The 57,338-nt window shown below is 60.6% G+C and carries 52 protein-coding genes (2 of these 52 only partly in view); 40 read left to right on the forward strand and 12 right to left on the reverse strand.

Features of this window, described 5'->3' with window-relative positions:
- Positions 1 to 619 carry the 3' portion of a phosphoglucomutase (alpha-D-glucose-1,6-bisphosphate-dependent) gene (gene pgm, locus C9J49_RS07205; RefSeq protein ID WP_258393805.1) on the forward strand. Its footprint begins 1,016 nt before the window's first position, so the window shows 619 of its 1,635 coding nt (coding positions 1,017-1,635); its start codon lies off the left edge, out of view; the stop codon is at positions 617 to 619.
- Between the two features lie 31 nt (positions 620 to 650).
- Here the strand turns inward: pgm and C9J49_RS07210 are convergent, their stop codons facing one another.
- The 5 genes from C9J49_RS07210 to C9J49_RS17145 all read right to left on the reverse strand — a co-directional run bounded on the left by C9J49_RS07210 (position 651) and on the right by C9J49_RS17145 (position 5,225).
- Positions 651 to 1,289 (reverse strand): transposase, encoded by a 639-nt coding sequence (locus C9J49_RS07210; RefSeq protein WP_107181804.1) that lies wholly within the window; start codon positions 1,287 to 1,289, stop codon positions 651 to 653.
- Positions 1,290 to 1,393: 104 nt separating this feature from the next.
- Positions 1,394 to 3,490, reverse strand: a complete 2,097-nt coding sequence (locus C9J49_RS07215) for a YjbH domain-containing protein (RefSeq protein ID WP_107181805.1) — start codon at positions 3,488 to 3,490, stop codon at positions 1,394 to 1,396.
- Positions 3,478 to 4,251, reverse strand: coding sequence for a capsule biosynthesis GfcC family protein (locus tag C9J49_RS07220; protein ID WP_181454257.1), 774 nt, complete (start codon positions 4,249 to 4,251; stop codon positions 3,478 to 3,480). Before C9J49_RS07220 ends, C9J49_RS07215 begins: the two co-directional genes overlap by 13 nt.
- Before the next feature lie 7 nt (positions 4,252 to 4,258).
- Positions 4,259 to 4,855, reverse strand: coding sequence for a YjbF family lipoprotein (locus tag C9J49_RS07225; RefSeq protein WP_181454258.1), 597 nt, complete (start codon positions 4,853 to 4,855; stop codon positions 4,259 to 4,261).
- Positions 4,856 to 5,036: 181 nt separating this feature from the next.
- Positions 5,037 to 5,225: a hypothetical protein gene (locus C9J49_RS17145; RefSeq protein WP_181454259.1), complete on the reverse strand. Its 189-nt coding sequence runs from the start codon at positions 5,223 to 5,225 to the stop codon at positions 5,037 to 5,039.
- Between the two features lie 478 nt (positions 5,226 to 5,703).
- Here C9J49_RS17145 and C9J49_RS07235 point away from each other — a divergent pair, with 478 nt between their 5' ends.
- Complete coding sequence (locus C9J49_RS07235; protein WP_046078562.1) at positions 5,704 to 6,834, forward strand: polysaccharide export protein; 1,131 nt, start codon at positions 5,704 to 5,706, stop codon at positions 6,832 to 6,834.
- Positions 6,834 to 7,271 (forward strand): low molecular weight protein-tyrosine-phosphatase, encoded by a 438-nt coding sequence (locus tag C9J49_RS07240; protein WP_107181808.1) that lies wholly within the window; start codon positions 6,834 to 6,836, stop codon positions 7,269 to 7,271. The genes C9J49_RS07235 and C9J49_RS07240 overlap by 1 nt, the downstream gene beginning before the upstream one ends.
- A 153-nt stretch (positions 7,272 to 7,424) precedes the next feature.
- Here the strand turns inward: C9J49_RS07240 and C9J49_RS07245 are convergent, their stop codons facing one another.
- Positions 7,425 to 7,766 carry a four helix bundle protein gene (locus C9J49_RS07245; protein WP_107181809.1) on the reverse strand — a complete coding sequence of 114 codons (342 nt, stop codon included), beginning with the start codon at positions 7,764 to 7,766 and terminating at the stop codon, positions 7,425 to 7,427.
- Between the two features lie 98 nt (positions 7,767 to 7,864).
- Here C9J49_RS07245 and C9J49_RS07250 point away from each other — a divergent pair, with 98 nt between their 5' ends.
- The 33 genes from C9J49_RS07250 (at position 7,865) to C9J49_RS07410 (ending at position 49,198) form a co-directional block, all read left to right on the forward strand.
- On the forward strand, positions 7,865 to 10,069 hold the full coding sequence (locus C9J49_RS07250) for a polysaccharide biosynthesis tyrosine autokinase (RefSeq protein ID WP_107181810.1): 2,205 nt from the start codon (positions 7,865 to 7,867) through the stop codon (positions 10,067 to 10,069).
- A 167-nt stretch (positions 10,070 to 10,236) separates the two neighbouring features.
- Complete coding sequence (locus C9J49_RS07255) at positions 10,237 to 11,001, forward strand: Wzz/FepE/Etk N-terminal domain-containing protein (protein ID WP_107181811.1); 765 nt, start codon at positions 10,237 to 10,239, stop codon at positions 10,999 to 11,001.
- Between the two features lie 725 nt (positions 11,002 to 11,726).
- Positions 11,727 to 13,148, forward strand: a complete 1,422-nt coding sequence (locus C9J49_RS07260) for an MBL fold metallo-hydrolase RNA specificity domain-containing protein (RefSeq protein ID WP_107181812.1) — start codon at positions 11,727 to 11,729, stop codon at positions 13,146 to 13,148.
- A gap of 67 nt (positions 13,149 to 13,215) precedes the next feature.
- Positions 13,216 to 14,529 (forward strand): UDP-N-acetyl-D-glucosamine 6-dehydrogenase, encoded by a 1,314-nt coding sequence (gene wbpA, locus C9J49_RS07265; protein WP_107181813.1) that lies wholly within the window; start codon positions 13,216 to 13,218, stop codon positions 14,527 to 14,529.
- A gap of 12 nt (positions 14,530 to 14,541) precedes the next feature.
- A complete protein-coding gene (locus tag C9J49_RS07270; protein WP_107181814.1) occupies positions 14,542 to 15,489 on the forward strand; it encodes a Gfo/Idh/MocA family protein in 948 nt (315 codons plus the stop codon).
- A gap of 1 nt (position 15,490) precedes the next feature.
- Positions 15,491 to 16,072 (forward strand): acyltransferase, encoded by a 582-nt coding sequence (locus C9J49_RS07275; RefSeq protein WP_107181815.1) that lies wholly within the window; start codon positions 15,491 to 15,493, stop codon positions 16,070 to 16,072.
- On the forward strand, positions 16,072 to 17,160 hold the full coding sequence (locus C9J49_RS07280) for a DegT/DnrJ/EryC1/StrS aminotransferase family protein (protein ID WP_181454266.1): 1,089 nt from the start codon (positions 16,072 to 16,074) through the stop codon (positions 17,158 to 17,160). Before C9J49_RS07275 ends, C9J49_RS07280 begins: the two co-directional genes overlap by 1 nt.
- A gap of 45 nt (positions 17,161 to 17,205) precedes the next feature.
- On the forward strand, positions 17,206 to 18,651 hold the full coding sequence (locus tag C9J49_RS07285; protein WP_107181817.1) for a lipopolysaccharide biosynthesis protein: 1,446 nt from the start codon (positions 17,206 to 17,208) through the stop codon (positions 18,649 to 18,651).
- Entirely contained in the window at positions 18,651 to 20,237 is a 1,587-nt protein-coding gene (locus C9J49_RS07290) for an asparagine synthetase B family protein (protein ID WP_107181818.1), read from the forward strand. Before C9J49_RS07285 ends, C9J49_RS07290 begins: the two co-directional genes overlap by 1 nt.
- Before the next feature lie 2 nt (positions 20,238 to 20,239).
- A complete protein-coding gene (locus C9J49_RS07295) occupies positions 20,240 to 21,193 on the forward strand; it encodes a sulfotransferase (protein ID WP_107181819.1) in 954 nt (317 codons plus the stop codon).
- A complete protein-coding gene (locus C9J49_RS07300; protein ID WP_220084852.1) occupies positions 21,190 to 22,134 on the forward strand; it encodes a GNAT family N-acetyltransferase in 945 nt (314 codons plus the stop codon). Before C9J49_RS07295 ends, C9J49_RS07300 begins: the two co-directional genes overlap by 4 nt.
- Positions 22,135 to 22,155: 21 nt before the next feature.
- Complete coding sequence (locus C9J49_RS16915) at positions 22,156 to 23,769, forward strand: hypothetical protein (RefSeq protein ID WP_146612969.1); 1,614 nt, start codon at positions 22,156 to 22,158, stop codon at positions 23,767 to 23,769.
- Between the two features lie 60 nt (positions 23,770 to 23,829).
- Positions 23,830 to 25,182, forward strand: coding sequence for a polysaccharide deacetylase family protein (locus tag C9J49_RS07315; RefSeq protein WP_107181823.1), 1,353 nt, complete (start codon positions 23,830 to 23,832; stop codon positions 25,180 to 25,182).
- Between the two features lie 118 nt (positions 25,183 to 25,300).
- Complete coding sequence (locus C9J49_RS16920; protein ID WP_146612970.1) at positions 25,301 to 26,503, forward strand: O-antigen ligase family protein; 1,203 nt, start codon at positions 25,301 to 25,303, stop codon at positions 26,501 to 26,503.
- Positions 26,504 to 26,531: 28 nt separating this feature from the next.
- On the forward strand, positions 26,532 to 27,425 hold the full coding sequence (locus C9J49_RS07320) for a glycosyltransferase (protein ID WP_107181824.1): 894 nt from the start codon (positions 26,532 to 26,534) through the stop codon (positions 27,423 to 27,425).
- Positions 27,426 to 27,451: 26 nt separating this feature from the next.
- The gene (locus C9J49_RS16925; RefSeq protein ID WP_146612971.1) at positions 27,452 to 28,714 is read left to right on the forward strand and encodes a glycosyl transferase; all 1,263 of its coding nucleotides are present in this window, start codon (positions 27,452 to 27,454) and stop codon (positions 28,712 to 28,714) included.
- The gene (locus C9J49_RS07330; protein ID WP_107181826.1) at positions 28,715 to 29,524 is read left to right on the forward strand and encodes a glycosyltransferase; all 810 of its coding nucleotides are present in this window, start codon (positions 28,715 to 28,717) and stop codon (positions 29,522 to 29,524) included.
- Between the two features lie 21 nt (positions 29,525 to 29,545).
- Positions 29,546 to 30,469 (forward strand): NAD-dependent epimerase/dehydratase family protein, encoded by a 924-nt coding sequence (locus C9J49_RS07335; protein WP_107181827.1) that lies wholly within the window; start codon positions 29,546 to 29,548, stop codon positions 30,467 to 30,469.
- A 12-nt stretch (positions 30,470 to 30,481) separates the two neighbouring features.
- A complete protein-coding gene (locus C9J49_RS07340; RefSeq protein ID WP_107181828.1) occupies positions 30,482 to 31,039 on the forward strand; it encodes a sugar transferase in 558 nt (185 codons plus the stop codon).
- Between the two features lie 13 nt (positions 31,040 to 31,052).
- Positions 31,053 to 32,048, forward strand: a complete 996-nt coding sequence (locus C9J49_RS07345; protein ID WP_107181829.1) for an NAD-dependent epimerase — start codon at positions 31,053 to 31,055, stop codon at positions 32,046 to 32,048.
- A 130-nt stretch (positions 32,049 to 32,178) separates the two neighbouring features.
- On the forward strand, positions 32,179 to 33,318 hold the full coding sequence (locus C9J49_RS07350; RefSeq protein ID WP_107181830.1) for an ImmA/IrrE family metallo-endopeptidase: 1,140 nt from the start codon (positions 32,179 to 32,181) through the stop codon (positions 33,316 to 33,318).
- Positions 33,315 to 33,806: a DUF4411 family protein gene (locus C9J49_RS07355; RefSeq protein WP_107181831.1), complete on the forward strand. Its 492-nt coding sequence runs from the start codon at positions 33,315 to 33,317 to the stop codon at positions 33,804 to 33,806. The genes C9J49_RS07350 and C9J49_RS07355 overlap by 4 nt, the downstream gene beginning before the upstream one ends.
- A gap of 46 nt (positions 33,807 to 33,852) precedes the next feature.
- The gene (locus C9J49_RS07360; protein WP_107181832.1) at positions 33,853 to 35,619 is read left to right on the forward strand and encodes an SLC13 family permease; all 1,767 of its coding nucleotides are present in this window, start codon (positions 33,853 to 33,855) and stop codon (positions 35,617 to 35,619) included.
- A gap of 253 nt (positions 35,620 to 35,872) precedes the next feature.
- Positions 35,873 to 36,721, forward strand: a complete 849-nt coding sequence (gene cysQ / locus C9J49_RS07365; protein ID WP_258393807.1) for a 3'(2'),5'-bisphosphate nucleotidase CysQ — start codon at positions 35,873 to 35,875, stop codon at positions 36,719 to 36,721.
- Between the two features lie 186 nt (positions 36,722 to 36,907).
- Positions 36,908 to 37,825 carry a sulfate adenylyltransferase subunit CysD gene (cysD, locus tag C9J49_RS07370; protein WP_107181833.1) on the forward strand — a complete coding sequence of 306 codons (918 nt, stop codon included), beginning with the start codon at positions 36,908 to 36,910 and terminating at the stop codon, positions 37,823 to 37,825.
- 177 nt (positions 37,826 to 38,002) lie between these two features.
- The gene (locus tag C9J49_RS07375) at positions 38,003 to 38,347 is read left to right on the forward strand and encodes a four helix bundle protein (RefSeq protein WP_046078576.1); all 345 of its coding nucleotides are present in this window, start codon (positions 38,003 to 38,005) and stop codon (positions 38,345 to 38,347) included.
- 425 nt (positions 38,348 to 38,772) lie between these two features.
- A complete protein-coding gene (cysN, locus tag C9J49_RS07380; protein WP_107181834.1) occupies positions 38,773 to 40,704 on the forward strand; it encodes a sulfate adenylyltransferase subunit CysN in 1,932 nt (643 codons plus the stop codon).
- Between the two features lie 103 nt (positions 40,705 to 40,807).
- The gene (locus tag C9J49_RS07385; RefSeq protein ID WP_107181835.1) at positions 40,808 to 41,974 is read left to right on the forward strand and encodes a nucleotide sugar dehydrogenase; all 1,167 of its coding nucleotides are present in this window, start codon (positions 40,808 to 40,810) and stop codon (positions 41,972 to 41,974) included.
- A gap of 56 nt (positions 41,975 to 42,030) precedes the next feature.
- Positions 42,031 to 44,019: a nucleoside-diphosphate sugar epimerase/dehydratase gene (locus C9J49_RS07390; RefSeq protein WP_258393808.1), complete on the forward strand. Its 1,989-nt coding sequence runs from the start codon at positions 42,031 to 42,033 to the stop codon at positions 44,017 to 44,019.
- 746 nt (positions 44,020 to 44,765) lie between these two features.
- Positions 44,766 to 46,073, forward strand: a complete 1,308-nt coding sequence (locus C9J49_RS07395) for an O-antigen ligase (RefSeq protein ID WP_107181836.1) — start codon at positions 44,766 to 44,768, stop codon at positions 46,071 to 46,073.
- Positions 46,073 to 46,978, forward strand: coding sequence for a glycosyltransferase family 8 protein (locus tag C9J49_RS07400; protein WP_107181837.1), 906 nt, complete (start codon positions 46,073 to 46,075; stop codon positions 46,976 to 46,978). Before C9J49_RS07395 ends, C9J49_RS07400 begins: the two co-directional genes overlap by 1 nt.
- A 103-nt stretch (positions 46,979 to 47,081) precedes the next feature.
- A complete protein-coding gene (locus tag C9J49_RS07405) occupies positions 47,082 to 48,242 on the forward strand; it encodes a glycosyltransferase (RefSeq protein ID WP_107181838.1) in 1,161 nt (386 codons plus the stop codon).
- On the forward strand, positions 48,239 to 49,198 hold the full coding sequence (locus C9J49_RS07410) for a hypothetical protein (RefSeq protein ID WP_181454260.1): 960 nt from the start codon (positions 48,239 to 48,241) through the stop codon (positions 49,196 to 49,198). Before C9J49_RS07405 ends, C9J49_RS07410 begins: the two co-directional genes overlap by 4 nt.
- A gap of 3 nt (positions 49,199 to 49,201) precedes the next feature.
- Here the strand turns inward: C9J49_RS07410 and C9J49_RS07415 are convergent, their stop codons facing one another.
- Complete coding sequence (locus tag C9J49_RS07415) at positions 49,202 to 49,897, reverse strand: lipopolysaccharide kinase InaA family protein (RefSeq protein WP_107181839.1); 696 nt, start codon at positions 49,895 to 49,897, stop codon at positions 49,202 to 49,204.
- A gap of 280 nt (positions 49,898 to 50,177) precedes the next feature.
- Here C9J49_RS07415 and C9J49_RS07420 point away from each other — a divergent pair, with 280 nt between their 5' ends.
- Positions 50,178 to 51,086 (forward strand): hypothetical protein, encoded by a 909-nt coding sequence (locus C9J49_RS07420; RefSeq protein WP_146612972.1) that lies wholly within the window; start codon positions 50,178 to 50,180, stop codon positions 51,084 to 51,086.
- Positions 51,087 to 51,134: 48 nt separating this feature from the next.
- On the opposite strand, the gene C9J49_RS07425 is transcribed toward C9J49_RS07420, so the two are convergent.
- Complete coding sequence (locus C9J49_RS07425; protein ID WP_046078588.1) at positions 51,135 to 51,596, reverse strand: DUF3592 domain-containing protein; 462 nt, start codon at positions 51,594 to 51,596, stop codon at positions 51,135 to 51,137.
- Positions 51,597 to 51,609: 13 nt separating this feature from the next.
- On the opposite strand from C9J49_RS07425, the gene C9J49_RS07430 reads away from it, so the two are divergent.
- Together C9J49_RS07430 and C9J49_RS07435 are read left to right on the forward strand one after the other, a co-directional pair.
- Entirely contained in the window at positions 51,610 to 52,065 is a 456-nt protein-coding gene (locus tag C9J49_RS07430; RefSeq protein ID WP_046078589.1) for a TerB family tellurite resistance protein, read from the forward strand.
- Positions 52,066 to 52,134: 69 nt separating this feature from the next.
- On the forward strand, positions 52,135 to 53,388 hold the full coding sequence (locus C9J49_RS07435) for an FAD-binding oxidoreductase (RefSeq protein WP_107181841.1): 1,254 nt from the start codon (positions 52,135 to 52,137) through the stop codon (positions 53,386 to 53,388).
- Between the two features lie 23 nt (positions 53,389 to 53,411).
- Here C9J49_RS07435 and C9J49_RS07440 read toward each other — a convergent pair whose 3' ends face one another.
- A complete protein-coding gene (locus C9J49_RS07440; protein WP_035593445.1) occupies positions 53,412 to 53,834 on the reverse strand; it encodes a hypothetical protein in 423 nt (140 codons plus the stop codon).
- A 350-nt stretch (positions 53,835 to 54,184) separates the two neighbouring features.
- Here C9J49_RS07440 and pyrC point away from each other — a divergent pair, with 350 nt between their 5' ends.
- Positions 54,185 to 55,222, forward strand: a complete 1,038-nt coding sequence (pyrC, locus tag C9J49_RS07445; RefSeq protein WP_046078591.1) for a dihydroorotase — start codon at positions 54,185 to 54,187, stop codon at positions 55,220 to 55,222.
- 97 nt (positions 55,223 to 55,319) lie between these two features.
- On the opposite strand, the gene C9J49_RS07450 is transcribed toward pyrC, so the two are convergent.
- The 3 genes in view from C9J49_RS07450 to C9J49_RS07460 are tightly spaced (at most 42 nt apart) and all read right to left on the reverse strand, a layout consistent with a single transcriptional unit that may run on beyond the window.
- The gene (locus C9J49_RS07450; protein ID WP_107181842.1) at positions 55,320 to 56,261 is read right to left on the reverse strand and encodes an alpha/beta hydrolase; all 942 of its coding nucleotides are present in this window, start codon (positions 56,259 to 56,261) and stop codon (positions 55,320 to 55,322) included.
- Between the two features lie 3 nt (positions 56,262 to 56,264).
- Positions 56,265 to 56,999 carry a 5'-methylthioadenosine/S-adenosylhomocysteine nucleosidase gene (gene mtnN, locus C9J49_RS07455; RefSeq protein WP_046078593.1) on the reverse strand — a complete coding sequence of 245 codons (735 nt, stop codon included), beginning with the start codon at positions 56,997 to 56,999 and terminating at the stop codon, positions 56,265 to 56,267.
- 42 nt (positions 57,000 to 57,041) lie between these two features.
- Positions 57,042 to 57,338 carry the 3' portion of an S-ribosylhomocysteine lyase gene (locus C9J49_RS07460; RefSeq protein WP_046078594.1) on the reverse strand. Its footprint extends 177 nt past the window's final position, so 297 of the gene's 474 nt are visible here — the last part of the coding sequence; its start codon lies beyond the right edge, outside the window; it ends in the stop codon at positions 57,042 to 57,044.

Genomic DNA, 57,338 nt, shown 5'->3' on the forward strand with positions numbered 1-57,338 from the left:
CTGGGGCGAGACGCTGAAGGTCGGCAAGACGCTGGTGTCGTCGTCGATCATCGATCGCGTGGTGGCGGCGCGAGGCCGCGAGCTGCACGAGGTGCCGGTGGGCTTCAAGTGGTTCGTCGATGGCCTGCACCGGGGCTGGCTGGCCTTCGGTGGAGAGGAAAGTGCCGGGGCGAGCTTCCTGACCCTCGATGGCCGGCCCTGGTCGACCGACAAGGATGGCATACTGCTTTGCCTGCTGGCCGCCGAGCTGATGGCCGTGACCGGCAAGCGCCCCAGTGAGGCCTATCGCGAGCTGACCGAGCGCCACGGAGCGCCTCACTACCGGCGCGTCGATACCGCCTGCACGCCCGAGCAGCAGCGGGCGTTCAAGCGCCTGGAGCCATCGAGCCTTGCGGTGACCACTCTGGCGGGAGACCGGGTCGAGCGCATGCTGGTCACTGCGCCCGGCAATGAAGCGTCGATCGGCGGGCTCAAGGTGGAAACCGCGAACGGCTGGTTCGCCGCGCGCCCCAGCGGCACCGAGCCGCTCTACAAGGTCTATGCCGAGAGCTTTCGCGGCGAGGCTCATCTGCAGGCCCTGATCGAAGAGGCCCAGACCATGCTGGACGCCGCATTGTAGCGGCGGGCAGAACCCACTCGGGGTCAGACCCCTAAGGGAATTGAGGGGTCTGACCCCCAAGTTGGCCTAGGGGCTTGCCGCGGCGGGTCTGCTGTCGGATCTCGTCGAGCAGTCCAGCGGGAAGGTCGGTATCGAAGAGGTGGCGATAGCGCTCGCAGCGATGTTCAGGTCGGCAGGCGAGGTCGTGATAGGCGGCGTGGGCGGTGATCAGCGGATCGTGTCGGTCGAGGGCGTTGGCGGCATAGCTCGACCAGCGGTAATCGGCCGGGTGAGACACCATGCCTGCTCGCACCGGGTTCAACTCGATGTAGCGGTAACAGGCGAAGAGGTAGCGGGTCTCGGCCACCAGGCTTGAGCGGTAACGCCCCTCGAACAGGCCGCCAGTGCGTCCGTGGCGGCGATTGAAGTACTGGGCATAGCGCTGGCCGAGTCCTTTCATCATGGTGCTGATGCCATCGGGCTCACCGCGTGGTGTGGCCAGCAAATGCACGTGATTGGTCATCAGCACATAGGCATGAATCTCAACCTCGTAGATCTGGCGAACCTCATCGAGCATGGCGAGGTATTGGATGGCATCACGGCGATGAACGAAACAGGCGCCGCGGTTGTTGCCGCGCTGGACCAGATGCACTGCTGTCTCGGGCAGCAACAACCGGGTCGGGCGAGCCATGATGTGTCTTCCGGTTTCTTGGGATGGCGCTCAGTATAGTTCACTCAGCCTGCCTTGGGGTCAGACCCCTAAGCAGGCTGAGGGGTCTGACCCCAAGGGGGAGATTAGTCCCAGGTTGCTTTGTACTCTTCCCAGTAGCGGCCGAGGTCGCGTTCCTCGGTGATGGGATAGAGGGCGTGGCGGCGGTTGAGGCGGGCGCCGCCGTCGCGGGTGAGCGGCTGCCAGGCGATGGTGGCACGGCTGCGGCTGGAGCGCACGAAGAAGGCGTCGAGCGGGACGGTGACGTAGAAGGCCTTGTCGAAGCTGCCCTCGCCGAAGTCGTCGCCGGCGTCGGTGAAGGTGGCCCAGGCGCCGATACGTGTGCCGTTGTCGAACTCACGGGACAGGTCGATGGTGGTGCCATAGTCGCCTGCCAGATACCGGCCCACGCTGAGTTTGGCGAGGATATCCTCGTAGCCGGTGTCGACGTAGGCGGTGGCGTGTCCGGTCCAGGTCTCGTAGTCGCGCAGGCCGAACTGCTGGTCGAAGTCGCGCTGGCGGACCCAGTTGAGGTCCAGGCCCACGGCCCAGTCGGCGTCGAAGGGGCGGTAGAGCACCTCGCCGCCGGCGCCGGCATACATCATCTCCAGCAGGCCGCCGTAGCCCATGGCGTAGAGATCGTCGCCGAGCTTCGCGGTGCGGGTGTATTGCAGGTTGCCGATGCCCAGATCGGCTTCGGCGAGGTAGTCGCCGATGTAAGTGCGCACCCGTGGCAGGTCGGAGTCGGCGATGTACTCGTACTTGTCGAGGTTGTCGGCCAGGGTGCCGGTCACGCTGCCCGAGAACCAGCCGTTGCGGTCGGTGGTGTATTCGCCCGAGGCGTAGGCGGAGAGGCGGTAGAGGTAGCCGTCGGGGCCGCCGAAGTTCTGCTCGATGGAGGGACCGATCCGCCAGGAGGCACGTTGGGCATCGCCCTGGTAGATCGAGTCGCCCGCTGGCTCCTCCAGCCGCGCATGGGAATAGACACCATAGCGATAGGGGGTATCATGCGAGGCGCTCCCGGCGGCGGCCTCGAAAGCGTCACGATCGTGCACGTCCTCGCGCAGGGCCAGGCCGCGACGCTGCCAGCGGTAGCGGAAGGTGTCGACGCCGTCATCGGCCTTGGCGCTGAGGATGCGGTTGGCACGGCCCTCGCTCTGTGAGAGGGCACGATAGGTCGCGGGCTCGCCGATGACCGTCAGCGTATCGTCGTGGCGGTGGATCTCGTCGACGCGAATGCCGGCATTGCGTTGCAGCGACTCGGCGGTGGAGGCCCAGTCAGGGTCGGCCGGGGCGTTCATGGCGCGGGGCGGCGGGTCGCGCTTGACCTGGGACAGCCCCGCCAGATTGGTGGAGAAGCTCAGTCCGACCATGGCCGTATTGCCGCGCTCCCAGCCGCTGCGCAGCTCGATGTTATCGCTGAGCCGCAGGCGTGCACCGACGTTGAACCGCGAGTCTTGGGCCTGGTCGTTGTCCTGTGGCTCGTCGGTGTAATCGTTGCCTTCGTATTCGAGCTGAAGAATCAGCGGATCCCAGGGCGTCTGGTATTCGACGCCGCCGAACACCGCCATGGTGCCGCGGAACAGCTGGTCCAGGGCGAACTCGCCGCCTTGGTCACCGCCGGCATCGCCGGGTCGCTCATCGAAGCGCTGATCGAGCCAGCCGAGGGGAGAATCGACGTCGCTGGCGTTGCCCAGATAGCCCCAGCCCAGACCGAGGCTGAAATCGAGAGAGTTCCAGCGCTTGCTGGCGACCAGATATTCGGCCCCGAACAGGGTGGTGCCACCGGCATCGCGAAGGCCCAGGGCCAGCTCGGGCCAATAGCGGCTCTCCTGATGTAGGCGAAATTTGGCATCGATGCCCTTGTCCAGGTTGTTCCTGTCTCCGTCCGACGCGGCATACTCGCGATTTTCCACCGAGACATAGCGAAACCCGACTTCCATCCAGTCGAGCGGCTGGATGAATACGCTGTAGCGGCGATAAGGTGCCGTTCGGCTCCAGCTCGCGGCGAAGTTGCCCACCTCGTTCATCCGCGCGCTTGGCGTCTGCATAAGCCCCACACCGCCGAAATCGCTCTGGCCGGTGCCCGGGCCTTGGGCCACGGCGGTATGAGAAACAAGCAGCAGTGGGGTCAGACCCCAAAGGGAATTGAGGGGTCTGACCCCAAAGATCAGTTTGGCCATAGGGTGCAGTCGTCGCCGGGCAGTCGGGTGGCCAGGAAGGCGGCCAGTTCACGGTTGATGAGTCGAGCCTCCAGGGAGTGCTCGGGGAGTTGCGCCACGATTCTTGCCCCCGGGGCCAGGGCCGCGTTCTGACGGTTCCAGGCGGCGACGCCGAGGATGCGCGTCTCGCCGCGTGGCGAGACAAGGCTGATCGTGTCCAGGCTGCGTGTGTCGGCGGCCGGCAGTTGATCGAGCAGGCTGCTGACGGTCAGGCCGGGGCGCCATGCGATGCGCTTTACGCCAGCCAGGGTCCAGGCCTCCACCCATTCCGGTGGGCGGCAGGTGCCGAAGGTCGCGATGTCGGCCATCGGCGGATTGCGGCGCAGCGCTCCGGCCAGCGTGAGCAGACCCAGCGGCTCGGCGCTGCGGGCGGGCTTGGCGGGCATGTCGCGCAGTTGCTGTGCCCAGCGTGCCAGCGTGTCGGGCAGCTGCCGTTGTCCCCCGGCCGCCAGTACCGGCCCGAGGCCATCGATCTCGGCGATCAGGCGGGCGCGCTGGTCGGCCATTTCCGCAGCATCGTCCTGGCGTAGCGCAAAGCTGTAGGCCCAGTCGAACGGCTGCTGCTCTGTGGTCTGGCGCTCCTGCTGCCAGCTCAGCCAGGCATCGACCAGCGTCACAGGCGCTTCGGACTGCGCCATCGCGAATGTCGCCGATGTCAGTGAGGCGCCGAGCAGGACGGTGCAGAGGAACGGTTTCAATAGGATTTGCATGCTGCGGGTCATGTCGGTCTTACCACCAGTGTCGCGCGACGCGCCATGCGACGTCCGGAGCATCCGGCCAGGGCGTCTCGGTGGCGGCCCAGAGGCGTTGCGTCTCGGGGTCGCGCCAGTAGGTTGCGCTTGTGGTGTCGCCAGTCGTCCAGTGCCATTCGATATGGCAGGGTTCGAGGCGACGTTCCCCCAGCGGCAGAGCGGTGAGTCGTGCCGGTTCGCAGTGGAGCCTGCCGCTGGCCTGGTAGCGCTGCATGTCCCTGGCGGCATCCTCGACATGGCGAGTCAGCGTGACCGTGGTCTGGGGTGTCTGCTGCCAAGGCGCGGTGGGCTGGTAGGTCGAGCCGAGCAGCCGGGTATTCGGGCCCTGGAAGGCATGCAAGCCGCCATCCAAGAGTTCGAGGATGACGCCTTCTCGCGCCGGCCAGTAAGTCATGTCGCCGGCCTTGGCGCCCATCACCAGCAGCCCCTGAACATCGCCGATCGATGCATCGAGCGAGGCGTAAGGGAGCGCTTGTGCTTCGGCCTGGATATCCCCTCCGAAGAGGATCGCGCTGAGCGAGGCGCCGAGGGGTGTCGAGCCGGAACTGGCGCAGCCGCTCATCAGGGTGGTCATGACCACACAGCACGAGGCCGCCCGTAGGCGGCCTCGTGATCGGCCCTGTGCCTTGAGGTGGCTCATGGCGTTTAGTTGGTGCCGGTAGTGCCGGTGGTGCCGGTCGTTCCGCTGCTGTCGCCATCGCCGCCGCTGGAGGCGGCCGCGACGCCGGCGCCCACTGCTACGGTACCAGCCACGGCTAGACCGGTGAGGGCGGCGGTGGAGAGCCCGGTTGCCGCGGCCAGGCCGCCGGCGGCAGCGCCACCAGCGGCCGCGCCTGCACCAGCACCGGCCGCGCCAGCGGCACCAGTGCTTGCTCCGGCACCTGCCCCTGCTCCGGCGCCGGCTCCACCAGAGCCCGCTCCCGCAGCGCCAGCGCCGGTTTCACTCTGAGCCATGGCCAGCGGAGACGCCGCCATGCCAGCGATGGCGAGGTAGGCCAGTCCTTTCTTGAGCATCCTGAAATCTCCCTTGCGTGAGTGTGCGTGCTGCCTTTAATGCGACATGCTAATGCTTTTGCCGGCTGTAGGGTAGATGTTGTCGTGCCTTTAACAGCGACGTTAATGCGTTTTCTTGAAGCTTTGGTGTCAGTTTTTCATGAAGATATAAGCAGAAAAACTATTTGTAGGATATTTCTTACGCAAAGAGTCGGTGTTCTCGGAAGGTCTTGGAACCAGGGGGTTGGAAGGCTGGTGATGTCATAGCGGGGTCATGTATGATCCGCAAGCTTTTCATTTTGAAAACACTGAAAATGAAATTTTGGCACGTTGCCAATCGATGACAGGCCTCGGGGATGCGCCATGACACCTCGGGGCGGTAGCGTGCCCCGACGATAAACCAGTCCTTCTTTATACAGGCAGTCCTGCATGCGTCATTCAACGCCTCTCAAACTTCTTGTCAGCCTGCTTGGTACCGTCTGGCTTTCGGGGTGTGCCTTTGCTCCAGGCAGCCATTTCGACGCCGACGTGCAGAGCGCGCCCGTCGACGACCTCGTCGACGTGGAGCCCATCACGCTGGGGCTGATCTCCAGTCAGCAGGAGTTGCCGCAGGATCAGGCCTTGAAGCGCATGAGCGATGCCCAGCGCGATGCGCTGGATGCCTACGATTACCGCATCGGCAAAGGCGATGTGCTGAGCATTATCGTGTACGACCATCCCGAACTGACGATCCCCGCCGGTAGCGAGCGCAGTGCCGCCGAATCGGGCAACACCGTTCAGCCGGACGGCTCGATCTACTATCCCTACATCGGCGAGGTGGCCGTCGAAGGCAAGACGGTGTCGGAAGTCCGTCAGACGATTTCCGCTCAGCTGGCGGAATTCATCGCCGCGCCCCAGGTGGAAGTCCGCATCGCGGCCTACAACTCGCAGGACGTGCTGGTGAGTGGTGAAGTGGGGGAGCCTGGGCGCCTGCCGATCACCAATGTGCCGATGACGGTGCTGGATGCGCTGAGCATGAGCGGTGGGCTGGGTCCTCGCGCCAACTGGCGAGGCGTGCAGCTGACGCGTGATGGCGAGACTCGAACGCTCGATGTCTATGACATGCTCCATGATGGCAACCTGGCCAACGACATCCTGCTCGAGGACGAAGACGTGCTGCACGTGCCGGACCTCGGCAATCAGCAGGTGTTCGTGATGGGCGAAGTGGGCGAGCCCCAGGCGCTGCCCATGGGGCGCTCGCGGATGACGCTGACCGAAGCGCTCAGCCGTGCCGGCAGCTTCAACGAGGCCCAGGCCGATGCCAGCGGTATCTTCGTGTTTCGTCGCAACGTCCAGCGTGAGGACAAGCTGGCGACCGTCTACCAGCTGGATGCCCGCAATGCGGCGGCCATGGTGCTCGGCACCCAGTTCCGGCTGGAGCCCTCCGATGTGGTCTACGTGACGACCAATGCGCTGGGCCGTTGGAACCGTACCGTCAACCAGCTGCTGCCCACGGTGACCGCTCTTTATCAGGTGACGCGCACGGCGCGTGATGCCAACGACCTGCGGGATGATTTCTGATGTTCCAGCACCTGCTCGTCGTCTGCACCGGCAATATCTGCCGCAGCCCGGTAGGCGAAGCCATGCTCAAGGCCCGGCTGCCGGGCCGGCACATCGAATCCGCCGGCCTGGGCGCCCTGGTGGGCCAGGGCGTGGAGACCACAGCGAAAGAGCTCGCCGAAGCCGACGGCCTGAGCGTCGAGGCCCATCAGGCCCGCCAGATCACCCAGGAGATGCTGCAGCGCGCCGACCTCATCCTGGTGATGAGCGAAGGCCAGCGCCGCGCCATCGGCGAGATGGCGCCCGCCACCCTGGGCAAGACGATGCTGATCGGCCGCTGGCTCGACGGTGGCAAGGGTCTCGAGATTCCCGACCCCTACCGCAAGAGTCGCGAGGCCTTCGAACACGTGCATCAGATGTTGAAAGACGCCACTGAGGCCTGGGTGGCCAAGGTCTGAGCGGCCAAGGCGCCAGGCAGCCAAGCAGCCAAGCAGCCAAGCAGCCAAGCAGCCAAGCAGCCAAGCAGCCAAGCAGCCAAGCAGCCAAGCAGCCAAGCGGCCGTGCGCTGAACACGAGTGGCCAAGTGACGAGTGGTCCGGCGGATGAGAGCGTTAGCACCGCATCTTGGCCATCAGGCCGTAGAGCATTCTGGAAATATCTCGTGTTTCCTCGGCCCATTGCTGGCCAAGAGTTCTGTCTATATAACCGATCTGAATACCGATATAGATTTGAGCTCTGAGCTCAGCACATGATCCCTTGGCGTAGCTCAGAAACTTGACGCGATCACGATCGCTGTCTCTTTCATAGCCTTCGGCGATGTTGCTGACAATAGATAGGGCGGATCTTGTGATTTGATCCTTGAATCCGAAGTCACGCGATTTATCAAACTGTTGATAAACTTCCACGCAAAGCTTGGCAGATCGCTTCCAGACCAATAAATCCTCAAATTTCATTTTTGCCAATCCGATGGCGCCATTGAGCCTTCAAGATAGCACTTGCTAGCTTGGCGGCTTGGCGCTTGTAGCTTGGCGCGCGATGCAAAGTACCCAATATGACTGACTCCCACCTGAATTCTTCGCAAGCCCGATCGTCTGCTTCCGGGGCCGACGACGAAATCGATCTGGGCCGGCTGTTCGGCCTGCTGCTCGACCACAAGTGGTGGATCATCGGTATCACCACCGCGTTCGCCATCATGGGCGTGGCCTATGCGCTGCTGGCGACGCCGGTGTATCGTGCCGATGCCCTGGTGCAGGTCGAGAAGAAGGCCGGCATGAGCAATCCCCTCGAAGACGTGAAGTCGATCCTCGGCGAGCAGCCGTCGTCGGACACCGAAGTGGGCATCCTGCGTTCGCGCATGGTGCTCGGGCGTGCCATCGACCAGCAGCAGCTCACCCTCCAGGTGACGCCGGAGCGGCTTCCCGTGGTGGGCGATTTCCTGGTGCGCCATGGCGTCGAGCGCCCCGGTTTCGCCGAGGCCAGCGTGTGGGCGAATGAGCAGATCAATGTCAGTCACTTCCAGGTGGCGTCGGACTTCATCGGCGAGCCGTTCGAGCTGACCGTGCTCGGCGATGAGCGCTATCGGCTGAGCCTGGAGGGTCGCTCGCTGGGTGAGGGGCGGACCGGCGTCGACGAGGCCTTCCTCGACGGGGTGGTCAACCTGCGTATCGCCGAGCTGCAGGCCGGGGAGGGCGCCACCTTCACCCTGCAGAAGTCTTCACGGCTGGCGGTGATCAACGATCTGCGCGCTCGCTTCAGCGTCAGTCAGCAAGGCCAGGACAGCGGCCTGCTGAACCTGTCGCTGAGCGATACCGATCCCCAGCGTGCCACGCGCGTACTGGACGCCATCGGCGAGGTCTATCTGACCCAGAACATTCAGCGCCAGGCGGCCGAGGCCGAGAAGAGCCTCGCGTTCCTGGAGCAGCAGGCACCGCAGGTGCGCGAGCAGCTCCGCGAGGCGGAAGATCACCTCAACCAGTACCGCACCGAACGCGACAGCGTCGACCTGTCGCTCGAGACCCAGTCGATCCTCGAGCGCATCGTGGACCTCGAGAAGCAGCTGAACGAGCTTTCGTTCACCGAGGCGGAAATCTCGCGGCGTTTCACCACCAGCCACCCGACCTACCAGGCCCTGCTCGAGAAGAAGCGGCAGCTGCAGAACGAGCGTGACCAGCTCGAGGAGCGGGTGAAAACGCTGCCCGAGACCCAGCAGCAGGTGCTGCGGATGAGTCGCGACGTGCAGGTCAACCAGGAGGTGTATGTCCAGCTGCTCAACAAGATCCAGGAGATGAAGATCGCCCGGGCCAGCACCGTCGGCAACGTGCGCATCCTGGACGACGCGGCGGTACAGCCGGCGCCGGTCGAGCCCAAGAAGCCGCTGATCGTGGTGCTGGCCACGCTGCTGGGCGGCATGCTCGCGGTGGGGCTGGTGCTGGTGCGCGGGCTGCTGCGGCGGGGCGTGGAATCGCCCGAGCAGATCGAGGACGCCGGCCTTCCCGTCTACGCCACGGTGCCGCTCTCCGACGAGCAGAGCAAGCTGGTCAAGCGCGTCAAGCGTCGCAACGACAAGCAAGGCCAGAACATCAGTACCGGCATTCTGGCCGAACGGGCACCGGCGGACACCGCCATCGAGGCGATACGCGGCCTGCGTACCAGCCTGCACTTCGCGATGCTGGAGGCCGGCAACAACCTGCTGGCCATCACCGGCCCGAGCCCGGGCATCGGCAAGAGCTTCGTTTCCATCAACCTGGCGGCGGTGTGCGCCCAGGCCGGGCAGAAGGTGCTGGTGGTCGACGCCGACATGCGCAAGGGGCACGTGCACCACGCCTTCGGCGGCCGCAGCGAAGGCGGCCTGTCCGAACTGCTCTCCGGCAAGGCCGTGCTGGCCGACGTGACCCGCAGCGGCCACATCGACGGGCTGGACTACATCTCCCGCGGCAGCGCTCCGCCCAACCCCTCCGAGCTGCTGATGCAGGAACGCTTCAGCCAGTTCCTGGCCGATATCCGAGAGCGCTACGACCTGATCGTCATCGACACGCCGCCGATCCTCGCCGTGACCGACGCCGCGGTGATCGGCAAGCAGTGCGGCACCACTCTGATGGTCACGCGCTTTCAGATGAACCCGATGAAGGAGCTGGAGATCGCCCGGCGGCGCCTGGAAACCACCGGCGTGCCGGTCAAGGGCGCCATCCTCAACGCGATGGAACGCAAGGCCGCCACCAGCTATGGCTACGGCTACTACAACTACAGCTACCGTTGAGGGGTGTGGCCGGGAAGTGCACGCTGTGGCTTTTGATGTATAATTCGGCGTTTCAATAACTTACTAAACATAACTAGGGCATGGGGACGCGTCCGACCGGAACCCCGGGGCGGTAGCGTGCCCGCGAGATGCCCAGCGACCGATGACGCCGAGACGAAATGACGCCAATGCCTGCCTCCCAAGACCCTCAGTCCCCACCGCCTCACGCCGACGACGAAATCTCCCTGATCGACCTCGCCAAGCTGCTGGTGCGCTGCTGGAAGGCCATGGCCGGCATCTTCAGCGTGGTGGTGCTGATGGCCCTGGCCTACGCCCTGATGCAGCCTTCCAGCTATACCTACACCTCCATCTATCAGGTGGCGGAGAGTGGCACGGGCGAGCCGCTGGAAACGCCGGCGGCCCTGGTGGCGCGCACCCAGAACCTCTACCTCGGCCCGGCAACGCGTGAGCTGATGGCGGCCGAAGGCGTGGAATCCCTGGGCTTCGACACGCGTGTCTCCAATCCCGACGATACCGAGATCGTCAAGCTTTCCAGCACCGCGCCGGAGGTCCTGGCCGAGCGCGTCGAGGCGCATCACCGGCTGCTGCTCGACAGGCTGGAAGAAGGGCAGCAGGCGCGAGTGGAGCGCCATCGTCAGGCGTTGGAACGCCAGCTCGCCGGCGTCGAGAACACGCTCGAGCACAGCGGCGAAGGCGCCTCGGAGCGTATCGCCAGCACCCTGTCGCGCAAGTTCGAACTCCAGGCCGAACTGGAAGGGCTGATGGCCGGTGAAACCGCCCAGGCGGCCGTGCAGAGCCTCGAGCAACAAGGCACCAGCCGCGCCCTGATCCTCGCCCTCGGCGTGGTACTCGGCGGCATGCTCGCGGTGATGGGCGTCTTCCTGCTGCACTTCGTCAGCCTGGTACGCCAAAGCCTCCACGAAGACGGCTAACTTCCAGGCCAGCCCAAAGGCAAAGGCCAGCCCAAAGGCAAAGGCCAGCCAAAAGCCACAGGGTCAGACCCCGGTTGCCCCCGGTGACACGCGAAGGCCCGGTCACCCTCGGCGCCACCGCACCCGGGGTCTGACCCATCCCGATGCCGGCACCCAGGCCAGCCAAAGGCAAAGCTAGCAACAAAGCCACAGGGTCAGACCCCGGCCGCCCCCGACGATACGCGACTGCCCGATCATTCTCGGCGCCACCGCACCCGGGGTCTGACCCATCCCGATGCCGGCACCCAGGCCAGCCAAAGGCAAAGGCCAGCCAAAAGCCACAGGGTCAGACCCCGGTTGCCCCCGGTGACACGCGAAGGCCCGGTCACCCTCGGCGCCACCGCACCCGGGGTCTGACCCGTCCCGAAGCCGGCACCCAGGCCAGCCAAAGGCAAAGGCCAGCCAAAAGCCACAGGGTCAGACCCCGGTTGCCCCCGGCGACATGCGAAGGCCCGATCACCCTCGGCGCCACCGCACCCGGGGTCTGACCCTTCAAGACGCGCCATCGGAGCAAGATCAAGGCAAGGCCAGCAACAAAGCCACAGGGTCAGACCCCGGTTGCCCCCGGCGACACGCGAAGGCCCGATCATTTTCGGCGCCACTGCACCCGGGGTCTGACCCGTCACGAAGCCGGCACCCAAGCAGCCCAAAGGCAAGGGCACCCAGACAACCCAAGAGGCCCAGTCATGGACGACTACCCTCGACTCCACCACCACGGCGCCGCCTCGGGCGTTACCGGCAGCTGCCACCGTTTGCAGATCGCCCCGGACCGCGCCCTGCTGGTCGACTGCGGCCTCTTCCAAGGCCAGGATGCCGAGCACCGCGACAGCCTGGAACAGCACCGGGTGCGCTTCCCGGTCGATGACGTGCTGGCGCTGGTGGCCACCCATGTGCACATCGACCACATCGGCCGGCTGCCCTACCTGCTGGCGGCGGGCTACCAGGGGCCCATCCTCTGCTCGGTGCCCTCGGCCAGACTGCTGCCGCTGGTGATCGAGGATGCCCTCAAGATCGGCTTCACCCGCGATCGCGCCCTGATCGAGCGTTTCCTCGAGGAAGTGACGCAACGCCTGGTGCCCCTCGACTACCAGGCCTGGCATACCGTCCTCGATGACGAGCGCCACCGCCTTCGGGTCAAGCTGCAGCGGGCCGGGCATATCCTCGGCTCCGCCTATGTGGAGGTGGAAAGCCTCGACAAGGCCCATGGCCAGCCGCATCGCACCGTCTTCTCCGGCGACCTCGGCGCACCCCATGCGCCGCTGCTGCCGGCGCCGCGCTCGCCCTATCGTGCCGATACTCTGGTACTGGAGAGCACCTACGGTGATCGCCGCCACGAGGATCGCCGGCATCGCCAGGCCCGGCTGAAGGCGGCCATCGACCGCGCCCTGGAGAACGGCGGCACGGTGATCGTGCCGGCCTTCAGCATCGGCCGAACGCAGGAGCTGCTCTACGAGCTGGAAGGGCTGATCCATCGCGGCGCCGCCGGCCCCTGGGAGGACCTGGAGATCATCGTCGATTCGCCCCTGGCGGCGCGCTTCACCGAGGTCTACCGCGAACTCAAACCCTGGTGGGATGCCGAGGCCCATCGCCGGCTGCGCGGCGGCCGCCACCCGCTCAGCTTCGAGAACCTCTACACCGTGGCCAGCCACGAAGAGCACGAGCGCACCGTCGACTACCTGGCCACCAGCCACCGCCCTGCGGTGGTGATCGCCGCCAGCGGCATGGCCACCGGCGGCCGGGTGGTCAACTACCTCACGCGCATGCTGCCCGACGAGCGCCACGCCGTGGTGTTCATCGGCTACCAGGGCGCCGGCACGCCGGGTCGCGACATCCAGCACTACGGCCCCCGCGGCGGCTGGGTGGAACTCGGCGGCCAGCGGGTCGACATTCGCGCCCGCATCGAGATCGTCAGCGGCTACTCCGCCCACGCGGACCAGCACGACCTGCTCAACTTCGTCAAGCGCATGCGCCACCCGCCGCGTCACTTGCGCCTGGTTCATGGCGAACCCCTCGCTCAGCAGGCCCTCAAGGCTGAGATCGAACGCTGGGCCGAGCAGGCCGGTCATGAGATAGAGGTGACGCTGGCCGCCACGGGGTCAGACCCTTAAACAAAATCAAGGGGCTGACCCCGCTGCAAGATTCCCCGAGACTCAGCGCTTCAATTCTGGAAACTTCATGTCTGACACTCAAATTCGCCTCATCAACAAGTTGCATGACAAGGAAGCCGTCATCGGCATCGTCGGCCTGGGCTATGTCGGCCTGCCCTTGATGCTGCGTTACAACGATATCGGCTTTCGCGTGCTGGGCATCGATATCGACCAGCAGAAGGTCGACCAGCTCAATGCCGGCCAGAGCTATATCGAGCATATTTCCTCCGAGAAGGTGGCCAGGGCGACGCAGTCCGGCTTCGAGGCCACCACCGACTTCAGCCGCGTCGCTGAAGCCGATGCGGTGGTCCTGTGCGTGCCGACGCCGCTGAACAAGTATCGCGAGCCGGACATGAGCTTCGTGATCGACACCATCGATGCCCTGAAGCCGCACATGCGGGCGGGGCAGGTACTGTCGCTGGAGAGCACCACCTACCCGGGCACCACCGAGGAAGAGTTGCTGCCCCGGGTGCAGGAGAACGGCCTGGTGGTGGGGCAGGATGTGTTCCTGGTCTACTCGCCGGAGCGCGAGGATCCGGGCAACCCGGATTTCGAGACCCGCACCATTCCCAAGGTGGTGGGAGGCCATACGCCCGCCTGCCGTGACGTGGGCGTCGCCCTCTACCGGCATGCCATCGACCGTGTAGTGCCGGTCAGCTCCACCAAGGCGGCGGAGATGACCAAGCTGCTGGAGAACATCCATCGCGCGGTGAACATCGGCCTGGTCAACGAGATGAAGGTCGTCGCCGACCGCATGGGCATCGACATCTTCGAGGTGGTGGATGCCGCGGCCACCAAGCCGTTCGGTTTCACCCCCTATTATCCCGGGCCCGGCCTGGGGGGGCACTGCATCCCCATCGATCCCTTCTACCTGACCTGGAAGGCCCGGGAATACGGCCTGCATACCCGCTTCATCGAGCTCTCCGGCGAGGTCAACCGCGCCATGCCGGAGTACGTGGTCGGCAAGCTGATGGATGGCCTGAACGACCATGGCAAGGCATTGAAGGGCAGTCGCGTGCTGGTGCTGGGCATCGCCTACAAGAAGAACGTGGACGACATGCGCGAATCGCCGTCGGTGGAGATCATGGAGCTGATCGAGGCCAAGGGCGCTGAGGTGAGCTACAGCGATCCGCACGTGCCGGTCTTCCCCAGGATGCGCGAGCACCATTTCGAGCTGGCAAGCGTCGAGCCGTCGGCGGAGAACCTGGCCGCTTTCGATGCCGTGGTGCTGGCCACCGACCATGACGGCTTCGATTTCGAGCTCATCAAGCGCCACGCCAAGCTGATCGTCGACAGCCGCGGCACCTACCGCGACGCCGCCGCCCACATCATCAAGGCCTGAGGACATCCCGGAATGAAACATTTCGCCCTGATCGGCGCCGCCGGTTACATCGCCCCCCGCCACATGAAGGCGATCAAGGAAACCGGCCACCACCTGGCCATCGGCTACGACACCAACGACTCGGTCGGCATCATCGATTCCATCTCGCCCCAGAGCGAGTTCTTCACCGAGTTCGAGCGCTTCCAGGAACATGCCTGGCAACTCAAGCGCGACCCCGAGACGGCGCTGGACTACGTGGCGGTCTGCTCGCCCAATCACCTGCACCATGCGCACATCGCCGCCGGGCTGCGCCTGGGCTGCGACGTGATCTGCGAGAAGCCGCTGGTGCCGAGCCCGGCGCTGCTCGACGAGCTGGCGCTGGTCGAGCGGGAAACCGGCCAGCGGGTCTACAACATCCTGCAGCTTCGCCATCACCAGGCGATCCTGGACCTCAAGCGCAAGGTGGAGCAGGAGCAGCGCGGCGACAAGCACGAGGTGGAACTGACCTACATCACCTCCCGGGGCAAGTGGTACACGGAGAGCTGGAAGGGCGACCCGCGCAAGTCCTTCGGCGTGGCCACCAACATCGGCGTGCACTTCTTCGATATGCTGCACTTCATCTTCGGCGACCTGCAGAAGAACGTGTTGCACTACGCCTCCGACACCAAGGCCGCCGGCTACCTGGAGTACGAGAAGGCGCGAGTGCCGTGGTTCCTCTCCATCGATGCCGGCGACCTGCCGGAAAGCGTGAAGGGCAAGCAGCCGACGTACCGCTCCATCAGCGTGGATGGCGACGAGATCGAATTCTCCGGCGGCTTCACCGACCTGCACACGATCAGCTACCAGGAGATCCTGGCCGGGCGGGGCTACGGCATCGAGGATGCCCGTCACTGCATCGAGACCGTCGACACCATTCGTTCGGCTCGCCCGCAAACGCCTGAGGAGGGCGAGGCCCACCCCTTTCTCAACCGGGTGATCTGAGATGAGCGTGAAGATTCATGAATCCGCGATCGTCGACGACGGCGCCCAGATCGGCGAAGGCTCGCGGGTCTGGCATTTCGTGCACGTGTGCGGTGGGGCGCGCATCGGCAAGAACGTCTCCATGGGCCAGGGCGTGTTCGTGGGCAACAGGGTCACCATCGGCGATAACAGCAAGATCCAGAACAACGTCTCCGTCTACGACAACGTGCACCTGGAAGAGGGCGTGTTCTGCGGCCCTAGCATGGTGTTCACCAACGTCTACAACCCCCGTTCGCTGATCGAGCGCAAGAGCGAGTACCGCGACACCCTGGTCAAAAGGGGTGCCAGCCTGGGCGCCAACTGCACCATCGTGTGCGGGGTGACCATCGGTGCATACGCCTTCATCGGCGCCGGGGCGGTGATCAACAAGGACGTGCCGGCCTATGCGTTGATGGTGGGCGTACCGGCCCGGCAGATCGGCTGGATGAGCGAGCACGGCGAACAGCTCGACCTGCCGCTGCAAGGGCAGGGCGACACCGTCTGCCCGCACACCGGCGATCGTTATGTTCTCGATGACAATCAGCTGACCAAGGTAAGCGCATGATCCCCTTCATCGACCTGGCCGCCCAGCAGGCGCGGATCAAGGATGAGATCGACGCCGGCATCCAGCGCGTGCTGGCCCACGGCAAGTACATCCTGGGCCCGGAGGTCACCGAGCTCGAGGAAAGGCTGGCCGACTACACCGGCGCCAAGTATTGCATCAGCTGCGCCAATGGCACCGACGCCTTGCAGATCGCCCAGATGGCCCTGGGCATCGGCCCCGGGGATGAGGTGATCACCCCGGGATTCACCTATATCGCCACGGCGGAGACGGTGGCCGTGCTGGGCGCCAGGCCGGTGTACGTGGATATCGACCCACACACCTACAACCTGGACCCCGCCAAGCTGGAAGCGGCGATCACCCCGCGCACCAAGGCCATCATTCCGGTGTCGCTCTATGGCCAGTGCGCGGACATGGACGCCATCAACGCCATCGCTGAAAAGTACGGCATTCCAGTGATCGAGGATGCCGCTCAGAGCTTCGGCGCCACCTACAAGGGGCGTAAGTCCTGCAATCTCAGCACCATCGCTACCACCAGCTTCTTCCCCAGCAAGCCGCTGGGCTGCTACGGCGATGGCGGTGCCATCTTCACCAGCGATAACGAGCTGGCAACGGTCATCCGCCAGGTCGCCCGTCATGGCCAGGACCGGCGCTATCATCATCTTCGCGTGGGCGTGAACAGCCGGCTGGATACCCTGCAGGCCGCCATCCTTTTGCCCAAGCTGGATATCTTCGACGACGAGCTGATGAAGCGACAGCAGGTGGCGGAGCGCTATACGCAAGGTCTCCACGAAGCCGGCATCACGACGACACCCTATGTCGAGCCGCACAGCACCAGTGCCTGGGCGCAGTACACCATTCGGGTGGAGAATCGTGAGCACGTGCAAACGGTGCTCAAGGAAGCGGGCATTCCTACTGCTGTGCACTATCCGATACCACTGAATCAGCAGCCGGCCGTAGCCGATACCGCAGCCCCACTACCCGAGGGTGACCAGGCAGCAAGGCAGGTCATCTCATTGCCGATGCATCCCTACCTTGAAAACGACGATCAGCGTGACATCGTAACCGCGCTGTGCGGCGCGGCGGAATAACAAACCAATGCACTTTATCATCGTACATTCGGGAAACCTGCCGTCATGAATCTGGCGACGCTCAAGGCGCGGGCCGCACGGATACTGCCCAATAACGCCTTTGCCCGCAGCGTCAGCGTTCTCGTTGGCGGCACCGCCGGTGCCCAGCTATTGATGGTGCTGGCATCACCGCTATTGACGCGCCTATACACGCCTGACGACTTCGGGCTGCTGGCCGTTTATGCCGGCTTGCTGGGTGTCCTCGCAGTCATTGCCAGCCTGCGCTATGAATTGGCCATTCCGCTGCCGGAAAGCGATCAGGACGCCGCCAGCATCGTCGTGCTTTCGCTGTTGGCGGTTCTAGGCGTTACGCTGACTACCGCAATACTCGTGCTGATGGGAGGAGATTCCATAGCGTCTGTACTCGGTGTGCCGAAGCTGGCAGGTTTGCTTTGGCTGCTACCGCTCGGGGTATTGCTACAGGGTTGCTATAAAGTCTTCAATTACTGGGCGATACGCACCAAACAGTTTCCGCTTATCGCCAAGACACGCTTACGTCAGGCGCTGGCAACTCTTGCAATCCAGCTAGTAGGCGCTAAAGCCGGCAGCGTGTCGCTGCTTGGTGGTCAAGCAACGGGCCAAGGTGTAGGCAGCATCACCTTGGCACGCAGCGCATTGAAGCGCCCCGAGCTGCGCCATTGGCGCTGTCGCGACGTGTGGCATTCAGCGAAACGCTACCGGGATTTCCCGCTTTTCTCGACCTGGGGTGGTTTTTTCAATAGTGTCGGCCAACAGCTGCCGCCGCTACTTTTCGCCTCATTGTTCGGTGCCGGTGCGGCCGGCCTTTATGCGCTAGCTCACCGCGTACTGACCATGCCGATGTCGATTGTGGGGCAGGCCGTGGGTAACGTGTTTTTTTCCAGTGCCGCTGAGGCCTATCGCGAAGGACGACTAGGGCCGCTCGTCAGCAGCGTACACGAGAAACTGGCACAGATAGCCATGCCCCCGGCACTAGTGCTGATCGTGATAGGCCCCGATCTTTTTACCTTGGTCTTCGGTGAGCAATGGCGTAGTGCAGGCGACTTTGCTCGTTGGATGGCACCTTGGCTTTATATGGTTTTTATTACCTCGCCATTAAGCACCCTGTTTTCAGTGATGGAAAAACAGACTCAGGGGTTGTTGTTTCAGGTCATTTTATTACTGGCGCGGGTTGTTGCTATCACGTTGGGTGCCTGGCAGGGAAACCTGATAGTCGCAGTAATGCTGTTCTCCGGCGCCAGTGCCCTATGCTGGGTGGGCTTTCTAGCCTGGATCACCCGGGTCACGGGTAATACACAAGGCATGATGCTACGCCCTGCTGCCAGCACCTTCGTAGTCTCTCTGGCTTCAGTGGCACCTTTATGGCTAGGCACTCATTGGCCGACATTCAGCTTTATATGGTGGTTGCTAGCGATGGCGACAGCCGGCTTGATGGCTATTCATTATTGGCGTCTATTTCGTAAGGCATTTTGATGGCACAGATAAAGACACACTTTGGTTCTCCACGCTGGCAGTATGAGGGTACCTCACCGGAGCAATATTACGCTCAATACGGTCGCATTTGGCAGGATGTTGGGACTCTCCAAAAAGCGTCGTCGCTGAATGAATTTGGCCAGGCCCTGACGAAACTCAATGGTTTTTACGCCGTTGTGCAGCATCAGCCCGGTCAGCTGTTCGCTGCAGTAGATCATATTCGTTCGATACCTCTATTTTATGGGCAGCGCAAGGATATGGTTTTCCTCTCCGACGAGGCGGAGTGGGTTCGCCAGCAAGTCGGCGATGAAACCATGGATAGCCTGGCGCGCGAAGAATTCCAGCTAACAGGCTATGTCACGGGCCAAGACACGCTCTTCCCCAACGTCAAACAGCTCCAGGCCGGCGAATGCGTGATGATCACGGAACATTCAGATACGCCTACCGTCGAGACACAACGCTACTATCGTTTCTTGCACACTGAGCCGCAGGACTATGACAAAGCCTTGCTCGAAGAAAAACTGGATCGTATCTCGGTAGCCAGCATCCAACGCTTGATTGACTATGCCGGCGGTCGTCAAATTGTCGTACCGCTCAGCGGCGGGTACGATTCACGCCTTATCGTCGCGCTGCTCAAGCGTCTGGGCTATGAGAATACTCTTACTTTCACTTACGGCGTAGCCGGCAACAAGGAATCCCAATACAGCAAGCGGGTAGCGGACGCTCTGGGTTTACGCTGGCATTTTGTAGAGTACAGCAACCAACTGTGGCGCGAAGCCTGGGAAAGCGAAGAGCGCTGGAAGTACCAAAAATGGGGGTCGGGCTGGAGCAGTGTGGCTCATGTTCAGGACTGGCTGGCGGTTAAAATCATGAAAGAAAACCGGGTTATTGATAGCGACGCCGTTTTCGTGCCCGGTCATAGCGGTGACTTTGTGGCGGGAAGCCACATTCCCGATGCAGCCTTTACCGGCGAGGTACTGGACCTTGAAGATGTCTCGCACGCCTTGTTTCAAAGGCATTACAACTTAGCGCCTGCAGACTTCTTAACGACCCAAGAGTTCACCTGGAAAACAAGAATAAAGAAAAAAACCGAAGCAAAAGGAATAAAAGCGCCATGGCAATACGCAGATGCCTATGAAAAGTGGGATTGGCAGGAGCGCCAGGCAAAGTTTATTTGTAACTCGGTAAGAGTTTATGAGTTTTTTGGCTACGACTGGTGGATGCCACTCTGGGACAAGGAGTTCGTGGAGTTTTGGCAGAATGTGCCCTTGGCGTTAAGAAAAAATAGGACATGGTGCATAGGGTATATAAAAAAATCTTACAATGAGCAAATGTCAGATAAAACTGAAGGCTTGGGTAACGCATCCGAAAGTCCTGTTTCTCATATTAAAAAGAAAGCATCCAAGATACCGTTCGCCAGAAAAGTTTACTCTTACATAAAACCGAAAAAACAAAATCAGCATCCGCTAGCCTTGTATGGCCGTTACGGGAGAAAAGAGCATAAAAATCTAATGGGGAAAGGCTTTTCTATTGTGGGCCTAAATGCTCACGACTTTTTGCGCCAAGCCAATAAGATGATAAAATAACAATGAGCTTTCTATCAAAAATGCGGAAAAAATTATTATCTCTTATTTTAAGGTTTTTTTCTCCCGTTATCAGATTTTGGGAAAATCATTTTTTTGGTTCCGGTAAAAAAACAAAGCATCAGCCCGTTTTTATCATCGGTGCCCCGCGAACCGGATCTACCATACTTTGCCAGGCACTCACTAACGCCTATCAGTTTGCATACATAGACAATACCGCCTGCACTTGGCATCGCAATCTCCGATTTGGCCTATGGTTAAGCCACAAGAAGTACGGTGACAATCCTCACAACAACTTCAAGGCAGAATACGGGAATACACGAAAATTTGGTGGCCATGCGCCTAGTGAATGCGGTGGTTTTTGGTACCGCTGGCTTCCCAAGGATCGGCATTTTATCGATCATGATGAAGTCACGTCGGAAATGGTAAATGAAATACGAGAAGAAGTTTTGGGAGCTTCGACATACCTACGGCGTCCAATATTGTTCAAGAACCTGAATGCTGGTCAGCGGCTGAGGCTGATCCATCGGGCCTTTCCAAATGCTAGAATTGTTTTCGTCCGACGTGACCCAAGGTTTGTTATCCACTCGATACTGAAGGCACGGAAAAAAGTTGGCGTCGAGGAAGGTCTGTGGTGGAGCATCATGCCTCCGAACGTAGAGGAGCTGAGGCAGCTGCCCGAGGATGAAATGTGTGCAGCACAGGTCTATTACATAGAAAAGCAAATTGAAGAAGACCTGGGGCTATTTCCAAAGAAGAATGTTAAGGAAGTGCATTACCAGAATTTTGATCAGGCATTGATACATCGTCTGGGTGAGTGGTGTGGTGTTTCGGCTCGCGAAGGAGGGAAAATGCCGGGGTTTCATCGTGACGACCCAGATCGATTACAGCTGGAAGAACAAGAAGAATTAGCGAGACTAGTAGAGAAATACCCCTTCAAAAAGGAATTGTTCGTTTGAAAGCCGTATACCGAGAACTCTGTGAAGCTGAGCCCACTATCCCATTATTTTCCCAAGCTTGGTGGCTGGATGCTGTCGCAGGAGATGATTGGGATGTAGTGCTGGCAACCAAAGGCCAGCAGGTGATCGGCGCACTTCCCTTTACGATCCGAAAAAAGTGGGGCTTCCGGTTGCTCACTCAACCCAAGCTCACTCAAACGCTTGGCCCTTGGGTCCGCCCAACGCAGAAGTCTTACCCCAAGCAGCTCGCTTATGAAAAAGATGTTCTGGGGGCATTAGCGGACCAGCTGCCCACCTACGACCATTACACCCAGCACTGGCACTGTGACCGGCTGAACTGGTTGCCGTTTTATTGGCGCGGTTTTGAACAAACCACCCGTTATACCTATCGACTTGCTATGCTAGCTGATAAGGAGAAGCTATGGAAAGGTTTGCAGCAAAATATCCGAAATGATATCCGAAAAGCGAAAGAGCGCGCTGGTGTGGAGGTGCGTGAAGGCACACTCGATGAGTTTTTGGATCTTAACCGAATGGTATTTGAGCGCCAGAATCGCGCGGTTCCTTACACCCGTGAATTTGTAGTGGGTCTTGATGCCGCCGCATCTGCGCATAATGTCCGCGACTGTTTGGTGGCCGTGGACCCGGAAGGCCGCTTGCATGCCGGAGCCTACATCGTTCGCAGTGGTAATACTGCCTATTACCTTATGGGGGGGAGCGACCCAGAGTTGCGCAACAGTGGCGCAACTAGTTTGGTGTTGTGGGAAGCAATCTGCCGCCAGCCTGCATCAGTGGAAGTGTTCGACTTCGAAGGTTCGATGATTGAGCCAATTGAGCGCTTTTTTCGAGCGTTTGGGGCGGTGCAGACACCGTATTTCACCGTTAGCAAAACTAATTCTAATCTATTGAAGGTGTATCGGTTGATGCAAGCCCTCAAGAGATAAAATAATGCGTCGAGTCAACGCATGAGCAACATTCTACACAGTCAAAAACCGATAGATGCAGACCAACTGCTGGACGTTGAATCGCAGCAACGTTTTTATGACGAGCTTGTCAGTTTCTTGTGCGTCGAAGTGGCCCACCAATGTCCTGGCGTTGAGCGTCATCAGGTGACGGCCTTCATAACAGGAAAGCTGTCCAGTGCCGATGCTTACTATGAGGGCACCTATGAGGGCGGCCATGAACTCGAGACAGCGTCCGATTTGGACCCTTCTCCTCCCGACATCTACGACCTGGATATCAGTCTAGCCCGCGGTGAAAAGCCCCTTATCCTGCGAGATATACATTTCCCTGCAGCAGATGAACGGCTGGGCTTTGACTACACCAAGCTCCTGAAGCTGTTTCCTTCGCTGCACTTCTTTAACTGCCACTTCTATTGTCACTCTTTTCCATTAGGCTATACATCAACGAAGGTGCGCTTTGAGTCGTGTACCTTCCCCCTTGCCTGGCAGGTCGAGGAGGGCAGCGGGCCGGGAAAAGGCCAGGTGCTGTTCACCGAGTGTTGTTTTCTGAAGGGTGTCACGATTGAAGGCAATGAGCTCGAACAGTCACCGGTGGATGAAGCGGCTGCGTTCTTCAAGGACTGTACGATCCACGAGGCAGTGACTCTCAGGAAGATGGCAACGGATATTCCTGTCTTCGCCAACTCACTGGATCACAAGCCGGAGATCGACAAGATCCTTGTCGAGTACTGCGAGTTTGAGTCCCGCTTCACGTTGGCCAATGCGGAAGGCATCCGTGAAGTCACCCTGACCAGTACGGTGTTCAAGAACAAGTTTGCCTTCATTCACTGCCCGATCGGCAAGCTGTCGATCAAGAATGTCAACTTTGAAGGGCTCGCCGACTTCTACGAATCGAGCTTCGAAAGCTTCCTGATACGCAAGTCCATCTTCCGTGACTTCGCCGGCTTTGAAGACTGTCGCTTCGGGGCGGTCGCTGAAAATAAGGGACGTATCCAACTGCGCTATGTCACTTTCTACAGCTTCATCAACTTCCGTAGCGCTCATTTCTTGCTGCCGGTTGACCTGCGCAATACCAATCGTAGCGAGTCGCCCAACTTCCTTGACTGCACCTTCAGCGCTGATGCCCGAAAGGGCACCGATCGGGAGAGCTTTCGTATCATCAAGCACTCCTTCGAAGCGGTGGGCAATCGGATCGAAGCCAATCACTTCTATGCCCTGGAGATGGAAGCCTACCGTCGTGAACTTCGAGCGGGTGCCAACCAGTATGGTCGGCATTGGCGGCTCTGGGAGCGCCTGCTGGTCTCGCTCAATTTCACGCTTTCGCGCCATGGGCAGAGCTACTGGCAGCCGCTGCTCGGCGTACTCGCCTGTGCCGCATTCATTGCCGTGCAGCAGGCCAACTGGCTTGCAGGCTGGGTGGCATGGCCCGATAGCACCCTGTGGCTGATTGAGCCACTGGCAACAGCCCTCAACGGCTGGGCCAGCGGCGTGATCATATTCCGCCCCCTCTATGCCGCTTTTCCCGGGCAGGAAGCCTTCATCCTACTCATGGCGGTGCTGCTCTCGACGTGCACCTGGCATTTTCTGGTGGCTGCGCGCCGCCACCAGCGGCGTTAGCGTCTCAAGGCCCGCTGTACCCGCCAAGACGCATACACTCCATTACCTACCGGACCGATCATGACCTTCACCCCTGCAAGCCTGCGTTGGCTGGAAACCATCCTGGAAGAGCGCTACGGCCTGAGGCTCACACTCCGTGAAGAAGGGCAGGAGCTGACCCTGGCGCTGCCTGGTGCGGAAGGCCGTATTCGCTTTGACACTCTGAAGCCGGAATTCCACCAATCCCGGTCCGACTTTCCCTGTGGTAGATGGGATGCCGCTGGTGAAGGCTTTACACCCGCCTTGGGTGAGCCGCTCCCGACACCGGCCATGGCCGAACTACCTGCCCGGATGGTTGAGCAGGCAGGGCAGGGCGATGTAGTTATTCACTATGACATTCTCGGCCTTACTTACTGGATGCTCACCCGACTGGAAGAAGTCGGCCGCACGGACCTCGATGACCACGGTCGTTTCCCCGCTACTTCATCACACGCTTATGAACATGAATACTTGGAACGACCCATCGTTGACGAGTGGCTCAACCTGCTCGCCCAAGTGATTAAGATACAGTGGCCTGGGGTGGAACTGAAGAAACACCAGTTCAGTATAAAGGTGTCTCATGATGTAGACTGGCCCAGTCGATACGGTTTCAAGACATGGACTTCTTTGCTGAAGACCATGGGGGGGGATCTGCTTAAACGCCGACAGCTTCAAGGGTTATGGGTTGGCCCAAGAGTAAAGCTCAATAGCGGGGAAAAATTGCACCCACTGGATCCAGCAAACACCTTCGAATGGATCATGGATGAGTCAGAAAAATCTGGCTTGACTAGTGCTTTCTACTTTATTTCTGGTCGTACCGACCCTGGTAAAGATAGTGATTACGAACTAGAGCACCCGGCGATACGATCTCTGCTTCACAGAATTAACGAGCGCGGTCATGAAATAGGTCTCCATCCTAGCTATGGTACTTATCAAGCCCCGCAGTTAATTGGCCAGGAGTTTTCACGGCTGAAAAGTGTCTGCGAAAAAGAAGGGATCTCCCAATCGGAGTGGGGAGGCCGTATGCATTTTCTCCGCTGGGAACAGCCAACAACTTTGCAAGCTTGGAATGATGCCGGCCTAAATTATGACTCTACACTCAGTTATGCAGATCGACCGGGCTTCCGCTGTGGGACCTGCTTCGAATATTTTGCATTCAATCCTCTTTGTCAAAGCGCTCTAAATGTGCGTGTCAGGCCTTTAGTTGCTATGGAGTGTACGGTTATAGCCAGAAGGTATTTAGGGTTAGGTGCTTCGGAAGAAGCGTTGAATAAGTTTATGGAGCTAAAAGAAGGTTGCCGAAAGGTAGGCGGATGCTTTTCTTTACTCTGGCATAATACTGAATTTGAAACTCAATGGAAGATGGACATTTATAAGCGCCTGATTCATCTATAAGCAGCACGTATGGTTTTAACGCCGCTATTTATTGAATGAGTGAAATTATAAAAATCTACGTATTGCTCATAGAGAATGTGACCCCATAGAAGTTTGCTCATTGTGGAAATTTTTTGTGATGGATAATAAGGCAGGCATGTCTAGCGCTTATGTTACTATATCGGCGCTTTTTCTATTTTTTTACCTCGTTGCTGCTCCTGTTTTTAAGTATGGCGAGTACGTTTTTGCACTTCCAAGGGTTAATGTTACTGTTGTTTCGTTGTTGTTTTTGATCTTGCTGGCCGTGTTTGGGGCTTTGGTCATATCGAAAAAATGTTTTAGAACAAGCGCGCCCATTACGGTGCTGTTTTCTAGCTGTCTCGTGATTTGGGTCGTGCTGGCTCAAATAGTGCAAATTCCAATGCTGTCTGGTCAAGTTGGAACTCATGAGCTTTTGACATACCCAGCAAGAACATTAATTGCCACTATGGCAATGTTCTTGTCAGCTATATCCTTGCCAGGAATCATGAAGAGATTTGGAGCATGGTTTCTTTTTGGCTGGATAGTCAGTGTGGTGCTTTATTTTTATGGGGCTTCCATGTCAAAGGGATACTTTGTGTACCTTGATGGTGAGAAAATATATTTAATGCTGTCCGATGCATTTGCTGCTCTCTCTATTATAGTCCTCGCAGTCTTGAAGAGAGATTTATTAAAGGTGGGTGTTTTTTTAATTAGTTCATTGGTCCTGTTTTTCCTTGTCTCACGCTCTGCACTTTTATTGTTTGTTGTTTCTTGCATGGTTTATGTGCTATGGATAAGACCAGCTGTCGGCATTGCAATACTGGGTTTTTTAGGTATGGTTTTTGGGGTTTTATGGGATAGTATTGTGGCCTTGCTTGGCGAGTCCCATAGGATGATCAGGTTTTTTACCACCGGGGAGGACTCTTCATTTTCTACGCGTGCTGAGCTCTTTGAAATTGGGTTTCAGCATTTGAAGGATAACTGGTTGTTAGGTCAATATATGTATGATGTTGTTAGCTTTGATACTTCCGGGAAGTATGCTCATAACTTCATGTCGTTTTGGACGGCTTATGGGGTAGGGCCATTTATATTGTTTTGTTTGGTGGTGTTTGGCTTTTGTATGCAGATTGCGCTGAACAGGAAGCATGCTCGTCACATTGAGTGTTTTACCATCCTCGTGATTTTTAATGTCGCAGCGGTGATTGTGTCGAAGAGTTACCTGTACGTATATATTTGGCTGGCGATTGGTGCTGGAGTTGGGTATTTATGTTCTCGACCTATGCTTGGTAAGGTTGAGAGAAAAACAGGTGCCCTCTCTTGAGGGGCATAGTCTTTAAAAGGATTTAAGAATGAAAGTCTCTATTTTGATGCCTGTTTATAATGAAGAAAAATATATCAGAGAGGCTGTAGGTAGTGTCGCTTGCCAGCACCAGCCAGGGGAGCTTGAAGTTGAGCTTATCGTGGTAGATGATCACTCTACGGATGAGACATTCTCGACTCTAAGAGCTCTTAAGGATCAGTACCCTTTCATGAAGGTGTTTAAGAATAATGAGAAAGGAAAAAATAATGCGTTCAATCTGGCATTCGAGAATTCCTCGGGTGACTTAATAGCCTTGTTTGCTGGTGATGATATTCTTCCTGACGGAGCTCTGAAGTCGAGAAGCGGGCCTCTCATTGATAGAATCAATGAGCAAGCTGTATCAGTCTGCAAGTTAAAAACCTTCTCAGATGACAAAAAATTTGATGGTGTGGTGACTCCTCGTCATCCCGAGAAAGGTTCAATGATCGGAGGCGCGATGCTGATGACACGCTCCTTCTCGGAATGTTGTTTTCCCCTCCCAAAGGTTCTGGGCAATGAAGACAAGTGGATAGTATGCCATGCTGAGCATTTGGAAGGTGTTATTGTGGAACATGTGCCAGAGATTGGGATTCATTACCGAATTCATAGTAATAATTCATCTTCACGTACGGATCCGTTCAAGAAGAAAACAGTGGGGATGCATAGACGCTTCATCGTATATTCGGTTTTTTTAGAGAGATATCGCAAGATTTTGAGTCGATCATCCATAAACACACTGTCAGCAAAGGCAGCGGCTGAAACTCATCGCTTTAATGGTGATATTATTCCGTTACTTTTCATGAGTGGGTTGGGAGTATCTGATCGTGCCAGATTTGTGATGCATGCGAACTCATTCTTGTATTGGATGAGAATTAAGCTGTTTTCTCTTCTTAGTGGCCGATGATTTAATCACTTCCTTTGGTTGTTTTTATGAATAATTTTGGTGTTGTTCCGAAGTTGATCGCACGGGCTTTGTCAAGATTTCCGCGGGTGAAAGCATTAGGTAAAGCTTTGTATCAGCGCTGGGTTTATATATTTAACAAACCGACGACGAACGAGGATTCGTTGTATCCTGTAAAGAAAGTGGGGGTGGCTGGTTGCGAGACTTTCTTTGGTTACTACGACAAGACTCCAATTTCGCAAAGTGGCTATGTACTTGCGCATCTTTCAGAGAGATCAACGCAGCTCCCCCCTTCAGCAGAACAGGGAATTTACGTTGGTGTCTTTGAGGCTGGTAAGAATATTGAGCCTATCATGATGGTAGAGACTCATGCCTACAATTGGCAGCAAGGTGCGAGGGCTCAGTGGCTCACAAATGATCATTTCATTGTGAACGATTATAGTGAAGAAGCTAATGCATATATTTCTAAAAGGTATTCAGTTGAAGGTAACGAACTGATAAAGACATATGAATTTCCTGTCCAAGATGCGTTCTGCGATAGCTATTTTTTGTCCGTTAATTACCGAAGATTGATGGCATTGCGGCCAGACTATGGTTATCGGAATCTTCCTGCTCTCTCTGAAAGTGAGCTAAAAGATCTTTGGTCTGATGGGATTTGGTACGTAGAAATGGAGAGTGGTGATTCAAAGCTTCTGCTGAGCTTGGAAGCCATTGTCAATCATGAATTTGAGAATAAGTTCAGCGCTGCACTTCATAAAGTTAATCATGTCATGATATCGCCTTGTGGTGAAAAGTTTCTCTTTCTTCACCGTTACTACATGGATGATAAGCGAAGTGATAGGTTGTTGGTTTCTGATCTTTCGGGCAATATAACGACCTTGTCGAGCAAGGGCATGGTAAGTCATTGTTGCTGGAAAGGTGAAGATGAAATTATTGGTTATTTGCGTGGTGATAATGAAAAAGATGCCTACTGGTGTCTTAATGTAAAAACTGCCGAAATGACTAAGCAGGATGTAGGTGTGGTCGATCAGTATGGCGATGGACACCCTCATTCAACAGGAAGTTTTTTTGTTACGGATACCTATCCTGATAAGGCTCGAATGCAGCACCTTTTTAAGGTGGGTGTTTCCAATGGGGAAGTCGAGGAGTTGGGGAGCTTTTTTCATGGGTTTGCGTTCAAAGGGGAAACTCGCTGTGACTTGCACCCCCGTTTGTCTCCGGATGGCACGTTTGTCTTTTTCGATAGTGTAAGCTCTGGGCGTAGGCAGCTTTGCTATATGGAGATTGAGTGAGTGAGTTTTTGTGTTCTCCTTTCAGTCTATAAAAATGAAAATCCAATTTTTTTCTCTCAAGCGTTGGCCAGCATATGGGATGAGCAATACTTGAAGCCCTCTCAGATCGTATTGGTTAAAGATGGCCCTCTCACAGACGACCTTGAGAAAGTGATTGATGTCTGGGATGGTAAGATTGGCAATAGACTAACAGTTTTATCACTGCAAGATAATGTAGGGCTTGGGGAAGCTCTTAACGCAGGCTTGTCAGTCTGTCGCTATGAGCTGGTTGCCAGAATGGATACTGATGACATTGCATTACCACATCGCTTTTCATCGCAGGTTTCCTTTATGGAGAAGTATCCGGAAATTTCTGCTTCTAGCTCTGCTATTGAGGAGTGGGATGAGAACATGGAAAGACTCCTTGATACTCGTTCGCTTCCTATAGGAGGGAAAAGCTTGAGGAGCTTCTCCAAGCTGCGATCACCACTGAATCACCCTGCAACTATTTTTCGAAAGTCTGATGTCTTAGCAGTTGGTGGTTACCCTAGCCTCAGAAAGGCTCAGGATTATGCATTATGGTCCTTGATGATTAAGAAAAACTATACATTGGCCAATCTTCCAGATGTTTTACTTAAAATGCGGGCTGGGTATGGTCTTCTTTCACGGCGAGGCTGGGGTTATTTTCAGCACGAGCTGACTCTTCTTAGGTATCAAAGAGATATTGGTTTTATAAATTATTGTCAATATGTGCGCGGGCTTTTTATAAGAGGTGGGGGGAGGCTCTCACCTTCCTTTGTTAAAGAGATTGCATATAAGTATTTTCGGTGAAATTTTTGTTTGGGTGTTTGAATGAAGGTTTTGGTGACTGGCGCATCGGGTTTCATTGGTAAGCATTTATTAGAGCGATTGCGTTCCGAGGAGGAGGTGGAGGTTTATGGGGCGTCGAGAAAGCCAGGTCGTAATGATATGAACCTAGTTTCTCCGGAGCTGTCAGGAAATGCTGATTGGTCTGGCTTGTTGTATGGCATTGATGTGGTTGTTCATACGGCTGCCAGGTCCCATGTATTGAATGAATTATCAAGAAATCCATTAGACTCTTTTCGAAAAGTCAATGTTGAAGGTACTCTTTCTTTGGCTCGTCAGGCGGCTAGGTCTGGAGTTGCTCGTTTTCTATACATTAGCTCTATCGGTGTTAATGGGGCTAACAGTCGATCGGCATTTTCTGAAAAAGATACTCCTGAGCCTTGGGGAGACTATGCCCAGTCGAAGCTTGAGGCTGAGGTAGGGTTGCTGGAGCTGGCCAAGGAGCTTGAGCTGGAGGTTGTTATTATCCGTCCCCCTTTGGTCTATGGTCCTAATGCCCCAGGGAATTTTGGTCTTTTGACTAAAGTGGTTGCCAAGGGGATGCCGCTGCCTTTGGCAAAAATCAGTAACCGACGCTCGTTCATCTCTGTCTGGAACCTGGTTGACCTAATAGCTGTTTGTTTGGATCACCCTAAGGCTACTGGTGAGGTCTTTGTAGTATGCGACGGCAATGATGTCTCTACTAGTGAACTATTACAAAAGATTGGTACGGCTTCAGGTCATTCCGTCAGGCTATTTTGGGTGCCGAGTGCTCTGTTGAAGGCTGGCGTGATGTTGCTGCGGAAGCGAGAGATACATGATAGACTCTTCGGTTCTCTTCAGGTAGATGATAGTCATGTTCGTAAGACCTTGGGATGGAAGCCGCCCTTGAGTCTTGAAGAGGGATTGAGACGCTGTTTTATTAACTAAGAGTTATATCCGATGATTCGTTTTTTAGACTGTTTGCTCTCCGTGATTGGTCTGCTTTTCGGACTACCAATACTATTGGTCCTCATCTTGATAGGTTACTTTGATACCGGTTCGCCTCTATTTCGCCAGATCCGTGTAGGGCGTCAGCGTAAATTATTTACTTTGGTAAAATTTCGTACCATGAAGCCCGATACGGCTTCCGTCGCCTCCCACCTTGCCGAGGCCTCGGCCATCACTCCTTTTGGTCATTTTCTTCGCCGTACCAAGCTGGATGAGCTGCCGCAGCTATGGAATGTGTTGAAAGGAGAGATGAGTCTGGTAGGCCCGCGGCCTTGTCTCTTTAATCAGGAAGAATTGATCGCTGAGCGTGATATGCGTGGAGTTTTCAAGGCGCGCCCTGGCATTACCGGTCTGGCTCAGATTAACGAGATCGATATGTCTACACCTAAACTGCTGGCTGAGACTGATCATAAAATGCTGGAGAGCCTGACTGTCAAGGATTACTTCCGGTATATCATTCAGACCGTACTGGGCAAGGGCAAGGGCGACCGTGTTCGTCAGTCCCATTGAGTAAGGATGACCCATGAAGTTTTTGATTACCGGCATGGCCGGTTTTATCGGTCATGCCGTGGCCAAGCGCCTCATCGGCCAAGGCCATGAAATTGTCGGTATCGATAACCTCAACGATTACTACGATGTGGCGTTGAAGCATGCGCGACTGGCGGAGTTGTCCGAATGTTCTGATGTGCGCTTCATCGAGTTGGACTTGTCGGATCGAGAGGGCATGGCGTCCCTGTTTGCTGACGAGGGCTTCGATCGGGTGATTCATCTGGCTGCCCAGGCTGGGGTACGCTACTCGCTAGAGAAACCGCATGTATATGCCGATTCCAACCTGGTTGGTCATCTTAATGTCCTGGAAGGTTGTCGTCAGCAGCGAGTGGAGCATCTGGTCTATGCCTCATCCAGCTCCGTCTATGGCATGAATGGCAAGGTGCCGTTTGCCACCGGCGATGCCGTTGATCATCCCGTCAGCCTCTATGCGGCTACCAAGAAGGCCAACGAGCTGATGTCCCACACCTACTCCCATTTGTACGGTGTGCCGACCACGGGATTGCGTTTCTTTACCGTCTACGGCCCTTGGGGGCGTCCCGATATGGCGCCTTACAAGTTCACCAAGGCGCTGCTCGAGGGTGACCCCATCGCGGTGTTCAACCATGGCGACATGTCGCGAGATTTCACCTATATCGACGATATCGTCGAGGGGATCGTGCGCATTCTTGAAGTGATGCCGCAGCCTGGTGATGCCACCGACTCCCCTGACAGCAGCACGGCGCCCTACGCCCTCTACAACATCGGCAATGGTAGCCCGGTGGCCTTGATGGATTTCATTCGCGCCATCGAGAAAGCTACCGGCTGTGAGGCAAGGTGCGACTTCCAGCCCATGCAGCCCGGTGATGTGCCACGTACGTGGGCCGACACCGAGGCACTCTTCGAAGCTACAGGGTATCGTCCGCGAGTGGGAGTCGAGGAAGGGGTGCAACACTTCGTGGACTGGTATCGCGAGTTCTATGAGGTGTGATGGTGTGTCCGGGGCAACCGGGGGCCCCCCAGTGCCAGGGGCGTGGTGGGCACCGGAATGCCCAGTGGGTTGGCATGCTACACTCTGTGTATACAACATGCTGTATGTATGAACATGTAAGCGAGTCGTCATGGCGCAGGCAATGATCAATTCCCGGATGCTGAGCTGGGCCCGCGAACGGGCGGGGCTGAGCCTCGCCATCTTGGCCGAGAAGCTCAAGCAGCCCGAGGAGAAGGTCCGTGCCTGGGAGGATGGCGAGACTCGCCCGACCTTCCGGCAGGCGCAGCAGTACGCGCATCATGCCCATGTGCCTTTCGGTTACCTTTTCTTGCGCGAGCCGCCCGATGAAGACGTGCCGATTCCCGATCTTCGTACGGTGGGCGATCATGCGTCTCCTGGGCTCAGCGTCGACCTGAAGGACGTGCTTCGTGACGTGTGGCGCCGTCAGCTGTGGTATCGCGATTACCAGAAGGCGATGGAGGCGGAGCCCGTTGCGGTGGTGGGCCGTGCGCAGGCTTCCTGGCCTGTCGCCGAGATCGTCGAGGACATTCGGCGCTGGCTCGACGTGCCGCGCCACCCCGAGCGAGGCAATTGGGAAGCGTATTACCGAGATTTGATTCGCCGCATCGAGGGGCTGGGCATCCTGGTCATGCGCAGTGGCATCGTGGGCAACAATACGCGGCGTCTTCTTCGTGTCGAGGAATTTCGCGGTTTCGCCATCGCCGACCCCTTGGTGCCGGTGATCTTCATCAATGCGGCGGATGTGCCCGAGGCCCGCTTGTTCACCCTCTTGCATGAGTTGGCCCATATCTGGCTGGGAGAGTCCGGAATATCCGACGGGGACCCCGCCAATCGGCAGCAGACCGAGCGGATATGCAATGCGGTCGCCGCCGAGTTCCTGGTGCCGGAGGATGAGTTCCTGCCCCTGTGGCGAGACCTGGAACACTGGGAGCACAACCTGGCGCCCCTGGCGGCCCATTTCCATGTCAGCCAGTGGGTGGTGGCCCGGCGAGCCCTGGAGCTCGGCATGCTGACCGAGGAAACCTATCGTCGTTACGTGGCGAAACGCCTCAAGATGCATCGCGAGCGGGAGCCGGGCGGACAGGCCAGCTTCACCCGCGCGGTGCCAGGGCGGGTGAGCAGGCGGTTGGCTCAGGCCGTGGCCAGCGAGGCGCTCAGCGGACGGCTGTTGCTACGAGATGCTTATCAGCTGATTGGCGTGCGACCCCATAGGCTCAAGGAATTTGCCCGGAAGGAACTCGGCTTGTGAAATATCTTCTCGATGCCAATGCCTATATTCAGGCCAAGTCGTTGCATTATCGCATGCAAGTCGTGCCGGGCTTCTGGGAGTGGCTGGATCGACAGTTCGGTGTCGGGAAGGTCGGGAGCATTCGCAACGTCTACGATGAGCTCGCTGCCAGCGACGATGAACTCAGTGACTGGGTCAAGCAGCGCCGTGGTCATTTCATTCCCGTTGATGACGAGGCGACGCAGAATGCCTTTGCCGAGATCGCCGATCATGTGGTTTCGCACGAGACATATCAGGAGCCCCATGTCGGTACCTTCCTGAGTGGGGCCGATCCTTGGCTGGTGGCCAAGGCGAGGGTCATCGGTGCCCAGGTGGTGACCCACGAATCCAGGGTGGGCACCGGGAGCAAGAGGGTAAAGGTTCCCAATATCTGCGACCGGTTCCAGGTGGCGTGCTTCGATACCTTCGATCTGCTGGACACGCTACAGGCGAGGTTCGTGTTGCCTTGACTCTGCTCGATCCCATACTGCTCTGTGTCTTCTTGATCGTTTCGTGATGCCCTTCGACGCCCTGTTTACGCTGGCCACGGTGCTGGCGGTGCTCGTTACGCTCGTGGCCACCCGCATCGCGCCGGACGTGGTGCTGATGGCGGCGCTGGCCGTGCTGGTGGTGAGTGGCATCCTGACCCCCGGCGAGGCCCTGGCCGGTTTCTCCAACCCCGGGGTGATGACCATCGCCACCCTCTATGTGGTGGCGGCCGGCCTCAAGGAGACCGGTGCCATCCAGTGGATCGCCCATGGCCTGCTGGGCCGGCCGAGGCGGCTGCGCCGGGCGCAGTTGCGGGTGTTGCTGCCGTCTGCAGGGCTGAGCGCCTTTATGAATAACACCACGGTGGTGGCGATGTTCATTCCCGCCATCCAGGAGTGGGCCGGCCGGCTCAAGCTGCCGCCTTCCAAGCTGCTGCTGCCGCTGAGCTACGCCGCCATCCTGGGCGGCACCTGCACGCTGATCGGCACCAGCACCAACCTGGTGGTGGACGGCTTGCTGCAGACCGAGCGCGGCCTGTCGCTGGCGATGTTCGAGCTGGCCTGGGTGGGCGTGCCGCTGCTGCTGGTGGGCGGCGTCTTCCTGATGCTGTTCGCCGACCGGCTGCTGCCCAACCGCCGGGGCGTGCTGGAACAGCTGGAGCAGGCCCGGGAGTATGCGGTGGAGGTGGTGGTGACCGCCAAGGGCCCGCTGGTGGGCAAGTCGATCGCCGATGCGGGCCTGCGCAGCCTCAGCCATGGCTACCTGGCCGACATCGAGCGCCATGGCCGCCTGCTCACCGCCGTGCCGCCGGAGACCGAGCTGCAGGCCGGCGATGTGCTGGTGTTCATCGGCGCCCCGGAATGCGCCCGGGAGCTGCGCCGCATCCACGGCCTGCGCCCCGCCGGCGGCGACGTGCACAAGCTGGACATCGACCATCACCGGCGCTGCCTGGTGGAGGCGGTGATCGGCCCGGACTTCGCCGGGCTGGGCCAGACGGTGCGCGAGTCGCGCTTCCGCTCGCGCTACCAGGCGGTGATCCTCTCCATCTCGCGGCATGGCCAGCGGCTATCCGGCAAGCTGGGCGACATTCGCCTGCAGGTGGGCGATACCCTGCTGCTGGAAACCGCCCAGGACTTCGTCGACCAGTATCGCTACCGCAAGGACTTCCTGCTGGTGAGCGGGCTGAACGACTCCACGCCGCCGGACTTCCGCAAGGCCCCGCTGGCGATTGCCATCCTGGGAGCCATGGTGACCGCCAGTGCCAGCGGGTGGCTGACCATCCTCGAGGCCGCGCTGCTGGCCGGCGGCGCCATGCTGGTGACCCGCTGCGTGCCGGCGAGCAAGGCGCGGCGCTACCTCGATCTGACCGTGCTGATCGTGATCGCCGCCTCGTTCGCCCTGGGGGCGGCCATGGCCAAGACCGGCGCCGCCGCCCAGATCGCCCAGTGGCTGCTGCTGATCGACGGCCTGGCCCCCTGGACGGCGCTGGCGGCGATCTACGCGATGACGGTGATCTTCACCGAGCTGATCACCAACAACGCCGCCGCGGTGCTGATGTTCCCCATCGCCATGGCGGTGGCAGAGCAACTGGGCGTCAACGAACTGCCCTTCGCCGTGGCGATCATGTTCGCCGCCTCGGCGAGCTTCATGACCCCGCTGGGCTACCAGACCAACCTGATGGTGCTGGGGCCCGGCGGCTATCGTTTTCTCGACTACCTGCGCCTCGGCGCCCCGCTGAGCCTGATCGTCGGTGTCACGGCGGTGGGGTTGATACCGGTAGTGTGGCCGTTCTGACCGCTTCGCGGTCAGAAAGCTGGAAGCTTAAAGCTTAAAGCTTGAAGCCGGAAGCTTAAAGCTTGAAGAGCGCCGCTTCGCGGCTGGAAGCTAGAAGCTAGAAGAAACCCCAAGGTCAAAAGCTCATGTCCAAAGTTTGGGTTAAAGTGGTTTTTCTTCCAGCTTAAGCCCGCGAAGCGGGCGTTCTTCCAGCTTCGAGCTCCCGGCGAAGCCGGGGACTTCCAGCTTCGAGCTTATTTAGAAAGGAGTTTTCGTGACCGATTTCGTAACTGACGATCTGCGCTCCCGCTTGATCGAGGGTGTGCATGCCGCGGGTCGTGAGGTGATGGCCGTGTATCGGCGTGACTTCGAGGTGGCGACCAAGGGCGATGACAGCCCGCTGACCGAGGCGGACATGGCCTCGCATCATGCCCTGGTCGCGTTGCTCGAAACGTTGTCGCCGCAGGTGCCGATCCTCTCCGAGGAGTCCGGTGGGATTCCGTTCGCGACCCGTCGGGCGTGGGGCCGCTACTGGCTGATCGATCCGCTGGATGGCACCAAGGAATTCATCAAGAAGAACGATGAGTTCACCCTCAACGTCGCGCTGATCGAAGACGGTGTGCCGGTGTTCGGTATCGTGCATGCGCCCGCCGTGGGCGAAGCGGGTGGGACCACCTGGATCGGCCAGCACGGGCAGGGCGCCTGGAAGCAGCAGGCCGGTGGCCCTCTCGCCGCGATCTCGGTGCGCGCCTTGCCGGATCCCGAGCAGGCGCTCTGGAAGATCGTTGGTAGCCGCTCCCATGGTTCCGACGAGTTCGAGGCCTTCTGTGCCGGGCTGCCCGTCCATGAACGCGTCTCCATGGGCAGCTCGCTGAAGCTATGCCTGGTCGCCGAAGGCGCCGCCGATCTCTATCCGCGCCTCGCGCCCACCTGCGAGTGGGACACCGCCGCCGCCCAGGCCGTGGTCACCGCCGCCGGTGGTGACGTACTGAATGCCGAGACCCTCGAACCGCTGCGCTGCAACCAGCAGGACAGCGTGCTCAATCCGTTCTTTATCGTCTGTGGCCAGCGCGACGGGCGCTGGGAGCGCGCGCTCCGCGCGAGCCTGAAGCCGGAAGCTTGAAGAGAGCCGCTTCGCGGGAGCTTGAAGCCGGAAGCTTTAAGCTTGAAGAAACCCCAAGGTCAAAACCACGTTATCAAGTGGTGGGGTTGCACTGGCTTTTCTTCTAGCTTCCAGCCGCGAAGCGGCGCTCTTCCAGCTTCTAGCTAAATTCCTGACTGACATCACTTCCATTTCAAGGTTGCACCCATGTCTGAGATTTCGGCAGAACGAAAGACCCACCTCAAACAGCTCGAGGCGGAGTCGATCCATATCATCCGTGAGGTGGCGGCAGAGTTCCGCAACCCGGTGATGCTGTATTCGATCGGCAAGGATTCCTCGGTGATGCTGCATCTCGCGCGCAAGGCTTTCTATCCGGGTGTGCCGCCGTTTCCGCTGATGCACGTCAACACCACCTGGAAGTTCCGCGAGATGATCGAGTTCCGCGATCGCATGGCCGAAGAGGCCGGCATGGAACTGATCGAACACATCAACGAGGAAGGCCGGGCCGCAGGGATCAATCCCTTCGATCACGGCAGCTCCAAGTACACCGATGTGATGAAGACCCAGTCGCTGAAGCAGGCGCTGGACAAGCATCGCTTCGACGCGGCCTTCGGCGGGGCCCGCCGCGACGAGGAGGCCAGCCGTGCCAAGGAGCGGGTGTTCTCCTTCCGCGACAAGCACCATCGCTGGGACCCGAAGAGCCAGCGCCCCGAACTGTGGAACACCTATAACGCCAAGGTGAACCAGGGCGAGTCGATCCGCGTCTTCCCGCTCTCCAACTGGACCGAGCTGGATATCTGGCAGTACATCTACCTGGAATCCATCCCCATCGTGCCGCTGTATTTCAGCGCCCCGCGCCCGGTGGTGAATCGCGACGGCATGGACATCATGGTCGACGACGACCGCCTGCCGCTGGAAGACGGCGAAGTGCCCGAGGAAAAATGGGTACGCTTCCGCACCCTCGGCTGCTACCCGCTGACCGGGGCGGTGGAATCCACCGCCACCACGCTGCCCGAGATCATCCAGGAAATGCTGCTGACCCGGACCTCCGAACGTTCCGGCCGCGCCATCGATCACGATCAGGCAGGGTCGATGGAGCGGAAGAAGCGGGAGGGGTACTTCTAACGCGCCGGAGGCGCGTTAGAAAGCTGGAAGCTTGAAGAGCGGCGCTTCGCGCCTGGAAGCTGGAAGTCCCCGGCTGCGCCGGGAGCTAGAAGCCTGAAGCTGGAAGCTTGAAGAACCGAAGAACCCTCGCCTGTGCTTAGGCTAGCCTGTTGGAGTGGCCAGGAGGGAGGGCAGGACATGGACTTCGAGAAGCTTCAGGTGTGGAAGCGGTCGGCCAGGCTATCGGCCGAGCTCTACAAGGCGATGCGAGATCTCAGGGATTTCGGCTTCAAGGATCAAATCACTCGCTCAGGGCTTTCGGTACCCAGCAACATTGCAGAGGGCATGACGCGTGGCACGGCCAAGGACAAACGACACTTCTTGCTGATCGCCAAGGGCTCATGCGCTGAACTGAGAACACAGATCTACATCGGTATCGATATCGGCTACATCGAAAAAGCCAATGGAAACCGGTGGATACAGGAAACAAGGGAGATTGCCGCCATGCTCTCGGGGCTGATCGGCAAGCTCACCATCGAATGAATCGGCTGGGTAGCTAACGGGGTTGGGGGTTCTTCCAGCTTCAAGCTTCCCAGATCTACATCGGTATCGATATCGGCTACATCGAGAAAGCCAATGGAAACCGATGGATACAGGAAACAAGGGAGATTGCCGCCATGCTCTCGGGGCTGATCGGCAAGCTCACCATCGAATGAATCGGCTGGGTAGCTAACGGGGCTGGGGGGCTTCCAGCTTCAAGCTTCCAGCTTCTCAGATCTACATCGGTATCGATATCGGCTACATCGAGAAAGCCAATGGAAACCGATGGATACAGGAAACAAGGGAGATTGCCGCCATGCTCTCGGGGCTGATCGGCAAGCTCACCATCGAATGAATCGGCTGGGTAGCTAACGGGGCTGGGGGGTCTTCCAGCTTCCAGCTTCCAGCTTCCAGCTAAGGGACGGGAAATGGCACACGCCTCGGACTTGATCTCAGACGACATCGAAGCCTATCTGAAAGAGCATGAGCGCAAGGATCTGCTCCGCTTCATCACCTGCGGTAGCGTGGACGACGGGAAGTCGACGCTGATCGGGCGGCTGCTGCACGATTCGAAGATGATCTACGAGGATCAGCTGGCGGCGATCACTCAGGCGTCGAAGACGGCGGGGACGACCGGTGATGAGGTGGATCTGGCGCTGCTGGTCGACGGCCTGCAGTCCGAGCGGGAGCAGGGCATCACCATCGATGTGGCGTATCGCTTCTTCTCCACCGATCGGCGCAAGTTCATCATTGCCGATACGCCGGGGCACGAGCAGTACACCCGCAACATGGCGACCGGGGCGTCGACCGCGAGCCTGGCGGTGATCCTGGTCGATGCTCGCCACGGGGTGCAGACCCAGACGCGCCGGCACAGCTTCATCGCCGATCTGCTGGGCATCCAGCACCTGGTGGTGGCGATCAACAAGATGGACCTGGTCGACTACTCCCAGGAGCGCTATGAGGAAATCGTCGCCGAGTACCAGGAGATCGCCGGCAAGCTGAACGCCCCGGACATCCGCTTCGTGCCGCTCTCGGCGCTCAAGGGCGACAACGTCGTCAATCCGAGCGAGGCGATGGACTGGTACCGGGTCGATGGAAAACAGGGCCCGGCGCTGCTCGAACTGCTCGAGACCGTCGAGATCACCCACGACCAGAACCTGCGTGACCTGCGCCTGCCGGTGCAGTACGTCAATCGTCCCAACCTCGACTTCCGCGGCTATGCCGGGACCCTGGCCGCCGGCGTGATGAGCCCGGGCCAGAAGGTGAGGGCGCTGCCGTCCGGCAAGGTGTCGACCGTCGAGCGGCTGGTGACCTGGGACGGCGACCTGGAGGCCGCCTATCCCGGCGATGCGATCACCGTGACCCTGGAAGACGAGATCGACATCTCCCGCGGCGACTGGCTGGTCGCCGAAAATGATGAAGTGCCGCTGGCCACCAGCTTCGAGGCCGATATCGTGTGGATGCACGAAACGGCGCTCGAGCCCGGCAAGCTCTACGACATCAAGCTGGCGACCCGAGATGTGGCGGGCAAGGTGGTAGCGATCGACTATCAGGTCGACGTCAACACCCTGGAGCATCGTCACGCCGATCATCTGGACCTCAACGCCATCGCACGCTGCGCGCTGGAGCTGACCGCGCCGGTACCGGTCGACGACTATCGCACCAGCCCGGGAACGGGCAGCTTCATCATCATCGATCGGTTGACCAACATCACCGTGGGGGCCGGCATGATCCACCGGCCGCTGGAGAGCGAGCTGCCCTACGAGTTCCGCGAGCACGACAGCAAGGCCAGCGTGGTGTGGAACCGCACCAGCGTGACCCAGGCCATGCGCGAGCAGCTCAACGGCCATGCTGGCAAGTGCGTGTGGTTCACCGGTCTTTCCGGTTCCGGCAAGTCGAGCCTGGCCAACGCCCTGGAAGTGGAGTTGAACCGTCGTGGCTACCACACCATGCTGCTGGACGGTGATAACATCCGCCATGGTCTGTGCAAGGACCTGGGAATGGGGGAAGCCGACCGCACCGAGAACATTCGCCGGGTGGGCGAGGTGGCGCGGTTGTTCGCCGAGGCGGGCATCATCGTGATCACCGCCTTCATCTCGCCGTTCCGCGCCGACCGCGATGCGGCCAGGGCGTTGTTCGACGAGGGCGACTTCATCGAAGTGCACGTGGACACGCCGCTGGACATCTGCGAACAGCGCGATCCCAAGGGGCTGTACCAGAAGGCCCGAGAGGGCAGGATCGCCGACTTCACAGGTATCAGTAGCCCCTACGAAGCGCCACCCCAGGCCGAGGTGACGTTGAAGGGCGCGGAACACGGTCAGCAGGAACTGCTGGCCCAGCTGATCAAGCGGGTGATCTAAGACGCTCAGGCGGCGGCCGCGGGGAGCCCGCGGCTGGTTCGACAAGGATCCCGCGGTGGCCGCTTGGGCGGCCCCCGCGGGGCAGTTTCTGACAGGTGAATGCATGAAGATTGCCATTGCCGGCACCGGCTATGTGGGCCTCTCCAACGCCATGCTGCTGGCCCAGCACAATCAGGTCGTGGCGCTGGACATCGTGGCGGAGAAGGTGGCGCAGCTCAACGACCGGGTCTCGCCCATCGAGGACGCCGAGATCAGCGACTTCCTGGCCAACCGGGCGCTCGACTTCACCGCCACCCTGGACAAGGAAGCCGCCTACCGCGACGCCGACTTCGTGGTGATCGCCACGCCCACCGATTACGACCCCGAGACGAACTATTTCAATACCTCGACCGTCGAGGCGGTGATCCGGGACGTGATGGCCATCAACCCCGCGGCGGTGATGGTCATCAAGTCCACTGTGCCGGTGGGCTACACCGCCGAGGCCTGCCAGCGCTTCGGTACCGATAACCTGCTGTTCTCGCCGGAGTTCCTGCGAGAGGGCAAGGCGCTCTACGATAACCTCCATCCGTCGCGGATCATCGTCGGCGAGCGTTCCGAGCGCGCCGAAACCTTCGCCGGGCTGCTCGAGCAGGGGGCCGTGAAGGAGCAAGTGCCGGTGCTGTACACCAACAGCACCGAGGCTGAGGCCATCAAGCTGTTCGCCAATACCTATCTGGCCATGCGCGTGGCCTACTTCAACGAGCTTGACACCTACGCCGAGACCCATGGCCTGGACAGCCGCCAGATCATCGAGGGCGTGGGGCTGGACCCGCGCATCGGCAGCCATTACCACAACCCGTCCTTCGGCTATGGCGGCTACTGCCTGCCCAAGGACACCAAGCAGCTGCTGGCCAACTACCAGGACGTGCCCAACAACCTGATCCAGGCCATCGTCGACGCCAACACCACTCGCAAGGACTTCATCGCCGAGCAGGTGTTGGCACGCAGGCCGAAGGTGGTGGGGGTGTATCGCCTGATCATGAAGGCCGGGTCGGACAACTTCCGCGCCAGTGCCATGCAAGGCGTCATGAAGCGACTCAAGGCCAAGGGCATCGAGGTGGTGGTCTATGAGCCGGTGCTGGAGGAGGATACCTTCTACGGCTCGCGGGTGATGCGCGACCTGGACGCCTTCAAGCAGGAAGCGGAGCTGATCCTCAGCAATCGCATGGTCGCCGAGCTGGAGGACGTGGCCCAGAAGGTCTATACCCGCGACCTGTTCGGCAGTGATTGAGCCCGAGCCATGAGCGCTGCGTCATTGACCCCGGGGCCACGCAATACAAGGACGAGATGATGATTCATACACGCATGCACCGCTCGATCGCTGAACTCAGCCGTTCGCACAAGCGCCTGCTGATGGTGGCGGCCGACCTGGTGGCGCTGCCGCTGGCACTGTGGTCGGCCTATGCGCTGCGGCTGGCCGAGTGGTGGCCGGCGCAGTATATGGAGCCCTATTGGTGGATGTTCCTGGTCGTGCCGGTGCTGGGCGTGTTCGTGTTCGCCCGGCTGGGGCTGTACCGGGCGGTGGTGCGCTTCATGGGCCCCCAGGCGCTGTGGGCGGTGATCAAGGGTGCGGTGCTGCTGGCGCTGATGATGTGGGCGGCGGCCTACTTCTTCCAGTGGCAGGGCTTCCCGCGTTCGGTGCCGGTGAACTTCGCCCTGGTGACCCTGGTGTACGTGGGCGGTACCCGGCTGCTGGTGCGCAGCTACTATCACTGGCTGAACCGCCATTTCGCCGAGAAGGAGCCGGTGGCCATCTATGGTGCCGGCGGGGCGGGGGCGCAGCTGGCGCTGGCGCTCTCCAGCGGGCGTGAGTTCATCGTCACGGCCTTCCTGGACGATGCGCCCGCGCTGTGGGGCAGCACCATCAAGGGGGTCAAGGTGATGGACCCGGACGCCATCGCCGGGCTCGTCGAGCATCATGGCCTCAAGCGGGTGCTGCTGGCGATGCCCAACGCCACCAAGGCCGAGCGCAAGCAGGCCCTGGACAAGCTGACGGACCTGCCGGTGCACGTGCAGACGGTGCCCTCCATGCCCGAGATCGTCTCCGGCGAGGCCAGCCTGGACCAGCTGCGTGAGGTGGAACTGGAGGACCTGCTGGGGCGCGACCCGGTGCCGCCCGACGAGGCCCTGGTGGACGCCAGCATCCGCGGCAAGGTGGTGATGGTGACCGGCGCCGGCGGCTCGATCGGCAGCGAGATGTGCCGCCAGGTGATGCGCGGCGGCCCCAGGGCGCTGGTGCTCTACGAGATCAGCGAGTACGGGCTCTATGCCATCGACCAGGAACTCGAGGCGCTGAAGCGTGACATGGGGGCTGACTTCCCCATCTACCCGCTGCTGGGGAATGTCTGCGATCGTGAGCGGTTGGAGGCGACGCTGCGCTGCTACGAGGTCGATACCCTCTATCATGCGGCGGCCTACAAGCATGTGCCGATCGTCGAGCACAACGTGCTGGAGGGCGTGCGCAACAACGTGCGGGGCACCCGGGTGGTGGCGGAGAGCGCGGCCAGGCTCGGCGTGGAGCGCTGCGTGCTGATCTCCACCGACAAGGCGGTGCGCCCCACCAACGTGATGGGGGCCACCAAGCGAATGGCCGAGCTGGTGCTGCAGGACCTGGCCGCGCGGCACGGTGGTGAAGGGGAGCATCGCACGATCTTCTCGATGGTGCGCTTCGGCAACGTGCTGGGTTCCAGCGGCTCGGTGATACCGCTGTTCCGGCGGCAGATCGAGCAGGGCGGCCCCTTGACCGTGACCCACCCCGAGATCACTCGCTACTTCATGACCATTCCCGAGGCGGCCTTGCTGGTCATCCAGGCGGGCTCCATGGCCAAGGGCGGGGATGTCTTCGTGCTGGACATGGGCGACCCGGTGAAGATCGTCGACCTGGCGCGGCGCATGATCCGCCTGACCGGGCTGGAGGTGCGCGATGATGATAGCCCTGGGGGCGATATCGAGATCGCCTTTACCGGCCTCAGGCCCGGGGAAAAGCTCTATGAGGAACTGCTGATCGGCGAGAACGTGGTCGGCACCTCGCACCCCAAGATCATGCGCGCCCGTGAAGCCGTGCTGCCCACCGAGACGCTGCGCGAGCTGCTCCAGGCGCTGCACGACGCCGAGCACCAGATGGATAGCCATCGGGCCTGCGAAACGCTCAAGCTCGGCGTGGACGGTTTTACCCACGGCAGCGGGCTGTGCGACCTTCTGGGGCATGAGCCACCGAGCGCCGAGGCGGCCCCCGTCGTGCAGCTGCGTCGGGAAAACGGAACGGCGAATCCTTGAGGGAGGGGCGCGGCTCGTGATGGTGGCTTCCATGGGGTCTGACGCCCATGGCGGCACGGGCTGCTGGGTGCCGCGTCGTGACGGGTCAGACCCGGGGTACGGTGGCGCCGCGCGTGATCGGGCCATTGCGTATCGGCGGGGGCAACCGGGGTCTGACCCTGTGGCCTAGGATCGCTCTCCAGGCATCATCCTTCCCTATTGGAAGAGTGGGAAGGTCTTGAAGGCGGTGGCCATGGCGGCACGGGCTGCTTGGGTGCCGCGTCGTGACGGGTCAGACCCCGGGGCGGTGGCGCCGCGAGTGATCGGGCCATTACGTATCGCCGGGGGCAGCCGGGGTCTGACCCTGTGGCTTAGGATCGCTCTCCACGCATCATCCTTCCCTATCGGAAGAGTGGGAAGGTCTTGAAGGCGGCGGCCTGCGATGGTGGTATCCGTACCGCCATCGGCAGGTAAACATCGCCAACGCCGACAACATCGCGGGCATGCCCCAGGAGCTGTCCAGGCCCCGTCGGGAGTGTGTTCTGGAGCAGGCGCGCTGAGGTAAGCGAGAAACCGGCCATCCGAATGGCATCACCTTGGTGCTGCCGTGCGTAATGAGGTCTGATACCCTTCGCTGCTTTTGAGATCGTCCGCCGATACGCCGATGACTATCGGCATTGACGTCTTGACGTGCATTGCCAATAGGTAAGGCGTTCACACGCGGGTTGGGCCTTTGATGGCAGGGGAATCGTTTGGTGGAAAGTCGCATGGAGATGCCTCGGGCTGGTTGGAAGAAAGCAAATCACGCGATCGGTTGGGTGGCGCTATCCCTCTACGCTTTCGCCTGGTTGATCCATTTCGACCTGTCGCGTGCGGCGGAGTCGGTGTTCGTCCTGTGCTTCATCATCGCCTGGTGCACGGAACCGGCAGCGTCGGTCAAGTGGAACCGCGTGTTCCTGCTGCTGCTGTCGTTCGTCGTGCTTCAGGCTGGGGTGCACGTCTTCGCCGTGGCGCGCTTCCCTGACTTTGCCGATGAGCAGGTGAAGGCCGCCAGGCACTTCACCAAGCTGTTCCTGTGCATCGCGGTGGCCTGGTGGTTGCGGGGCTCCATGCGGGCGGCCAGGTATCTGCTGTGGGTCTTCCTGGCGGGTTTCCTGGTGTCCCTGGCGTTTCATTCCACCACCGAGGCATGGGCGGCGGCGCTGGCGGGTCGGCGAGTGGATTTCGGCTACACGAACGCTCAACACAGCGCCTTCTACCTGGGCCTGGTGTTGATCATGGGGGGCAGCTGGCTGGCTCGATGCCTGCAGCGGCGCGTCCGAGGGCTCGAGTGGGTGCCAGCGCTGGTCGTGACGCTGCTGGGCCTGGTGGGGGTCGTGGTGACCCAGACCCGGGCGGTCTGGCTGGCGCTGGCGATCGTGCTGGCCGGCTTGCTGCTCGTCGGGCTGGTGTATCTCTTCATCAGGCAGGGTGACCGCCGGGCATTGAGCGCCAGGGGCGTGGTGGCGCTCGTCGTCGTGGCGAGCACGTTGGCGGTGGCCGGATACTCACTCGCGCCGATCTTCGAGAAGCGGCTGGAGGCTGAGAGCACGACCATCCAAGCGCTTGAGGCGGGTGATGTTGATGAGGTCTCCATAAGAAGCAGTATCGGGGTGCGTCTCCATACCTGGTGGTATGCTTGGGAGAGAGTCCAGGAAAGGCCCTTGACAGGCTGGGGGGCGAAAAGCCGCAATCCATTGATCGATGAGGGGGACTTTCCGGGCTGGGTGAAACGTCGCTTCGGGCATTTCCATAACTCTTATCTGGAAATCCTGCTGGCCTATGGGGCCCTGGGGATGCTGGCGCTGGCGCTACTGACCGGGATGATTCTCAAAGGGACCCATTCCTTGCTTCGATCGGGGCAACGTCAATGGGGCCTGGGGCTTTTGTCGGCTTGGGCGTTCTTCTTCGTGGTCAATGTCTTTGAGTCCTATCTGATTTTTAGCTCTGGAATGTACTTCTACATCATCGTCGGTGGGGTGGGGATGTCCTTTTACCTGTTTGGTGCGCGTAACGGGAAAGAGGTGGCATCGTGATGAATGTCTTGCTGTGTGCCGATGAGGGCTATGCCCGTCATGGTGCCGTCGTGATGGCCTCGGCGATGGCGAATGCCTCTCGTGCCGATCAGTTGCGCTTCTTCTTGCTTACTCCTGGCCTGGAGGAGAACACCAAGGATCGTTTACATGCCTTGGTGGAGGCGGCCGGGGCCGTTCTTCACATCATCGAGGTTGATGTCCAGGAGCTGCAGGGGGTGAAAGCTGGCCGCTTCGGTGTCGCGGCTTTGCTTCGATTGTTGATGCATCGCTATCTCCCGGAGGATTGCGAGCGTGTCATCTATCTGGATTGCGATACTCTGGTGCTCGGGAGCCTAGAGGACTTGTGGAACCTGCCATTGGCGGGTGACGTCGCCGCGGCGGCTATGGATCTGTGCAACCCCTCCAGCAAAAACACCCGGCGTGACCCCGACAACTACTTCAACTCCGGGGTAATGCTAGTGAATCTGGTTGCATGGCGGAATGGACGAGTTGCTGAGCAGGCGCTGGCATTTCTCGAGCAAAACGGCGAGGGCTTGCGTTATCCAGACCAGGATGCCTTGAATCAGGTGCTGGACGGCAAGTGGCGTAGGTTGTCGGCGGACTGGAATTTCCAGCCAACTGCATACGCGGCAGTAGAAAAACGATACGCACATCTCATCCAGTACTTGCCTGATCTGGAAGCTGCCATTCGGTATCCACGTATCGTGCATTTCATTGGAGCGGTCAAACCATGGCATGCGACGTGTGTTCATCCGCTTCAGGATGATTTCATCGCCTACTCAAACCTCACTCCTTGGCCCATCAGGAAAGCCGCGTTGCGGTCTACGCTCCCGTTGGGCAAGCGCCTTCGTCTGGCGTTGAAACGGCCGAAGATTCGCCGGCGTCGAAAGTTGACGCGATCATAGGCCCGATATTTTCACGGATTGGAATGATGCACTATCTGGATCGTTTGACCGTTCATTTGCCAAGTGTCAATACTTCTATGCCCACCATCCAGTTGAGCACTTGATGCGTACCCTGGTCGTTGTCCGCTCCCTGAAAATGGGCGGCATGGAGCGTGTGGCGGTCAACCTGGCTGATGCCTTCGCGGAAGCTGGGCACGAGAGCCATCTGCTCAGTTTTCGCGAGGTGGCCGATCCTCTGCGTCCGGCACGCGACGAAGTACGAGTGCATCGGCTCAACCTGCGCTGGTGGAGCCGGCTGACCGGTGTCGGCTTGCTGCTGGAGCTGTTCGCTCGCCTCGTTATCAACCCGCTCATGAAGCGCTCGCTTTTCCTGGGCACCGGTGTGATGGGCGGCTGGGTCTTTCGTTGCTGGCTAGGTTGGGCCGAGCGTCGGTATGGGCGCTTCGATCGTATCGTCTTCCGCGGCGTTGGCACCTTCGAACTCGTCTGGACCTTCCGTGATGATCGAGCGCGCTATGTGCTGGAAAACATCCTGCATGTGGAGAAGATCGGCTGGCGTGGGCACCTGATGAGTCGTTGCCTCTTTGACCGCCGTCACCTGGTGACGGTGTCACACGGCGTGGCCGAGAGCCTCGACGAAGCCGCGAAAAGCTGGGGCTTCACGCCGGCGTCGGTGACGGTCATTCCCAATCCCTGCCCGATCGACGGCATTCGTCAGGCCATGGCTGAGCCGGAGCCCGATCTGCCCGATGCCCCCTATCTGGTCAACGTCGCCCGCCTGGTACCGGCCAAGGATCATGCCTTGTTGTTACGCGCCTATGCGGCGGCCGGTACGTCGATGCCGTTGGTGCTGGTGGGCGATGGGCAGGAGCGTGAGCGGCTGGAGGCACTGGCCGAGGCGCTGGGGATCGCCGAGCGCGTGATTTTCGCGGGGCAGCGCGCCAATCCTTACCCGTGGATGCACCATGCCCGGCTGTTCGTGCTCAGCTCGCGTTTCGAGGGCATGGGCATCGTGCTGTTCGAGGCACTGGCTTGTGATACGCCGGTGCTCAGCGTCGACTGCCCCGGCGGCATTCGCGAGATCCTCAAGGGCGATCTCGAGGCCTGCATCACACCGCATTCGGTCGAGGGGCTGGCGGAGGGCATTGGCCAAGCCCTCGATCGCGACAAGCCTGCCATCCAGGAAGCCTGGCTGGAGGATTTTCGGCCCAGCACCGTCGCAGCGGCCTTCATCGCTTCAGGGAAGACAGCATCGCCCTCATGAATAATCAGGATTCGCTTACCGAGGTCTTGCGTTCGGTGCCGCTGGCACCTGCTGGAGACCCGGCGTTTGCCCCGCTTTATGATGACAGGCTGCGCTGGCGGGTTCGTCGGGCCCGTTGGCAGGTGGCCATTCGCGAGGCATTTCTCGCGCGAGTGGCCACTCGGCTCGAGTGTCGCGTGTTGCGGAGATGGCGGCGCCAGGCTGTTGGCGCCGACTGGCTGGAACAGCGAGGGTTGCCACGGCGTGCCATGGAGCAATGTCTGGGCGATGACTTGTTGCTGCAGGTCGATCCTCGCGAGCTGATTCGCAGCACCGATTGGCGCGGCTATCCCCGCCGTTCACGGCCTTCTTCCTCGGCGTTCATCTGGGAGGGCGACTGGGATCAGCGTCGTGGCAACCTGTGTTTCAGCTCGCGCTATCGGTTCATCAGTGATCTGGACGAGCATCGTGACGATCTGTCGCGAACCGAGCGCTTTGCCTCATTGCGTGAACGTCTGGCTAAGGGGCATCCCTGGTCATCCCACCAGCAAGGCGTGCTGCTGGACTCCGAGCAGCGCATTCTGTTTTATCTGCGGGTCTATCTCAGTTTTCTGGATGACATGGCGGCCCGCGGGTTCGATGCCTCGCGGGGCAAGGATGAGCTGGGGGTGGCCGTCAGTCGTGAGGGCCGGTTGATCAAGATCAATCGTGGCCTGCATCGCCTGGCTATGGCGCAGCGCCTGGGGCTTCCATCGGTGCCGGTTCGCGTGAAGGCGGTGCATCGCGAGTGGTGGCAGCGGGTCGTGGGTGGGGCCAAGGGAGATGCCGCCCTGGCGCGATTGCGCGTCGCGCTGCGTGACTGCGTGCCGGAGTTCCTGCCGGGCGAGCGCGACCCGCAGGGGTATCCGGAAGGATTCGAGTGGCCCTCGCCTCGATGTGCAGGCAGTGAGGCTGGTTTGCCTGGTAGTAAGGCGTGATCGTCATGTTGCCTTGAGCAAGGCGATGCAATGGCGTCGGTATTTTTCCCCGCGCAGCTTGTCCACTGTCAAGGACGCTTCGAGAGCCGGCCATTGGTCGGCTCTTTTTCGTGGTAGCCGGCGAACATGGGTATCGATCCAGATAAGCCGCCCATCGGCGCGGATCAGCAGGTTGTCGTAGTGCAAGTCGCGGTGGACAAAGCCTGCCTGGGCGAGCATGTCGATCTCGCGGCAGAAGCGTTTCAGGAAACGCAGCCGGCTTGGTTCGTCGCTGGCTTCGAAGACTTCGCCGGCGGGTCGGGCGTCTTGCAGGTGTTCCATCAGAAGCAGCGAGGCGTTGCGATTGCCCGGGTTGAGCGATAGCCCCCAGCCGTGACAGTGGGGCGTGGCGAGTCCGGCTTGACGGAGGATGTGAAGGCTCAGGTATTCCTTGCGAGCATCCGACTGCAGCATCAAGCGTTTCTCTACGTAATCGCGACCCAGCCATTTGATCGGTGCCTGGCGCTTGGCGTATTTATCGGGCACGACTTTGGCCAGGATTCGGCCGTCCTGTGACAAATAGAACCGGCTGCTCCCTGCTTCTTCAAATGCTGCAGTGGTCGTGGTGCGGGCCAAACGCAGCTTTTCGGGTAGCCCATTCGCATGAAAGACGAGGTAGCGTCGGCGTCTGTCATCGAAGGGCAGATCAAGAAGTTTCATCCTCTTGCGGCCTTTGATCGGTGTCGTATTGTCGTTATCAATGGTTAGCCAATGTATCGGTTTTAGACGTAAAAGTTTGCAGCTTAGCACGATTTTGTACGTTCGGTGTCCTGGGCCTAGATGCCGTTCCTCATCAGCGTCCCCTCTTTCGACTGACCTCCTCACGTCTCGCCTGATCACGCTGTCATGGGAAAAACCATCATTCTGACGGCATGTTAACAATGTAACCTTGTGTTAACGGCTGTGCCGGTCCAGCGGCATGGCGATACGCCGAGGCCGGGTGCTTCACGTCAAGAACGCTTCTGACGTTATCCAGCGCTCGGCAGGCGTGTGCCCGAAGAAAGAGGTGTTGTCGATGGCTCAGAGCGGTGCCACGTCGGCGGTCGTCACCGCGGCCCGGGAGCTCGATGGGGCTCAGGAAGGCCCCAGGCTGCTTGCCCTGACCCCCATGGAGGATGCCTGGAGCAGCGAGATGGTTCTTCCCGGGGTGGTGACCGAGAGGCAGGAGGTGTCGGTGTCGCCCGGCGGCTGGCAGTACCTGTTGCGTTGCCTGGACCCCGTGCCGCCTGGTTGGCCCCGCTCGAGGCCGCACAAGGCGCCGCTTGTGGTCAAACGGCTGGTCATGGCGGTCGGCATGCGGCGCCCCGCGCGCGTGGCGCAGAAGGGCTGGTTATTGCTCAGCTGCCCGCAGGAACGGGAGCGTATCGCCGAGCTTGTGCTGACGCCCGGCGGCCGGCATTTCCTGAACCATGCGCTGCATACCCGGCGGGAGAAGCTTGCCCATGACTTCAGCGCAGAACTCCGTGGCCTGCTCTCTCAGGCCGGTGTGTCGTCGCCAGAGGTGCTGTTCGGCCCGGAAGCGCTGATGCAGGTGTACGGCCTGAGGAAGGCCCGCTATATCGATGTGCTGACCAAGGCGACGGTCTCGCTGACGGGAGGACCGCTCCGGGTCATCGCCTCGGATGAGTTCGAACATTTCTGTGCCGATCGCACACGGCTCCTCGAGGATGCCCGGCATCGTGTCGTATTGGATGGCTTGACGTTCGTGTCTTTCGGTACGGCTCGTGCGTTCAAGCGGCATCGCGGTAGCTGGCGTGATCGCAACGATCTGAGCATGATGCAGGCCCTGGAGCGGCGCCATCGCTGGCGACTGCGCCTGGCCAGCCTGGTCGGCCGGATGCTGCCGTGACGTTCGTCGCCAGCCTGGGCCTGTCTGCTCCAGGTGTCGATGCCGAGCTCACCACCATACCCACAGCGCCCCAATCGCCGCCACGCCCAGAAACGCTGCCAGCCCAAGCCGGGCCGTGGGTTGGCGATGTTCGCCATGCTGCGTCAGATGGGGCCCCATGGGGTCGTAGCGAACGGTCAACCGGCTGCCCGGTGGCGTTCGGGAGAGAAACGCTTCGGCGGCTTCCCGGCTCGTGAAGTCGGGAACGCCGTCGAACTGGCCGTTGTCAGAGCGATATTCGTTCCCCTCGACCTCGAAGCGGTAGTGGAGGCGGGCGAGGAAGCGCCTGGGATGCTCGTCGCGGTCGGCGCGGCGGTGATGGTCGTCGACGACCTGCACCTCGGTGCGTTCGACCGTCGCCAGTGCCGTGGGCCAGCGATTCACGTCGCGTCGTTGCCAGGCGCCGCGTGCGGCCAGGGCGGCGCCCAGCCCGCAGGCCAGGGCGACGATGAGGGGAATCATGTTCGGCATGTCGGGAGTTCCTATGATCCAGTCCTTGCAACGGCTCTTTCAGGACATGATGGCGCCGGCGGCGTCGTCTGAACAGGCCGAGCCCGGCCAGGCGCTGGCGGCGGCGGTGCTGCTGTGCGAGGTGATCCGCGCGGATTATCGCCTGGAAGAGGCCGAGCTCGAGCATCTCGCGGCGATTCTCGCCGCTCGCTTCGGGCTTCCCGGCGAGGAGGCGCAGGCGCTGGTGCGCCAGGCCTGCGACGAGACGGAGTCGGCGGTGGACCACCACCGCTTCCTGCGCGCGGTGCGCGATGGCTGCGACTACGACCAGCGGGTCGCGCTGGTTCGCGAGATGTGGTCGCTGGCGCTGGTCGACGGCGACAAGCATCCGCTCGAGGAGCACCGCATTCGTCGCCTGGCCGAGCTGCTGCACGTCGGCCACGGCGACTTCATCCGTGCCCGCATCGAGGCGGAAGGCGGCGACACATGAGGCCATGCTTGCGATGCTCCGGCGCTCTTGGGGATGATGGGGTCACAGCATCGACAAGGGAATGAACGGATGAGCAGCGGCACCATTGTACTGGGAGCGGGCATGGTCGGCGTGTCGGTGGCCTGGCATCTGGCCCGGCGGGGGCAGGACGTGACCCTGGTGGACCGGCGCGCCCCCGGGCGCGAGACCTCGTTCGGCAACGCCGGCATCATCCAGCGCGAGGCGGTGCGGCCCTATCCCTTCCCGCGGGATCTCGCCACCCTGTGGCGCGTGCTGCCCAATCGCCAGGTGGATATCCGCTATCGGCCCGGCGGCATGCTCGAGGCGGCCGGCCCCCTCTGGCAGTACTGGAAACACTCCGCCCCCGATCGATATCGGCGGATCGTGCCTGAATATGCGTCGCTGATCGAGCGCTGCCTGGATGCCCACGGGGCAATGATCGAGGCCGCCGGCGCCGAGTCGCTGGTGCGCCGCGAGGGCTGGCTCGAGGTATATCGTCATCGCGCCGCGCTCCAGGCGCGTCTCGCTGAAGCCGAAGAGAACGCGGAACGGTTCGGTGTCCGCTATCGGGCCCTCGATGCCGAGTCGCTGGCCGCCATGGAGCCGAGCCTGGGAAACGATGTGAACGACGGGCTGGCGGGGGCGATTCATTGGCTGGATCCCTGGACGGTAGCTGATCCCGGCGCGCTGGTTTCGGCCTATGCCGAGGCGTTCGAGCGCGAGGGCGGGCGTATCGTCCGGGCGGAGGTCGAGACGCTGTCGACGGGGGCCGGCGGCTGGCAGGTGGGCATCGGGAGCGAGACGCTGTCGGCCGAATCGGTGGTGCTGGCGCTCGGCCCCTGGTCGCGCCGGTGGCTGTCGCGCCTCGGGGTGTCGCTGCCGCTGTTTCCCAAGCGCGGCTATCACATGCATTACGCCAGTCGAGGCGAGGCGCGGCTGCATCACTGGGTGATGGATGCGGAGGTCGGCTATCTGCTGGCGCCGATGCGGGCCGGCATCCGCCTGACCACCGGTGCCGAGCTCGAGCGCCTGGAGGCGCCGCCGCATCTCGATCAGCTGGCCGCCGCGGAGGCCAGCGCGCGTCGTCTGTATCCGCTCGGTGAGCGGCTCGACGCCGAGCCCTGGAAGGGCGCGAGGCCCTGCACGCCGGACATGAAGCCGGTGATCGGGCCGGTGGATGGGCAGGCGGGGCTGTGGTGCGCCTTCGGCCATGGCCACCAGGGCTTCACCCTGGGGCCGGCGACCGGCCAGCTGCTGGCGCAGATGATGGCGGGGGAGGCGCCGGCGATCGACATGCGACCCTTCCGGGTCGACCGCTTCTGAACCGGCCGGGGGGGAGCGCTTGGCTAGCGGGCCTTGCGCTTCTCCTTGATCATGTGAATCAGCAGCTTGACCGCCAGGGTGAAGATGAACACCAGCCAGCCGGCGGTGGCGAGCACGTTGAACAGCAGCATCTTCTGAATGCCGTCGATGGGCGTGATGAGATGCTCGATCAGGATGGCGATCAAGAACGCCAGGCCCAGGGGCAGGGCGAGGATGTGCATCCACATCTCGGTGCGTCGCTTGCGCACGTGGTAGCGGCTCAGCAGCACGCGAATCGGGCGGTGCACGAAGCTGATCATGATGAGGCTGCCCGCGATCAGCAGCGCCGCCATGGTGGGCTCGATGTTGTCGATGTACACCGAGTAGCTCACCGACCAGTAGACCAGCAGCCACATCAGGCCGGCCAGAATGGCGACGAGGTCGGCGTAGTGACGAACCTTCGGCATGTTCTCTCCCAGGAAACTGTCGGACGTGTCGCGGATCCGCCATGAGCCCGGCCTCTTGGCCAAGGCCGCCCGACGTGACGCGGGCAGTCGCGCGACTCACGTCCGCGGGTCGCGGCGAAGGCTCGACAGGCCTGGCAGGATCGGCGCCTATGATACGGCATCGCGGCGGGCCGGCGCACCCGCGTTCGTCAGCGGGGCCGGCCGTCGGGCAGGGCGATGGCGCATTGCCTCTCACATCCTGCGCCTCTCACATCCCGCATCCCGCCTTGGAGGCCGCTTCCTGTATACTGCCGCCAGCGCCGGGCCTTGCGGCCCCTTTCATCCCCGGAATCGCCGAGACAGGATAGATCGTGACCTCCTTGACCCTGACCCGCCCCGACGATTGGCATCTTCACCTGCGCGATGGCGCAGTGCTGGATGCTGTGGTCCCTGCCAGTGCCCGGCAGATGGGCCGTGCCATCATCATGCCCAACCTCAAGCCGCCGGTGACCACCACCGAGCAGGCGCTGGCCTATCGCGAGCGCATCCTCGCGGCGGTGCCGGCGGGGCTCGACTTCGAGCCGCTGATGACGCTCTACCTCACCGATCGGACCGCGGCCGAGGAGATCGAGCGTGCCCATGCCTCCGGGCGGGTGCAGGCGGTCAAGCTGTATCCGGCGGGGGCCACCACCAACTCCGATTCCGGCGTGACCGACCTGGCGAACTGCGATGCGGCCATCGCGGCCATGGCGCGGCTGGGTATGCCGCTGCTGGTGCACGGCGAGGTGACCGACGCCGAGATCGACATCTTCGATCGCGAGGCGACGTTCATCGAGCGGGTGATGAAGCCGCTGCTGGCGCGTCACCCGTCGCTCAAGGTGGTCTTCGAGCACATCACCACCGCCGACGCGGCGGCCTTCGTGGCCGAGTCACCGGCCAACGTGGCGGCCACCATTACTGCCCATCACCTGTTGTTCAACCGCAACCAGATGCTGGTCGGCGGCATCAAGCCCCACTACTACTGCCTGCCGATCCTCAAGCGCGAGCGCCATCGCCAGGCGCTGATCGAGGCGGCCACCTCGGGCAGCGGCAAGTTCTTCCTCGGCACCGACAGCGCGCCCCATGCCAAGGGCGACAAGGAAAGTGCCTGCGGCTGTGCCGGCGCCTACACCGCGCCGCACGCCCTGGAACTCTACGCCACGGCCTTCGAGCAGGCCGGTGCGCTGGATCGTCTGGAAGGCTTCGCCAGCCACCATGGGCCCGACTTCTACGGCCTGCCGCGCAACACCGGCACCGTGACCCTGGTGCGCGAGGATTGGACGCTGCCGGAGAGCCTGCCCTATCCCGACGGCCAGGTCATCGTGCCGCTGCAGGCCGGCGAGACGCTGGGTTGGAAGCTGAGCGGCTAGCGGGCGGAACCGAATGGGGTCAGACCCTTAAGCGGCATTAGGATCAGAATGGGGTCAGACCCTTAAGTGGCCTTAGGGGCGGAACCCCTAAGGCCACTTAAGGGTCTGACCCCGTACCAGCCTCCGGAACCGAGAGCTGCTCATCGAGGAAGGCCAGGGCGGCGTCCATGGCGTCGTCGCGGGTCAGGAAGGCGGTGATATGGCCGCGCCATGTCTGCAGGTAAAGCTCGGCGGGAACGCCGGCGGCGTCGAGGCGACGATACATGTCGGTGGCGTGATCCACGGGGACCAGGCTGTCCCGATCGCCGTGGAACAGGAAGTGGGGCGGCGTCAGCGGGCCGACCTGGCGGGCGGGGGAGGCCAGGCGATAGGCGCGGGGCTTCTCGGCACGGGTGCCGCCGATGAATTCCCTGACCAGGCGGCCGTCGTCGAACTTCATCAGGTCGCTGGGCAGGCCGCCGGCCACCACGGCGGCCAGGCGTGTCCTCTCTCCGCCATGAGGGCGGTCGAGTGGGGAACCGGGTTGCTGTACCGCGAGCAGGCTGACGAGGTGGGCGCCGCTGGAATAGCCCACGCCGACGATGCGGTCGGTGTCGATGCGCCAGGCGTCGGCATTGTCATGCAGCCAGGTCATGGCGATCTGCAGGTCGTGCAGCTGGGCGGGAAAGCGGTGGTCGGGGGCGAAGCGATAGCCGATGTTGGTGACCACGTAGCCGCGGGCGGCCAGTCGCTCGGCGATCGGCGTCATGTCGTCGGGGTCGCGTCGCTGCCAGCCGCCGCCGTGGACGACCAGCGCCGCCGGGCGACGGGCGTCGCCCGGCGTGTCCGGCAGATAGACCCGGGCGGTCAGCGGGGCAGGCCAGTCCGGCGGTGTGTAGACGCGGTCGGGAAGCCGCCGGAAGCTGGTCTCGGCTTTGGCGGGGTTGTCCTGGGCCTCGATGGCGGGGATGCCATCGGTGCTGCGCTGGCTGGCGCAGCCGCCAAGCAGCAGGGGCAGGCACAGGGCCAATCCCAGCAGGCGGAGGCGGCAGCGTGGCATGCGTCAGTCCTCGACGGTGACGCTCGCGGTCGCCGGTTCGGCGAGCCTGGCCACCATGGCGGTGACCATGCGCGTCGAGTGGTCGGCGGCCTTGTCGAGGAACTCCTCGAAGGAAAGATGGTTGTCGCCGCCGCCGGCGATGTCGGACAGCGCGCGGATCACCACGAAGGGGCAGCCGTAGAGATGGCAGGTCTGGGCGATGGCCGCAGCCTCCATCTCGGCGGCGAGCATGGTGGGGAAGCGTGAGCGCGTGGTCGCCACCAGCTCGGGGCAGGCCATGAAGACGTCGCCGGTGGCGATCAGCCCCTCGACCACGTTGACCTCGTTCATCGCCTCGATGCACTCGCGGGCCACTGTCACCAGCCGCGTGTCGGGCAGATAGGCGGCCGGCATCTGCGGCACCTGGCCATGTTCATAGCCGAACACCACGGCGTCTACGTCGTGGTGGCGCACCTCGCTGGAGACCACCACGTCACCGATCTCGAGCCCTTCGCCGAAGCCGCCGGCGGAGCCGGTATTGATGATCGCTTCCGGCTGATACATGTCCATCAGCAGGGTGGTGCCGATGGCGGCGTTCACCTTGCCGATTCCGGACTGCAGGATCACCACCTCGACGCCGTGCAGGCGGCCGTGATGGAAGGTGGAGCCGACGTGGGTGCGGGTCTCGCGATCCTCGAGCATGTCCGCCAGTCGAGCGACTTCCTGGGCCATGGCGCCGATGATGCCGATGCGTTTCATCTATCCGGTGTCTCCGCGAAGTGAGGTGTCAGAAGGAGGGAGTCAGGCGTCTTCGCCGAAGACCTGAGCCCACTCGTCACGCTTGGCGAGAAAGCCGCGAGCGATGTCCTTGGCGCCCTCGAGGCTGTGACTGGCGGCCCAGCCGCACTGCATCTCGTTGCAGGCGGGGACTTCGCTGGCCTCGAGCACGTCCTCGAGGGTCTTCTCGATCAGCGTCAGGATGCCCTCGTAGTCGTCATGGTTGATCATCGCCCAGTAGAAGCCGGTCTGGCAGCCCATGGGGCTGATGTCGACGACCTTGTCGGTATGGTTGCGCGACATCTCGGCCATCAGGTGCTC

This window comes from Halomonas sp. SL1, assembly GCF_003030865.2.
In the GTDB taxonomy this organism is placed as follows: domain Bacteria; phylum Pseudomonadota; class Gammaproteobacteria; order Pseudomonadales; family Halomonadaceae; genus Halomonas; species Halomonas halophila.

What these genes read in the sequence shown, in the direction of transcription:
- C9J49_RS07210 (WP_107181804.1), bottom strand. Translation starts at nt 1,289, where the DNA reads ATGGCTCGCCCGACCCGGTTGTTGCTGCCCGAGACAGCAGTGCATCTG.
- C9J49_RS07215 (WP_107181805.1), bottom strand. Translation starts at nt 3,490, where the DNA reads ATGGCCAAACTGATCTTTGGGGTCAGACCCCTCAATTCCCTTTGGGGT.
- C9J49_RS07220 (WP_181454257.1), bottom strand. Translation starts at nt 4,251, where the DNA reads ATGACCCGCAGCATGCAAATCCTATTGAAACCGTTCCTCTGCACCGTC.
- C9J49_RS07225 (WP_181454258.1), bottom strand. Translation starts at nt 4,855, where the DNA reads ATGACCACCCTGATGAGCGGCTGCGCCAGTTCCGGCTCGACACCCCTC.
- C9J49_RS07235 (WP_046078562.1), top strand. Translation starts at nt 5,704, where the DNA reads ATGCGTCATTCAACGCCTCTCAAACTTCTTGTCAGCCTGCTTGGTACC.
- C9J49_RS07240 (WP_107181808.1), top strand. Translation starts at nt 6,834, where the DNA reads ATGTTCCAGCACCTGCTCGTCGTCTGCACCGGCAATATCTGCCGCAGC.
- C9J49_RS07245 (WP_107181809.1), bottom strand. Translation starts at nt 7,766, where the DNA reads ATGAAATTTGAGGATTTATTGGTCTGGAAGCGATCTGCCAAGCTTTGC.
- C9J49_RS07250 (WP_107181810.1), top strand. Translation starts at nt 7,865, where the DNA reads ATGACTGACTCCCACCTGAATTCTTCGCAAGCCCGATCGTCTGCTTCC.
- C9J49_RS07255 (WP_107181811.1), top strand. Translation starts at nt 10,237, where the DNA reads ATGCCTGCCTCCCAAGACCCTCAGTCCCCACCGCCTCACGCCGACGAC.
- C9J49_RS07260 (WP_107181812.1), top strand. Translation starts at nt 11,727, where the DNA reads ATGGACGACTACCCTCGACTCCACCACCACGGCGCCGCCTCGGGCGTT.
- wbpA (WP_107181813.1), top strand. Translation starts at nt 13,216, where the DNA reads ATGTCTGACACTCAAATTCGCCTCATCAACAAGTTGCATGACAAGGAA.
- C9J49_RS07270 (WP_107181814.1), top strand. Translation starts at nt 14,542, where the DNA reads ATGAAACATTTCGCCCTGATCGGCGCCGCCGGTTACATCGCCCCCCGC.
- C9J49_RS07275 (WP_107181815.1), top strand. Translation starts at nt 15,491, where the DNA reads ATGAGCGTGAAGATTCATGAATCCGCGATCGTCGACGACGGCGCCCAG.
- C9J49_RS07285 (WP_107181817.1), top strand. Translation starts at nt 17,206, where the DNA reads ATGAATCTGGCGACGCTCAAGGCGCGGGCCGCACGGATACTGCCCAAT.
- C9J49_RS07290 (WP_107181818.1), top strand. Translation starts at nt 18,651, where the DNA reads ATGGCACAGATAAAGACACACTTTGGTTCTCCACGCTGGCAGTATGAG.
- C9J49_RS07295 (WP_107181819.1), top strand. Translation starts at nt 20,240, where the DNA reads ATGAGCTTTCTATCAAAAATGCGGAAAAAATTATTATCTCTTATTTTA.
- C9J49_RS16915 (WP_146612969.1), top strand. Translation starts at nt 22,156, where the DNA reads ATGAGCAACATTCTACACAGTCAAAAACCGATAGATGCAGACCAACTG.
- C9J49_RS07315 (WP_107181823.1), top strand. Translation starts at nt 23,830, where the DNA reads ATGACCTTCACCCCTGCAAGCCTGCGTTGGCTGGAAACCATCCTGGAA.
- C9J49_RS16920 (WP_146612970.1), top strand. Translation starts at nt 25,301, where the DNA reads ATGGATAATAAGGCAGGCATGTCTAGCGCTTATGTTACTATATCGGCG.
- C9J49_RS07320 (WP_107181824.1), top strand. Translation starts at nt 26,532, where the DNA reads ATGAAAGTCTCTATTTTGATGCCTGTTTATAATGAAGAAAAATATATC.
- C9J49_RS16925 (WP_146612971.1), top strand. Translation starts at nt 27,452, where the DNA reads ATGAATAATTTTGGTGTTGTTCCGAAGTTGATCGCACGGGCTTTGTCA.
- C9J49_RS07335 (WP_107181827.1), top strand. Translation starts at nt 29,546, where the DNA reads ATGAAGGTTTTGGTGACTGGCGCATCGGGTTTCATTGGTAAGCATTTA.
- C9J49_RS07340 (WP_107181828.1), top strand. Translation starts at nt 30,482, where the DNA reads ATGATTCGTTTTTTAGACTGTTTGCTCTCCGTGATTGGTCTGCTTTTC.
- C9J49_RS07345 (WP_107181829.1), top strand. Translation starts at nt 31,053, where the DNA reads ATGAAGTTTTTGATTACCGGCATGGCCGGTTTTATCGGTCATGCCGTG.
- C9J49_RS07350 (WP_107181830.1), top strand. Translation starts at nt 32,179, where the DNA reads ATGGCGCAGGCAATGATCAATTCCCGGATGCTGAGCTGGGCCCGCGAA.
- C9J49_RS07360 (WP_107181832.1), top strand. Translation starts at nt 33,853, where the DNA reads ATGCCCTTCGACGCCCTGTTTACGCTGGCCACGGTGCTGGCGGTGCTC.
- cysD (WP_107181833.1), top strand. Translation starts at nt 36,908, where the DNA reads ATGTCTGAGATTTCGGCAGAACGAAAGACCCACCTCAAACAGCTCGAG.
- C9J49_RS07375 (WP_046078576.1), top strand. Translation starts at nt 38,003, where the DNA reads ATGGACTTCGAGAAGCTTCAGGTGTGGAAGCGGTCGGCCAGGCTATCG.
- cysN (WP_107181834.1), top strand. Translation starts at nt 38,773, where the DNA reads ATGGCACACGCCTCGGACTTGATCTCAGACGACATCGAAGCCTATCTG.
- C9J49_RS07385 (WP_107181835.1), top strand. Translation starts at nt 40,808, where the DNA reads ATGAAGATTGCCATTGCCGGCACCGGCTATGTGGGCCTCTCCAACGCC.
- C9J49_RS07390 (WP_258393808.1), top strand. Translation starts at nt 42,031, where the DNA reads ATGATGATTCATACACGCATGCACCGCTCGATCGCTGAACTCAGCCGT.
- C9J49_RS07395 (WP_107181836.1), top strand. Translation starts at nt 44,766, where the DNA reads ATGGAGATGCCTCGGGCTGGTTGGAAGAAAGCAAATCACGCGATCGGT.
- C9J49_RS07400 (WP_107181837.1), top strand. Translation starts at nt 46,073, where the DNA reads ATGAATGTCTTGCTGTGTGCCGATGAGGGCTATGCCCGTCATGGTGCC.
- C9J49_RS07405 (WP_107181838.1), top strand. Translation starts at nt 47,082, where the DNA reads ATGCGTACCCTGGTCGTTGTCCGCTCCCTGAAAATGGGCGGCATGGAG.
- C9J49_RS07410 (WP_181454260.1), top strand. Translation starts at nt 48,239, where the DNA reads ATGAATAATCAGGATTCGCTTACCGAGGTCTTGCGTTCGGTGCCGCTG.
- C9J49_RS07415 (WP_107181839.1), bottom strand. Translation starts at nt 49,897, where the DNA reads ATGAAACTTCTTGATCTGCCCTTCGATGACAGACGCCGACGCTACCTC.
- C9J49_RS07425 (WP_046078588.1), bottom strand. Translation starts at nt 51,596, where the DNA reads ATGCCGAACATGATTCCCCTCATCGTCGCCCTGGCCTGCGGGCTGGGC.
- C9J49_RS07430 (WP_046078589.1), top strand. Translation starts at nt 51,610, where the DNA reads ATGATCCAGTCCTTGCAACGGCTCTTTCAGGACATGATGGCGCCGGCG.
- C9J49_RS07435 (WP_107181841.1), top strand. Translation starts at nt 52,135, where the DNA reads ATGAGCAGCGGCACCATTGTACTGGGAGCGGGCATGGTCGGCGTGTCG.
- C9J49_RS07440 (WP_035593445.1), bottom strand. Translation starts at nt 53,834, where the DNA reads ATGCCGAAGGTTCGTCACTACGCCGACCTCGTCGCCATTCTGGCCGGC.
- C9J49_RS07450 (WP_107181842.1), bottom strand. Translation starts at nt 56,261, where the DNA reads ATGCCACGCTGCCGCCTCCGCCTGCTGGGATTGGCCCTGTGCCTGCCC.
- mtnN (WP_046078593.1), bottom strand. Translation starts at nt 56,999, where the DNA reads ATGAAACGCATCGGCATCATCGGCGCCATGGCCCAGGAAGTCGCTCGA.